Annotated in this window: 57 protein-coding genes (2 of these 57 cut by a window edge); 29 read left to right on the top strand and 28 right to left on the bottom strand. The window is 72.4% G+C overall.

What is annotated here, in order from left to right; all coding sequences use genetic code 11:
* A protein-coding gene (locus ACH5HR_RS02065; RefSeq protein WP_416475988.1) for a 3-hydroxyacyl-CoA dehydrogenase NAD-binding domain-containing protein crosses the window boundary here: on the top strand, window positions 1–928 show its final stretch. 1217 nt of this gene lie to the left of the window's left edge; only the last 928 of its 2145 coding nucleotides appear in the window; the start codon falls outside the window, past its left edge; the stop codon is at window positions 926–928.
* 92 nt (window positions 929–1020) lie between these two features.
* Here the strand turns inward: ACH5HR_RS02065 and ACH5HR_RS02070 are convergent, their stop codons facing one another.
* The gene (locus ACH5HR_RS02070) at window positions 1021–1680 is read right to left on the bottom strand and encodes an HAD family hydrolase (RefSeq protein WP_402371630.1); all 660 of its coding nucleotides are present in this window, start codon (window positions 1678–1680) and stop codon (window positions 1021–1023) included.
* A 242-nt stretch (window positions 1681–1922) separates the two neighbouring features.
* On the opposite strand from ACH5HR_RS02070, the gene ACH5HR_RS02075 reads away from it, so the two are divergent.
* The gene (locus ACH5HR_RS02075) at window positions 1923–2276 is read left to right on the top strand and encodes a hypothetical protein (RefSeq protein ID WP_416475990.1); all 354 of its coding nucleotides are present in this window, start codon (window positions 1923–1925) and stop codon (window positions 2274–2276) included.
* Between the two features lie 17 nt (window positions 2277–2293).
* Here the strand turns inward: ACH5HR_RS02075 and ACH5HR_RS02080 are convergent, their stop codons facing one another.
* The gene (locus ACH5HR_RS02080; RefSeq protein ID WP_416475991.1) at window positions 2294–3127 is read right to left on the bottom strand and encodes an SGNH/GDSL hydrolase family protein; all 834 of its coding nucleotides are present in this window, start codon (window positions 3125–3127) and stop codon (window positions 2294–2296) included.
* A 109-nt stretch (window positions 3128–3236) separates the two neighbouring features.
* Here ACH5HR_RS02080 and ACH5HR_RS02085 point away from each other — a divergent pair, with 109 nt between their 5' ends.
* Window positions 3237–4337 carry a carboxylate-amine ligase gene (locus tag ACH5HR_RS02085; protein WP_416475992.1) on the top strand — a complete coding sequence of 367 codons (1101 nt, stop codon included), beginning with the start codon at window positions 3237–3239 and terminating at the stop codon, window positions 4335–4337.
* Window positions 4338–4347: 10 nt separating this feature from the next.
* On the opposite strand, the gene dxs is transcribed toward ACH5HR_RS02085, so the two are convergent.
* Window positions 4348–6237: a 1-deoxy-D-xylulose-5-phosphate synthase gene (gene dxs, locus ACH5HR_RS02090; RefSeq protein WP_416475993.1), complete on the bottom strand. Its 1890-nt coding sequence runs from the start codon at window positions 6235–6237 to the stop codon at window positions 4348–4350.
* 256 nt (window positions 6238–6493) lie between these two features.
* Between dxs and guaB1 the strand changes: the two genes are divergently transcribed.
* The 6 genes from guaB1 to ACH5HR_RS02120 all read left to right on the top strand — a co-directional run bounded on the left by guaB1 (window position 6494) and on the right by ACH5HR_RS02120 (window position 11802).
* Window positions 6494–7951: a GMP reductase gene (guaB1, locus tag ACH5HR_RS02095; protein ID WP_402371623.1), complete on the top strand. Its 1458-nt coding sequence runs from the start codon at window positions 6494–6496 to the stop codon at window positions 7949–7951.
* Between the two features lie 4 nt (window positions 7952–7955).
* On the top strand, window positions 7956–8648 hold the full coding sequence (locus tag ACH5HR_RS02100; protein WP_416475995.1) for an NUDIX hydrolase: 693 nt from the start codon (window positions 7956–7958) through the stop codon (window positions 8646–8648).
* A gap of 7 nt (window positions 8649–8655) precedes the next feature.
* Window positions 8656–9558 carry an aminoglycoside phosphotransferase family protein gene (locus ACH5HR_RS02105; protein WP_416475996.1) on the top strand — a complete coding sequence of 301 codons (903 nt, stop codon included), beginning with the start codon at window positions 8656–8658 and terminating at the stop codon, window positions 9556–9558.
* Between the two features lie 17 nt (window positions 9559–9575).
* A complete protein-coding gene (locus ACH5HR_RS02110; protein ID WP_416475997.1) occupies window positions 9576–10010 on the top strand; it encodes a DUF1801 domain-containing protein in 435 nt (144 codons plus the stop codon).
* Between the two features lie 68 nt (window positions 10011–10078).
* Complete coding sequence (locus ACH5HR_RS02115) at window positions 10079–10453, top strand: PadR family transcriptional regulator (protein WP_402371618.1); 375 nt, start codon at window positions 10079–10081, stop codon at window positions 10451–10453.
* A complete protein-coding gene (locus ACH5HR_RS02120) occupies window positions 10453–11802 on the top strand; it encodes a permease prefix domain 1-containing protein (RefSeq protein WP_416476000.1) in 1350 nt (449 codons plus the stop codon). The genes ACH5HR_RS02115 and ACH5HR_RS02120 overlap by 1 nt, the downstream gene beginning before the upstream one ends.
* Here the strand turns inward: ACH5HR_RS02120 and ACH5HR_RS02125 are convergent.
* Window positions 11795–12445, bottom strand: coding sequence for a TetR/AcrR family transcriptional regulator (locus tag ACH5HR_RS02125; protein WP_416476001.1), 651 nt, complete (start codon window positions 12443–12445; stop codon window positions 11795–11797). The two genes, ACH5HR_RS02120 and ACH5HR_RS02125, sit on opposite strands and share 8 nt — an antisense overlap.
* A gap of 79 nt (window positions 12446–12524) precedes the next feature.
* Here ACH5HR_RS02125 and ACH5HR_RS02130 point away from each other — a divergent pair, with 79 nt between their 5' ends.
* Both ACH5HR_RS02130 and ACH5HR_RS02135 read left to right on the top strand, forming a co-directional pair.
* Window positions 12525–13421 (top strand): alpha/beta fold hydrolase, encoded by an 897-nt coding sequence (locus ACH5HR_RS02130; RefSeq protein ID WP_402371613.1) that lies wholly within the window; start codon window positions 12525–12527, stop codon window positions 13419–13421.
* 143 nt (window positions 13422–13564) lie between these two features.
* Window positions 13565–14473: a sugar phosphate isomerase/epimerase family protein gene (locus ACH5HR_RS02135; protein WP_402371612.1), complete on the top strand. Its 909-nt coding sequence runs from the start codon at window positions 13565–13567 to the stop codon at window positions 14471–14473.
* Window positions 14474–14595: 122 nt separating this feature from the next.
* Here ACH5HR_RS02135 and acnA read toward each other — a convergent pair whose 3' ends face one another.
* The gene (gene acnA, locus ACH5HR_RS02140; RefSeq protein WP_416476003.1) at window positions 14596–17352 is read right to left on the bottom strand and encodes an aconitate hydratase AcnA; all 2757 of its coding nucleotides are present in this window, start codon (window positions 17350–17352) and stop codon (window positions 14596–14598) included.
* Window positions 17353–17592: 240 nt separating this feature from the next.
* On the opposite strand from acnA, the gene ACH5HR_RS02145 reads away from it, so the two are divergent.
* Window positions 17593–18255 (top strand): DUF5701 family protein, encoded by a 663-nt coding sequence (locus ACH5HR_RS02145; RefSeq protein WP_402371609.1) that lies wholly within the window; start codon window positions 17593–17595, stop codon window positions 18253–18255.
* A 9-nt stretch (window positions 18256–18264) separates the two neighbouring features.
* Here ACH5HR_RS02145 and ACH5HR_RS02150 read toward each other — a convergent pair whose 3' ends face one another.
* Genes ACH5HR_RS02150 through ACH5HR_RS02160 form a run of 3 tightly spaced genes read right to left on the bottom strand, consistent with a single transcriptional unit; the run spans window position 18265 to window position 22001 of the window.
* Window positions 18265–18672, bottom strand: coding sequence for a hypothetical protein (locus ACH5HR_RS02150; RefSeq protein ID WP_416476005.1), 408 nt, complete (start codon window positions 18670–18672; stop codon window positions 18265–18267).
* A 23-nt stretch (window positions 18673–18695) separates the two neighbouring features.
* Window positions 18696–19985 (bottom strand): class I SAM-dependent RNA methyltransferase, encoded by a 1290-nt coding sequence (locus tag ACH5HR_RS02155; protein ID WP_416476007.1) that lies wholly within the window; start codon window positions 19983–19985, stop codon window positions 18696–18698.
* An 18-nt stretch (window positions 19986–20003) separates the two neighbouring features.
* Window positions 20004–22001 carry an APC family permease gene (locus ACH5HR_RS02160; protein WP_416476009.1) on the bottom strand — a complete coding sequence of 666 codons (1998 nt, stop codon included), beginning with the start codon at window positions 21999–22001 and terminating at the stop codon, window positions 20004–20006.
* 93 nt (window positions 22002–22094) lie between these two features.
* Here ACH5HR_RS02160 and ACH5HR_RS02165 point away from each other — a divergent pair, with 93 nt between their 5' ends.
* Entirely contained in the window at window positions 22095–22754 is a 660-nt protein-coding gene (locus ACH5HR_RS02165; protein WP_416476405.1) for a potassium channel family protein, read from the top strand.
* Window positions 22754–23428: a potassium channel family protein gene (locus tag ACH5HR_RS02170; RefSeq protein WP_402371603.1), complete on the top strand. Its 675-nt coding sequence runs from the start codon at window positions 22754–22756 to the stop codon at window positions 23426–23428. The genes ACH5HR_RS02165 and ACH5HR_RS02170 overlap by 1 nt, the downstream gene beginning before the upstream one ends.
* A gap of 32 nt (window positions 23429–23460) precedes the next feature.
* Here the strand turns inward: ACH5HR_RS02170 and ACH5HR_RS02175 are convergent, their stop codons facing one another.
* The 4 genes from ACH5HR_RS02175 to dut form a co-directional block, all read right to left on the bottom strand.
* Window positions 23461–24234, bottom strand: coding sequence for a DUF3159 domain-containing protein (locus tag ACH5HR_RS02175; RefSeq protein WP_402371602.1), 774 nt, complete (start codon window positions 24232–24234; stop codon window positions 23461–23463).
* On the bottom strand, window positions 24231–24599 hold the full coding sequence (locus tag ACH5HR_RS02180; RefSeq protein ID WP_402371601.1) for an OB-fold nucleic acid binding domain-containing protein: 369 nt from the start codon (window positions 24597–24599) through the stop codon (window positions 24231–24233). The genes ACH5HR_RS02175 and ACH5HR_RS02180 overlap by 4 nt, the downstream gene beginning before the upstream one ends.
* 8 nt (window positions 24600–24607) lie before the next feature.
* Window positions 24608–25360 (bottom strand): DUF3710 domain-containing protein, encoded by a 753-nt coding sequence (locus ACH5HR_RS02185; RefSeq protein ID WP_402371600.1) that lies wholly within the window; start codon window positions 25358–25360, stop codon window positions 24608–24610.
* Between the two features lie 92 nt (window positions 25361–25452).
* A complete protein-coding gene (gene dut / locus ACH5HR_RS02190; RefSeq protein ID WP_402371598.1) occupies window positions 25453–25938 on the bottom strand; it encodes a dUTP diphosphatase in 486 nt (161 codons plus the stop codon).
* A gap of 43 nt (window positions 25939–25981) precedes the next feature.
* Between dut and ACH5HR_RS02195 the strand changes: the two genes are divergently transcribed.
* Window positions 25982–26479, top strand: coding sequence for a DUF3093 domain-containing protein (locus ACH5HR_RS02195; RefSeq protein WP_402371596.1), 498 nt, complete (start codon window positions 25982–25984; stop codon window positions 26477–26479).
* Window positions 26480–26558: 79 nt separating this feature from the next.
* Here ACH5HR_RS02195 and ACH5HR_RS02200 read toward each other — a convergent pair whose 3' ends face one another.
* The 3 genes from ACH5HR_RS02200 to ACH5HR_RS02210 form a co-directional block, all read right to left on the bottom strand.
* Window positions 26559–26858, bottom strand: a complete 300-nt coding sequence (locus ACH5HR_RS02200; protein ID WP_171784121.1) for a DUF4193 domain-containing protein — start codon at window positions 26856–26858, stop codon at window positions 26559–26561.
* Window positions 26859–27181: 323 nt separating this feature from the next.
* Window positions 27182–28027 (bottom strand): inositol monophosphatase family protein, encoded by an 846-nt coding sequence (locus ACH5HR_RS02205; protein WP_402371595.1) that lies wholly within the window; start codon window positions 28025–28027, stop codon window positions 27182–27184.
* A complete protein-coding gene (locus tag ACH5HR_RS02210; protein WP_402371593.1) occupies window positions 28024–28698 on the bottom strand; it encodes a trimeric intracellular cation channel family protein in 675 nt (224 codons plus the stop codon). Before ACH5HR_RS02210 ends, ACH5HR_RS02205 begins: the two co-directional genes overlap by 4 nt.
* Window positions 28699–28828: 130 nt before the next feature.
* Between ACH5HR_RS02210 and sepH the strand changes: the two genes are divergently transcribed.
* A complete protein-coding gene (gene sepH / locus ACH5HR_RS02215) occupies window positions 28829–29971 on the top strand; it encodes a septation protein SepH (protein WP_402371591.1) in 1143 nt (380 codons plus the stop codon).
* 12 nt (window positions 29972–29983) lie between these two features.
* Here sepH and ACH5HR_RS02220 read toward each other — a convergent pair whose 3' ends face one another.
* From ACH5HR_RS02220 to ACH5HR_RS02235, 4 genes are all read right to left on the bottom strand, one after another.
* Window positions 29984–30628 (bottom strand): thymidine kinase, encoded by a 645-nt coding sequence (locus tag ACH5HR_RS02220; RefSeq protein WP_402371590.1) that lies wholly within the window; start codon window positions 30626–30628, stop codon window positions 29984–29986.
* Window positions 30629–30654: 26 nt separating this feature from the next.
* A complete protein-coding gene (locus ACH5HR_RS02225) occupies window positions 30655–31863 on the bottom strand; it encodes an alkaline phosphatase family protein (RefSeq protein WP_402371589.1) in 1209 nt (402 codons plus the stop codon).
* Complete coding sequence (locus tag ACH5HR_RS02230) at window positions 31860–32459, bottom strand: DUF5998 family protein (protein ID WP_402371588.1); 600 nt, start codon at window positions 32457–32459, stop codon at window positions 31860–31862. The genes ACH5HR_RS02225 and ACH5HR_RS02230 overlap by 4 nt, the downstream gene beginning before the upstream one ends.
* A 77-nt stretch (window positions 32460–32536) precedes the next feature.
* The gene (locus tag ACH5HR_RS02235) at window positions 32537–35257 is read right to left on the bottom strand and encodes a GNAT family N-acetyltransferase (RefSeq protein ID WP_416476014.1); all 2721 of its coding nucleotides are present in this window, start codon (window positions 35255–35257) and stop codon (window positions 32537–32539) included.
* 59 nt (window positions 35258–35316) lie between these two features.
* Between ACH5HR_RS02235 and ACH5HR_RS02240 the strand changes: the two genes are divergently transcribed.
* From ACH5HR_RS02240 to ACH5HR_RS02250, 3 genes are all read left to right on the top strand, one after another.
* On the top strand, window positions 35317–35538 hold the full coding sequence (locus ACH5HR_RS02240) for an antitoxin (RefSeq protein WP_402371585.1): 222 nt from the start codon (window positions 35317–35319) through the stop codon (window positions 35536–35538).
* The gene (locus ACH5HR_RS02245) at window positions 35525–35875 is read left to right on the top strand and encodes a type II toxin-antitoxin system PemK/MazF family toxin (RefSeq protein WP_402371584.1); all 351 of its coding nucleotides are present in this window, start codon (window positions 35525–35527) and stop codon (window positions 35873–35875) included. The genes ACH5HR_RS02240 and ACH5HR_RS02245 overlap by 14 nt, the downstream gene beginning before the upstream one ends.
* Window positions 35876–36401: 526 nt before the next feature.
* Window positions 36402–38891 (top strand): DNA gyrase/topoisomerase IV subunit A, encoded by a 2490-nt coding sequence (locus ACH5HR_RS02250; protein ID WP_416476016.1) that lies wholly within the window; start codon window positions 36402–36404, stop codon window positions 38889–38891.
* Window positions 38892–38917: 26 nt separating this feature from the next.
* Here the strand turns inward: ACH5HR_RS02250 and ACH5HR_RS02255 are convergent, their stop codons facing one another.
* From ACH5HR_RS02255 to ACH5HR_RS02270, 4 genes are read right to left on the bottom strand one after another with little or no spacing between them, the layout of a single operon-like run.
* On the bottom strand, window positions 38918–39322 hold the full coding sequence (locus ACH5HR_RS02255; protein WP_416476018.1) for a type II toxin-antitoxin system VapC family toxin: 405 nt from the start codon (window positions 39320–39322) through the stop codon (window positions 38918–38920).
* Entirely contained in the window at window positions 39322–39582 is a 261-nt protein-coding gene (locus tag ACH5HR_RS02260) for a type II toxin-antitoxin system Phd/YefM family antitoxin (protein ID WP_416476020.1), read from the bottom strand. The genes ACH5HR_RS02255 and ACH5HR_RS02260 overlap by 1 nt, the downstream gene beginning before the upstream one ends.
* 51 nt (window positions 39583–39633) lie before the next feature.
* The gene (locus tag ACH5HR_RS02265; protein WP_402371576.1) at window positions 39634–40338 is read right to left on the bottom strand and encodes an alpha/beta fold hydrolase; all 705 of its coding nucleotides are present in this window, start codon (window positions 40336–40338) and stop codon (window positions 39634–39636) included.
* Window positions 40339–40392: 54 nt separating this feature from the next.
* Window positions 40393–41115: an alpha/beta fold hydrolase gene (locus tag ACH5HR_RS02270; RefSeq protein WP_416476022.1), complete on the bottom strand. Its 723-nt coding sequence runs from the start codon at window positions 41113–41115 to the stop codon at window positions 40393–40395.
* A 123-nt stretch (window positions 41116–41238) separates the two neighbouring features.
* On the opposite strand from ACH5HR_RS02270, the gene ACH5HR_RS02275 reads away from it, so the two are divergent.
* Genes ACH5HR_RS02275 through ACH5HR_RS02290 form a run of 4 tightly spaced genes read left to right on the top strand, consistent with a single transcriptional unit; the run spans window position 41239 to window position 42934 of the window.
* The gene (locus ACH5HR_RS02275; protein ID WP_402371572.1) at window positions 41239–41661 is read left to right on the top strand and encodes a GNAT family N-acetyltransferase; all 423 of its coding nucleotides are present in this window, start codon (window positions 41239–41241) and stop codon (window positions 41659–41661) included.
* 54 nt (window positions 41662–41715) lie between these two features.
* Entirely contained in the window at window positions 41716–42174 is a 459-nt protein-coding gene (locus tag ACH5HR_RS02280; RefSeq protein ID WP_402371571.1) for a hypothetical protein, read from the top strand.
* Window positions 42171–42629, top strand: a complete 459-nt coding sequence (locus ACH5HR_RS02285; protein ID WP_416476024.1) for a hypothetical protein — start codon at window positions 42171–42173, stop codon at window positions 42627–42629. The genes ACH5HR_RS02280 and ACH5HR_RS02285 overlap by 4 nt, the downstream gene beginning before the upstream one ends.
* The gene (locus ACH5HR_RS02290; protein ID WP_402371567.1) at window positions 42626–42934 is read left to right on the top strand and encodes a winged helix-turn-helix domain-containing protein; all 309 of its coding nucleotides are present in this window, start codon (window positions 42626–42628) and stop codon (window positions 42932–42934) included. The genes ACH5HR_RS02285 and ACH5HR_RS02290 overlap by 4 nt, the downstream gene beginning before the upstream one ends.
* A 13-nt stretch (window positions 42935–42947) precedes the next feature.
* On the opposite strand, the gene ACH5HR_RS02295 is transcribed toward ACH5HR_RS02290, so the two are convergent.
* Genes ACH5HR_RS02295 through ACH5HR_RS02305 form a run of 3 tightly spaced genes read right to left on the bottom strand, consistent with a single transcriptional unit; the run spans window position 42948 to window position 45571 of the window.
* On the bottom strand, window positions 42948–43715 hold the full coding sequence (locus ACH5HR_RS02295) for a formylglycine-generating enzyme family protein (RefSeq protein ID WP_402371566.1): 768 nt from the start codon (window positions 43713–43715) through the stop codon (window positions 42948–42950).
* Window positions 43716–43724: 9 nt separating this feature from the next.
* Entirely contained in the window at window positions 43725–44429 is a 705-nt protein-coding gene (locus ACH5HR_RS02300) for a lysoplasmalogenase family protein (RefSeq protein ID WP_416476026.1), read from the bottom strand.
* Window positions 44430–44446: 17 nt separating this feature from the next.
* Window positions 44447–45571 carry a GNAT family N-acetyltransferase gene (locus ACH5HR_RS02305; RefSeq protein ID WP_416476028.1) on the bottom strand — a complete coding sequence of 375 codons (1125 nt, stop codon included), beginning with the start codon at window positions 45569–45571 and terminating at the stop codon, window positions 44447–44449.
* A gap of 69 nt (window positions 45572–45640) precedes the next feature.
* Here ACH5HR_RS02305 and metH point away from each other — a divergent pair, with 69 nt between their 5' ends.
* Window positions 45641–49267, top strand: a complete 3627-nt coding sequence (metH, locus tag ACH5HR_RS02310; protein WP_416476030.1) for a methionine synthase — start codon at window positions 45641–45643, stop codon at window positions 49265–49267.
* 39 nt (window positions 49268–49306) lie between these two features.
* Here metH and ACH5HR_RS02315 read toward each other — a convergent pair whose 3' ends face one another.
* Both ACH5HR_RS02315 and ACH5HR_RS02320 read right to left on the bottom strand, forming a co-directional pair.
* Window positions 49307–49897 carry a PIN domain-containing protein gene (locus ACH5HR_RS02315; RefSeq protein WP_416476032.1) on the bottom strand — a complete coding sequence of 197 codons (591 nt, stop codon included), beginning with the start codon at window positions 49895–49897 and terminating at the stop codon, window positions 49307–49309.
* Window positions 49894–50277, bottom strand: a complete 384-nt coding sequence (locus ACH5HR_RS02320; protein ID WP_402371558.1) for a helix-turn-helix domain-containing protein — start codon at window positions 50275–50277, stop codon at window positions 49894–49896. Before ACH5HR_RS02320 ends, ACH5HR_RS02315 begins: the two co-directional genes overlap by 4 nt.
* A 227-nt stretch (window positions 50278–50504) precedes the next feature.
* On the opposite strand from ACH5HR_RS02320, the gene ACH5HR_RS02325 reads away from it, so the two are divergent.
* The 5 genes in view from ACH5HR_RS02325 to phnE (ACH5HR_RS02345) are tightly spaced (at most 18 nt apart) and all read left to right on the top strand, a layout consistent with a single transcriptional unit that may run on beyond the window.
* Window positions 50505–51230 carry an HAD family hydrolase gene (locus tag ACH5HR_RS02325; protein ID WP_416476034.1) on the top strand — a complete coding sequence of 242 codons (726 nt, stop codon included), beginning with the start codon at window positions 50505–50507 and terminating at the stop codon, window positions 51228–51230.
* A gap of 7 nt (window positions 51231–51237) precedes the next feature.
* Entirely contained in the window at window positions 51238–52248 is a 1011-nt protein-coding gene (phnD, locus tag ACH5HR_RS02330) for a phosphate/phosphite/phosphonate ABC transporter substrate-binding protein (RefSeq protein ID WP_416476035.1), read from the top strand.
* A gap of 18 nt (window positions 52249–52266) precedes the next feature.
* Window positions 52267–53091, top strand: a complete 825-nt coding sequence (gene phnC, locus ACH5HR_RS02335) for a phosphonate ABC transporter ATP-binding protein (protein WP_416476037.1) — start codon at window positions 52267–52269, stop codon at window positions 53089–53091.
* Complete coding sequence (phnE, locus tag ACH5HR_RS02340; protein ID WP_416476038.1) at window positions 53088–53912, top strand: phosphonate ABC transporter, permease protein PhnE; 825 nt, start codon at window positions 53088–53090, stop codon at window positions 53910–53912. Before phnC ends, phnE (ACH5HR_RS02340) begins: the two co-directional genes overlap by 4 nt.
* A protein-coding gene (gene phnE / locus ACH5HR_RS02345; RefSeq protein WP_416476039.1) for a phosphonate ABC transporter, permease protein PhnE crosses the window boundary here: on the top strand, window positions 53909–54258 show its 5' end (the start). 484 nt of this gene lie beyond the right edge of the window; 350 of the gene's 834 nt are visible here — the first part of the coding sequence; it begins with the start codon at window positions 53909–53911; its stop codon lies off the right edge, out of view. The genes phnE (ACH5HR_RS02340) and phnE (ACH5HR_RS02345) overlap by 4 nt, the downstream gene beginning before the upstream one ends.

Below are 54258 nucleotides of genomic sequence, written 5' to 3' on the forward strand. Positions count from 1 at the left end.
CTTCGCGAACTGCGACGTGGTGGTGGAGGCCGTCACCGAGGTGATGAGCCTGAAGAAGAAGGTGTTCGCGGAGCTCGAGGAGATCGTCGGCGAGGACACCGTGCTGGCGACGAACACCTCGGCGCTGTCGATCACCGAGATGGCCTCCGACCTGCGCCATCCCGAGCGGGTCGTCGGCATCCACTTCTTCAACCCGGTAGCGCAGATGCCGCTGGTGGAGGTGGTGAACGCGGAGCGCACCTCCGACGAGGCGCTGGCGACGGCCTTCGCGATCACGAAGAAGCTGCGCAAGACGGCGGTGCTGGTCAAGGACCGTCCCGGGTTCGTGGTCAACCGGCTGCTCGTGCTCGTCATGGGCAAGGTCGTCGAGGCGGTCGAGAACGGCACGTCGGTCGAGGCTGCCGACGCCGCGCTCGCACCGCTCGGCTTCCCGATGCCGACGTTCGAGCTGTTCGACCTGGTGGGACCCGCCGTCGGGCTGCACGTGCTGACGTCGTTGCGCGAAGACCTCGGCGACCGGTTCCCGCGCTCGCCCGGACTGGAGAAGCTCGTCGCCGACGGCACGCGCGTGGTGCTGGACGCCCCGGCTCCCGGGATGCACAAGCCCGTCGACCCGGCGATCCAGCCGGTGTTCGGCGAGGCGCTCGAGGTGGGCACGCAGGGCCGCGCGGGCACGCCGGTGCTCGACGCCGCCGGTGTCCTGGACTCCGTGCTGACCGCCCTGACCGTCGAGATCGGCCACATGCTCGAGGAGCAGGTCGTGGCGGACGCCTCGCAGATCGACCTGTGCATGATCCTCGGGGCGGGGTGGGGCTTCCACACCGGCGGCATCACGCCGTACCTGGACCGCACGGGCTACAGCGAGCGCGTCCTCGGCCGACGGATCCTGCCCGACGGCGTCGCGAACGTCCCCGGGAGCGTCGCCTGACACTCCTCACCCCGGGGAGCACGACCGGTGGCCGGTCCCGTAGGGGGCCGGCCATCGGCGTCTCCGCAGGCCTCGACGGCGAAGCTGCCCCGTCAGCGCCGGTGCGCCGGCGAGGCCGCGAGCGCGACGACGTCACGCGTGGTGCCGGCGACCACGTCCGGCCGGGCGCCGCCCGACCAGACCCGACCGTGGGACACCCACCCCGTGCGCGTCCCGGCAGCACGACCGACCGCGACGTCGGCGTGGGCCGCGTCGCCGATCATCCAGACGTCCCGGCGGTCGACGTCGGCGGCCCCGAGGCGCTCGAGGGCGATCTCGACGATCCGCGGGTCGGGCTTGGCCACGCCCTCCTCGCCCGAGACGACGACCGCGTCGACGTGCGGCCCCACGTCGCACCGGGCGATCTTGCCGCGCTGCTGCGCCGGGTCGCCGTTCGTGACGATGCCGACGGCGTGCCCGGCGCCGCGCAGCACGTCCAGCGCGCCCAGCACGGCCGGATAGGCCTGGACGTGCTCGCGGATGCCTGCGCGGAACAGCTCGATGGTCGCCGGTACGTCGTCGGGCAGGCCGAGCCGGTCGATGACGACCCGGGCGAGGTCCGCCTTGCGCGAGAAGCCGCCGTCGTCGGCGGCGACGATCGCGGCGAGGTCCGCGTCGGTGCCCCCGTGGTCCGCCACAGCCTTGCCCGCCCAGGTGGCGAACGCGGCGTCGCGGTTCACGAGGGTGTTGTCGAGGTCGAAGAGCCAGATCACGCCTGTACGTTACCGACCCGTGTCGTGGCACGGCGCGGGTGGCCGGAGTATGGTCGGAGGAAGGCGGCGCGTTCCGCCTCACCTCCGCCACCGGCGCTCGCGCCGCCGGGACCATCGTGCGAGGCACGACGGTGGAGGCAAAGGGGACCTCGAGTGCTCGACGCGTCGGCCAGGACACTGTGTTCCGGTGCGGCACCACGGGCGCGAGCCGCGGGTGACGCACCCCGAGCACAGGAGTCCTCATGACCTCCCACGAGTCGTTCAAGCGCCGCGTCCGCGAGCGCATGTCCCGCACCGGCGAGCGCTACGCCGCCGCACGCCGGTCCCTGCTCCCGGAACCACCGCCGTCGGGCGAGGTCGGGCCGGGCTGGGTCAGCCGGCCGGAGGTGTCCGACGCGACGATCAAGGAGAACACCGGCGCGCAGGACCCGGCCCGGCACGGCGTGTTCACGGTGTCCACCGACCCGGTGGGACAGTGCACCCGGATGACGCTCACGCACGAACGGCTGGCGTCGCCCGCGGCGGCGGAGCACTGGCGTGAGTACTGGGGCGAGTGGCTGGCGGCGCTGGCGACGTCCGACGTCCCCGCTGGCTGACGCGGCGGCGCCCGGCCCTACGGCACCTCCGTGCCGGGGCCGGGCGGCACGTCGTCGTCCTCGCCGAGCGCGTGGAGCACCCACGGCACGAGCGCTTTCGCGGTGCGCCGGTACCCGAGCGCGCTCGGATGGAAGCGGTCGAGGCTGAACGCCTCCTGCGGGTGGTCGACGAAGAACGGCCCGACGACGTCCGCCAGCGAGACGGGGTACGCACCCGCCCCGCGCACCGCCACGACCTGCGCCGCGGCGAGCTGCCGGGAGGCACGCGCACCGAGGGCGCGCAGCGGCTGCGGGACCGGGCGCAGCGCACCCAGATCGGGGCAGGTCCCCACGACGACGGCGCAGCCGAGACCGTGCAGCCTGTCGACGGCCGCGACGAGGTGCCCGACCGACTCCGCGACCGGCACCCGGTGGGTGACGTCGTTGCCACCCACCACGACCACGGCGGCGTGCGGCCGGTAGCCGCGTTCCAGGCTGTCGAGCTGGGCGGCCAGCATCGACGACTCGGCACCGACCACCGCCGCGACCCGCAGCCGCACGGGCCGGTGCAGACGCTTCGCGAGACCGCGCGCGATCCGCGCACCCAGGGTGTCCTTGCGACGCTCGGCGCCAAGCCCCGCGGCGACCGAATCACCGAGCACCAGCAGGTCGAGCGGCGGGCCGCCGTACCTCGTGCGCCAGACGCGGTCGGCGTCCAGCGCCTCCTCGCCGAGGGCCTTGCCGATCCGCCGCCGGGCGAGCGCTGCCTGACGGCGCAGGAGCTCGGTGGCCGCGACGACCACCGCGGCGGCACCGAGAACAACCGTCAGGGCCGCCACGAGAGCCGGTCCCGCGCGATGCGAAAAATTCATGCTCTCGTTGAAGCAGACCCGTCTGAACAACGGGTGGCGGGACGGTGTCATGCCGACGTCGGGCCTGCGTCACCGCGCGTCGACCGCCGCGACACCCCATCATGCTCACATGACGAAGCCACGGACGATGGGTGTCGAGGAGGAGTTCCTGCTGGTGGGCCCGGACGGCTCACCGGTGGCCAAGGCCCAGGAGGCGCTCGATGCCTCCGGTCACGACAACCACGACGGCGGCACGGGGGCGCTCGAGCCGGAGTTCATGGAGGAGCAGCTCGAGACGGCCACCCATCCGCGCGCGTCGCTGTCGGACCTGGCCGCCGAGATCCGTGCCGGTCGCTCCCGTGCGCAGGAAGCCGTGGACCGCGTGGACGCCCGCGTGGCCGCTCTGGCCACCTCGCCCGTCGCGTTCACGGGGACCACGGTGTCCAGGCTGCGGTACCAGAAGGCGCGCCACGTCTTCGGGATGACGGCGCGCGAGCAGCTCACCAGCGGCTGCCACGTGCACGTCGGGGTCGAGGACGACACCGAAGGGGTGGCCGTGATCGACCGGATCGGCCCCTGGCTCGCCACGGTGCTGGCGCTGAGCACCAACTCGCCGTTCTGGCAGGGCTCGGACACCGACTACGCGAGCTACCGCTCCCAGGTCTGGACACGGTGGCCGACGGCGGGGCCGACGCGGGCGTTCGGCTCCCCGGAGGAGTACCACGCCGCCGTCGCGGCGCTCGTCGCCACCGACACGGTGCTCGACCAGAACATGGTGTTCTTCGACGCGAGGCTCTCCCCCACCTACCCGACGGTGGAGGTGCGGGTGATGGACGTCTGCCTCGATCCCGACACCACGACGCTCGTCGCCGCCCTGGTCCGTGGGCTGGTCGAGACCGCCGCACGGGAGGCGGCCGAGGGCGTGACGGCGCCGAGCGCGCCGCCGGAGCTGCTGCGCACCGCCGCGTGGCGGGCCGGCCGCTCGGGACTGGAGGGCGACCTCGTCTCGCCACGCACCTGGCGGCCGGCCGGAGCCCACGACGTCGTCGGGCAGCTCGTCGACCACGTCCGCGAGGCTCTGCGGGACGCGGACGACCTCGATGCCGTGACCGAGCTGCTCGGCAAGGTCTGGTCGACCGGTGGCGGCGCGGCGCAGCAGCGCGCCTGGTTCGCCGAGGCCGGCGACCTCCACGGCGTCGTCGAGCGGGCGGTGGAGATCACCCACTCCTGACCCGCGAGCGTCAGTCGCGCGCCAGCGCGGCCAGGGCGTCGCGCACCACGTCCTCGGCACGCAGCCGCTGCGCCGTGACGATCTGGTCCCGGCTGGCGTGGTCGAGGAACGTCACCGGCAGTCCTCGGTGGACGAACGGGGTGCGCACCCCGTGCTCGGCGGCGCGCTGGGCGAGCATCGCCCCGACGCCGCCGTCGACGACCCCGTCCTCGACGGTGACGACCAGGTCGTGCTCCCCGGCCATCTTGACCAGATGCTCCGGCACGGGCAGCACCCACGTCGGCGCGACGACGTCCACCTGGAGCCCGTGCGCGGCGAGCGAGTCACCCGCGGCGATCGCCGAGCCGACCATCGAGCCCACCCCGACGACGAGGACCTTGCGGCCCGCGGGAGCACCGGCGCCGGGGGTGTGGCGCGCGACGACGTCGACGCCTTCCAGCTCCTCGACGGTCTCGATCGGGTCGCCGAGCGCGCCCTTGGGGTAGCGCACGACGGTCGGGGCGTCATCGACGTCGACGGCGGTGCGCAGCGCCGAGCGCAGCGTCGCCTCGTCGCGCGGGGCCGCCAGGCGCAGCCCGGGCACGATGCGCAGCATGGCCATGTCCCACATGCCGTTGTGGCTGGCGCCGTCGTCGCCGGTGATGCCGGCCCGGTCCAGCACGAACGTGACGCCCGCCCGGTGCAGGGCGACGTCCATGAGGACCTGGTCGAACGCACGGTTGAGGAACGTGGCGTAGACCGCCACGACGGGGTGCAGCCCCGCGAACGCCATGCCCGCGGCGGACGTGACGGCGTGCTGCTCGGCGATGCCGACGTCGAAGGTGCGGCGCGGGAACTCGCTCGCGAAGGGTGCCAGGCCGACGGGGTGCAGCATCGCGGCCGTCAGGCACACGACGTCGCTGCGTCGGCGCCCGATGGCGACGATCTCGTCGGCGAACACCTGGGTCCACCCGAACCGCGACGGCGCGACGGGCAGGCCCGTCTCGGGGTGGATCTTGCCGACGGCGTGGAAGCGGTCGGCGACGTCCTCCTCGGCCGGGGTGTAGCCGCGGCCCTTCTCGGTGATGACGTGCACGATCACCGGTCCGCCGAACGCCTTGGCGCGGCGCAGCGCGGCCTCGGTCGCAGCGGTGTCGTGACCGTCGACCGGGCCGATGTACTTCAGCCCGAGGTCCTCGAACATGCCCTGCGGCGCGACGACGTCCTTGAGGCCCTTCTTCAGCCCGTGCAGCCACTCGTAGGCGAACCGGCCGGGGGCACCGGTGCGGTGCAGGGTGCGCTTTCCCCAGCCGAGGAACGCCTCGTACCCCCGGGTGACCCGCAGCGTGTCCAGATGGTTGGCGACGCCGCCGATGGTCGGCGAGTACGAGCGGCCGTTGTCGTTGACGACGATCACGAGCCGCCGGTCGGCGTCGGCGGCGATGTTGTTGATCGCCTCCCACGCCATGCCGCCGGTGAGGGCACCGTCTCCGATGACGGCGACGACGTGGCGGTCGTCCCGCCGCGCGACGGTGTTGGCCTTCGCGATGCCGTCGGCCCACGACAGCGCCGTCGAGGCGTGCGAGTTCTCCACGACGTCGTGCTCGGACTCCGCGCGGCTCGGGTAGCCGGACAGCCCGTCACGCTTGCGCAGCCCCGAGAAGTCCTGGCGGCCGGTGAGCAGCTTGTGCACGTAGGACTGGTGGCCCGTGTCGAACACGAACGTGTCGCGCGGCGATGCGAAGGTGCGGTGCATCGCGATGGTCAGCTCGACGACGCCCAGGTTCGGTCCGAGGTGCCCACCGGTGCGCGAGACGTTCTCCACGAGGAAGTCGCGGATCTCGGTCGCGAGCTGCCGCGTCTGCGCGGGGCTCAGTCGTCGCACGTCTGCGGGCGTCTCGATCGTGCTCAGCAGCCCCATGCGTTCCTCCCACTGGTCATCCGACAACTCTAAGCGCTGTTCGTGACGTCGCTGTGCGGTCCCGGCGAGAACCGCGCAACGGCTGTGGGTGCACGACGCGCCGTGACGGCGTCGGGTCCGACGGCGTGTCGTGCACCCACAGCGGGAGGGAGGGGGTCGCACGATAGGTTCGGCAGTGGCCGGCGGGAAGACCCGACCGTCGGCGAACCGTCGAGGGCCGCGAGACCGCCCTCGGCACAACCTTCAAGAGGCACCCGTGCGCTTCCTCGACGGCCAACGGCCCACCACCGACCTGACCTACGGCGACGTCTTCATGGTCCCGTCGCGTTCCGACGTGACGAGCCGGTTCGACGTCGACCTGTCGACCGACGACGGCACCGGGACCACGATCCCGATCGTCGTCGCCAACATGACGGCCGTGTCCGGGCGCCGCATGACCGAGACGATCGCGCGACGCGGCGGGATCGCGATCCTGCCGCAGGACGTGCCGGTCGAGGTGGTGGCGGACGTCGTGGCGGACACCAAGTCCAAGGACCCGGTGATCGAGACGCCGGTGACGGTGGCCCCCACGGAGACGGTCGCGACGGTCCTGAGCCTGCTGGGCAAGCGTTCGCACGGCGCCGCCGTGGTGGTCGACGACGGCCGCCCCGTCGGCGTCGTCACGGAGGCGGACTGCCTCGCCGTCGACCGGTTCGCCCGCGTGGGCACGCTCGTCGCGGACGGCCTCGTCACGCTCGACGCCGCCCAGGTCGAGGCCGACGGCCTCGAGGCGACGTTCGAGCGGCTGCACGCCGAGAAGGTGCGGCTCGCCCCCGTGGTGCGCGACGGCGTCCTGGTCGGCGTGCTGACCCGCAAGGGAGCGGTGCGCTCCACGGTCTACTCCCCCGCCCTCGACGCGGCGGGACGCCTGCGGGTGGGCGCCGCCGTCGGCATCAACGGCGACGTCGCGGCCAAGACGCGCGAGGTGCTCGCCGCCGGCGTGGACGTGCTCGTCGTCGACACCGCGCACGGTCACCAGGACAAGATGCTCGCCGCACTGCGCGAGGTCACCGCCGTGCGGGCCGACTTCCCGCACGTCCCCGTCGTGGCCGGCAACGTCGTCACGGCCGACGGCGTGCGCGACCTCGTCGACGCGGGTGCCGACATCCTCAAGGTGGGCGTCGGCCCCGGTGCGATGTGCACCACGCGCATGCAGACCGCCGTCGGGCGCCCGCAGTTCTCCGCGGTCCTCGAGTGCGCCGAGGCGGCGCGCGGGCTCGGCAAGCACGTGTGGGCCGACGGCGGCGTGCGGCACCCGCGCGACGTCGCGCTCGCGCTGGCCGCTGGCGCCTCCCAGGTGATGATCGGCTCCTGGTTCGCCGGGACGTACGAGTCGCCCGGCGACCTCCACGAGGACGGCTCGGGGCGGCAGTACAAGGACTCGTTCGGCATGGCCTCCGCGCGCGCCGTCGCAGCGCGCACCGCGGGCGCGGGCACCGCGTTCGGACGGGCCCGCAAGGCGCTGTACGAGGAGGGCATCTCGACCGGGAAGATGTACCTCGACCCGGAGCGTCCGGGCGTGGAGGACCTGCTCGACGAGATCACCTCCGGGCTGCGTTCGAGCTGCACGTACGCGGGGGCCCGCACGCTCGCGGAGTTCGCCGAGCGCGCCGTGGTGGGCGTGCAGTCGGCCGCCGGCTACGCCGAGGGCATGCCCCTGGCCACCTCCTGGTGAGCTCGTGAGCGCACCGACCGCCCGCGAACAGCTCGCCGCGCTGGCCGACGCCGGCACGTTCGCGGGCCCGTGGCGCCACGCCCGCGGTGAGGTCGACCTCTCGGCCGCGCGGCCGGCCGCCGTGCTGGTGCTGTTCGGCGTGCTGGACGCGCTCGCCGCCGACCACGACGCGCAGGCGCTCGCCGTGCACCGCGACCTGGACGTGCTCCTGCTGTCGCGGGCCGCGACGCTGCGCTCCCACGCGGGCCAGGTGGCGTTCCCCGGCGGGCGTGTCGAGCCGGACGAGGGCGTCGTCGAGGCGGCGCTGCGCGAGGCCACCGAGGAGACCGGGGTGGACACCGCGGGCGTCGAGGTCCTCGGCACGCTGGAGTCCCTGCCGATGCCCGTGAGCAACCACGTCGTCACCCCGGTCCTCGCCTGGTGGGCGCGGCAGTCCGCCGTGGGCGTCGTCGACCCGGCCGAGTCCGCGCACGTCTTCCGCGCCCCGGTGGCCGACCTCCTCGATCCCGGCAGCCGCGTCACCACCGTGCTGCGCCGCGGCGGGCAGGTCTGGCGCGGTCCCGGCTTCCTGGTGGACGACGGCGGCACGGAGCACCTGGTCTGGGGGTTCACGGCGGGCATCCTCGACGCGCTGTTCGACCAGCTGGGCTGGACCGAGGAGTGGGACCGGGCGCACGAGCTGGAGCTCGACCTGTGAGCACGCCGTGAGAGCCGACCTGGACGTCACCGTCGACCTGGTGCGCGGCCTGCTCGCCGAGCAGCACCCGGACCTCGCCGACCGCCTGCTGCGCGTCGTGGCCAACGGCTGGGACAACGTCATGCTGCGGCTCGGGCACGACCTGGCGGTCCGGGTGCCGCAGCGGGAGGTCGCCGCCCACCTCGTCGAGCACGAGCAGCAGTGGCTGGGTGTGCTGGCCCCGCGCCTGCCGGTCGCGGTGCCGGTCGCCGTCCGCGTCGGCCGCCCGAGCCCGGCCCTCGGCTACCCGTGGTCGTGGTCCGTGGTGCCGTGGGTCGCCGGCGTCCGCGCGGCGGACGTCCCGGTCGGTCGGCGGCGCCGGATCGCCGGGGAGCTCGCCGCCTTCCATCGGGCGCTGCACCTCCCCGCGCCGTCGGACGCCCCGGTCAACCCGTTCCGCGGGGCACCGATCACCACGCGGGACACGGCCGTGCGCGGCCGCGTCGAGCGCGGCATCGTGCCCGACGGCGAGGAGGCCCTCACGCTGTGGTCCCGCCTGGTCGCGGCACCGGCGTGGGACGGGCCGCCGGTGTGGATCCACGGTGACCCGCACCCGGGCAACCTCGTGGTGACCGGCGACGGGCCGGACGCCGAGGGCGGCGCGCTCGCCGCCGTCGTCGACTTCGGCGACATGACGGCCGGCGACCCCGCCACCGACCTGGCCGCCGCCTGGCTCGTGCTCGACGCGCCGGGCCGGGCCACGTACCGCGACGCGCTCTCGGACCGCTACCCGGCCGACGATCCCGTGTGGCTGCGTGCCCGCGGCTGGGCCCTGACGATGTCGACGTCGATGTTCGAGTCCGGCCCGGAGAACGCCTGGGTGCGCCGCATGGGCGTCGAGGCCCTGCACCGCGTGCTCGCCGACGCCTGACGGCGCAGACTGGCCTGATGGCCGACCCGGCGCAGGTCCCCCCGGACGTCCGCGAGCTCGTCGACGCCGTCGAGCACCCGGTGCGCCGGCGCGACGCCGAGACCCTCCTGGACCTCATGTCCCGGGCGACCGGGGAGACGCCGCACCGTGACGGCAGCATCGTCGGGTTCGGGCGGTACCGCTACGAGTACGCGTCGGGCCGGTCCGGCGACGCCGTGGCCGCGGGGTTCGCGCCGCGCAAGGCCCGCACGGTCGTCTACCTCATGGACGGGATCGACGCCCATCGTGAGGACCTCGAGCGGCTGGGGCCCCACCAGCACGGCGTGGGCTGCCTCTACCTCAAGGACCTCGAGCGGGTCGACCTGGCCGTGCTGGAACGGATCGTGGCGGACTCCTACCGCACGCTGACGGCCGGTACCTACGGCCTGCGTGCCCGCGAGGGCGGCACCTGAGCCCTCATGGCTTGCCACCCCTAGATCTACGAGGGTTTAATACCTAGTAGATCGAGGGATGGAGACCCATGCACATCGACAAGGACCTCGTCGCGGCCTCCGCGACACCGCTCGTGCTCGGCATCCTGGCCGACGGCGAGTCGTACGGCTACGCGATCGCCAAGCGCGTCGCCGAGCTCTCCGGCGGCCACATGGAGTGGACCGACGGCATGCTGTACCCGCTGCTGCACCGCCTGGAGCGCAACGGCCTCATCGAGGCGAGCTGGGGCCGCTCCCCCGCCGGACGGCGCCGCAAGCACTACGCGATCACCCCCGCCGGACGCGAGACGCTCGCCGAGCGGCAGGCGCAGTGGCGGGTCGTGAGCGACGCGCTCACGCAGGCCTGGGAGGCCGTCGCCCGTCCGCTGCCGGGCGGTCCGGCCACCGCTGGGGGGTTCGCCTGATGGAGACCGAGTCCTCCTTGGAGACCCAGATCGCGCGATGGCGCGACTACGTGCACCGCCACCGCGCCATCGCCCCGGCCGACGTCGACGAGATGGAGGACCACCTGCGCGAGCGGGTCGCCGACCTCACGGCGACCGGCCTCGACGACGACGAGGCGTTCCTCGTCGCCGTCAAGCGCCTCGGCCGCCTGGACTCCGTCTCGCGAGAGTTCGCCCGCGAGCACTCCGAGCGGCTGTGGAAGCAGCTCGTGCTCCTGCCCGGCGCCCCCGACGACGGCGCCTCCCCGGCCTCCCGCCGCGAGCTCGCCGTCGTCTTCGCGCTCGCCGTCGGAGCCGGCCTGGCCGTCAAGCTCGGGGCGACCTTCTGGGACGAGACGGTCCTGATGCGCAACGTCGGCCTGCTCGTCGCACCGTTCCTGGCGGCATACCTGGCCTGGAAGCGGCGCCTGACCGGGCGCACGCTCGGTGCGCTGGGCGCGGCGTTCGTCGTGCTCGGCGTCGCGCTGAACGCCTACCCCTTCGACGTCGCGGCCTCGACGGCCGTTCTGGCCGCCGTCCACGCACCGGTCGTGCTGTGGGCGATCGTCGGCCTCGCGTACGCCGGCGGGCGCTGGCGGTCCGCCGACCGCCGCATGGACTTCGTGCGCTTCACCGGCGAGCTCGCCATCTACCTCGTGCTCATCGCCTTGGGCAGCGCGGTGCTCGTCGGGCTCACCTTCGGTCTGCTCGGCCTCGTCGGCGTGGACCTCGAGCCGGTCCTCGAGGCCTGGCTGATGCCCTTCGGCGTGCCCGGCGCCCTGCTCGTCGCCGCCTGGCTGGTCGAGGCGAAGCAGGAGGTGGTCGAGAACATCGCCCCCGTGCTGACGCGCGTGTTCACACCGCTGACGACGGCGATGCTCGCGGTCTCGTTCGTCGCGCTCGTCGCGGCGGGCGGACTGACCACCGTCGACCGTGAGCTGCTGATCCTGCTCGACGCGGTGCTGATGCTGGTGCTCGCGCTGCTGCTGTACTCGATCTCGGCGCGGGATCCGCTCGCACGTCCGGGGCTCTTCGACGCTCTGCAGCTCGCCATGGTGGTGGCGGCGCTCGCGGTCGACGCCGTGGCCGTCACTGCCATGCTCGCCCGCATCGCGGAGTTCGGCGCGAGCCCCAACAAGGTGGCCGCCCTCGGTCTCAACCTGCTCCTGGCCGTCCACCTGGTGCAGTCGGGACGGCTCACGCTCGGGTTCTGCCGCCGACGCCGCGGGTTCGCCGCGCTGGAACGCTGGCAGACGAGCTACCTACCGGTGTACGCGGTCTGGGCCGCCGTCGTCGTGGTGCTGTTCCCGCCCCTCTTCGGCTTCAGGTGAGCGCGGCGGCGTCGGCGCCACGCGCCACGAGTGCCGCCCGGATCGCCCGGTGCGCGCGGGCGTAGACGCCGTCGTCGCCCAGGAGCAGCGACCGGTCGTTCGCGGCGCCGAGCAGGGCGTCGATCTCGAAGGCGACCTGCTCGGCGTCGGCGTCCGGCCCCAGCTGACCGGCCGCCGTCCCGAGCTCGACCTGGTGGCGCAGGTAGGCGTCCCACTGCTCCTGCACCGCCACGACGGCATCACGCAGAGGCCCGGCCGCGCGGCCGTCGAGCTCGACCTCGGCCGCGCGGAAGAAGCAGCCCCCGGTGAACACGCGGGATCGCGAGTAGACCGTCCAGGACCCCACGAGCGCCCACAGCCGGGGCACGCCCGGCTCGGCCTCCCGTGCGGGGGCGATCACCTCCTCGACGAACGTCGCGCGCGCATGGTCGACAACGGCGAGCTGCAGCCCTTCCTTGGAGCCGAACAGTCCCGCGATGCCGCTCTTGTTGACCGGGGCTGCCGTGGCCAGGGAGCCGAAGGTCAGGCCGCCCAGCCCGTCGACCGAGGCGACCTGCACGGCGTGGTCGAGCACGGCTCGTCGGGAGCGGTCGCCTCGTGCCCGGCGCCCGTCCGTCGCGGCGGAATCCTGGATCGACGTCATGGGACTGATCGTACGACCGTTCGTTCAGTGTTACTGTGCGAACGGTCGTACATCTTCTTCTTCGTCCTCTGGAGGACCCGTGCCGCTCACCCCCGCTCCCGTCCGCACCGGCTTCCGGATCCTCGGCACGGTCGCCCCGCCGCTCAGCGTCGACCTCGCCCTGCGCGCCATGCGCCGCGTCGGACCGGCGGCACGCATCCGACCCGCGGACCAGATGACGCACGACGCCGCCCGCCGCGGCACCGTTCGCGTCGACGGCGAGGACGTCACCACCTACACCTGGGGCGACCCCTCCGCCCCGTCGGTGCTCCTCGTCCACGGCTGGCAGTTGCGCGCCTCGCGGTTCGCCCGACTGGTCGAGGCGTTCGAGGCTGCGGGCCTGCGGCCCGTGGCGTTCGACGGCGTCGCGCACGGCGAGTCCACCGGGCACCGCACCCAGGCCGTCCAGCACGCTCGCGTGCTACGCGCGGTCCAGGAGCAGTCCGGCCCAGCCGCCGCCGTCGTCGGGCACTCCCTCGGCGGGATGGCGGCAGGCCTCGCGCTGCGCGACGGTCTGGCTGCCGACCGGTGGGTGGCGATCGCGGCCCCAACCGGCTTCGAGTCGGTCATCGGCTCGTTCGTCCGCCAGTCCGGGCTCCCTGCGGGCGTGCACGACCGGCTCGCCGACCGAGCGGCGCGCACGATGTTCCCCGAGGTCGTCGCGCCCCGCACCGAGCTCGACCTGACCCGCCACCCGGTGCCTGCCGGCGTCCCCACGCTGTTCGTGCAGAGCACCACCGACTCGATGAACGATCCGGACAACGCCCGCCAGCTCCACGCGGCGCACCCCGGCAGCGAGCTCCTGCTGGCGCCGGGTCTCGGCCACAACCGCGTCCTCGACGATCCCGACGTCCTCCGCGCGGTGGTCAGGCACGCCACCGAGACGGGTGCCGCGCAGACAGCTTCACCTGCCTGGACAAGCTCCCACACTGCGTGAAGCTGCTTTCTGTTACGCATCTTTTGGTTGACAGTCCGCGGAAGTCCTCCTAATGTCGCAATCGTGCTGTGGCGCGCGTCACCGCCGTCCCTGCACCGCACCGCCAACGCCGGCGGAACGTCGCACGCGAAGGGAAGACGACGATGTCGAACCACCCCCCTGGCCGCCGCAAGCTGCGCACAGCGCCCGCCACGGCCACCGGGCTCGCGCTCGCCCTCTCGGTGGCGGGCGGTGCCGCTGCCGCCCCGCCGGACGACGCGGGGCGCACGGTGCCGGCCAGCAAGATCTCCATCCAGATGTACAGCCTCATCCCCTGGGTGGCGCAGGACGGACTCGACTCTGTCCTCGGCGAGCTGGCCGGCATGGGCTACCGGAACATCGAGCCCTACGCCGGCAACTTCTCGGGGTACACGGCCAAGGAGTTCCGCGCACTCGTCAAGAAACACGGCCTCAAGGTGTCCGCGTCGCACAACAGCACGGACGAGTCCACCTGGGACGAGACGCTGGACTACTCCAAGACCATCGGCCAGCACTACGTCGGTTCCGGTGGTTTCGCCTCCCCCGGCATCGGCAGCTACGAGGACACCCTCGCGACCGCCGCGACGCTGGACCGCCTCGGGGAGGCCGCCTCGAAGCGCGGGCTGCACAAGATCTTCGGCCACAACCATCAGCAGGAGTTCACCACCGTCTACACCGACCCCGCCACGGGCGAGGAGAAGTCGGCGTGGGAGATCATCGCCGACAACACCGACCCCCGGTACGTGACGTTCGAGGTGGACATCTTGTGGGCGTACGACGCCGGCGTGGACGTCGTGGAGCTCCTCGAGGAGTACGGCGACCGCATCGAGCTGCTGCACGTCAAGGACGGGTCCCTCAACGGTGACGCCCGGGCGACCTTCGCCGACGTGGGCGAGGGCGAGCTCGACTGGGAGCCCATCCTCCAGGCGGCCCACGGCAAGGTGCGGTACTACACCGTCGAGTACGACCTCGCTCCGGACGGACGCGACTTCGCGCAGGACAGCTTCGACTACCTCAGCACCCTCACCTACTGATCTCTCGGGCAGGCCGGGCCGGGCCGCCCGGCCTGCCCGAGATCCCCCGGGCCGGAACGAACGGCGCCCCGCCGCTCCTCGAGGGAGCGACGGGGCGCCGTTCGTCGCCTCAGGCCTCCGGCTCAGGGGGCGGCGTGGGCGGCCCGCACGTACTGCAGGATCCCGCCGTTGCGGTAGTAGTCCGCCTCGCCCGGGGTGTCGATGCGCACGACGGCGTCGAACTCGACGACCGACCCGTCGTCCTTGGTGGCCTTGACGGCGACCGTCTCCGGGGTGGAACCGTCGTTCAACGCCGCGATCCCGGTGATGTCGAACGTCTCGGTGCCGTCCAGGCCGAGCGACTCGGCGGACTGCCCGGCCGGGAACTGCAGCGGCAGGACGCCCATGCCGATGAGGTTCGACCGGTGGATCCGCTCGAACGACTCGGTGATGACCGCCTTGACGCCGAGCAGCGCGGTGCCCTTGGCCGCCCAGTCGCGCGACGACCCGGAGCCGTACTCCTTGCCGCCCAGCACCACCAGCGGGGTGCCCTGCGCGGCGTAGTCCTGGGCCGCGTCGTAGATGGTGTCCTGCTCGCCCTTGACGAAGTTGAAGGTGAAGCCACCCTCGACGCCGTCCAGGAGCTGGTTCTTCAGGCGGATGTTCGCGAACGTGCCGCGGATCATGACCTCGTGGTTCCCGCGACGGGATCCGTAGGAGTTGAAGTCGCGGCGTCCCACCCCGTGCTCGGCGAGGTAGGTGCCCGCCGGGCTGTCGGCCTTGATCGCACCGGCCGGCGAGATGTGGTCGGTGGTGACGGAGTCGCCCAGCTTGGCCAGCACGCGAGCGCCCGCGATGTCCGCGACGGGCTCCGGCGTGGCGCCCATGCCCTCGAAGTACGGGGGCTTGCGCACGTAGGTCGACTCGGTGTCCCAGGCGAACGTGTCGCCCTCCGGGGTGTCGAGCGCGCGCCAGCGGTCGTCGCCGGCGAAGACGTCGGCGTAGTCCTTGGTGAACATGTCGCGGGAGATCGACGTGGCGATGGTCTCCTCGACCTCGGCCGGCGTGGGCCAGATGTCGCGCAGGAAGATCGGCTTGCCGTCCTCGTCGCGCCCCAGCGGGTCGTGCTCGAAGTCGAACTCCATCGTGCCGGCCAGGGCGTACGCGATGACCAGCGGCGGGGACGCCAGGTAGTTCATCTTGACGTCCGGGTTGATGCGGCCCTCGAAGTTGCGGTTGCCGGACAGCACGGAGACGACGGCGAGGTCGTGCTCCTGGACCGCCTCGGAGATCTTCTCGTCCAGCGGGCCGGAGTTGCCGATGCAGGTGGCGCAGCCGTAACCGACCAGGTGGAAGCCGAGCTTCTCCAGGTACGGCCACATGCCGGCCTTCTCGTAGTAGTTCGTCACGACCTGGGAGCCGGGCGCCATGGAGGTCTTGACCCACGGCTTGGCCTCGAGGCCCGCCTCGACGGCCTTCTTGGCCAGCAGCGCCGCAGCGAGCATCACCGACGGGTTGGAGGTGTTGGTGCACGAGGTGATCGAAGCGATCGCGACGGCACCGTGGAACAGCTCGAACTCCTTGCCCTCGGAGTCCGTCACGGGCACGGTGCGGCGCACCTGCGCGTGGGTCGACGGCGAGTCGGAGGCCGGGAAGGACTCCTTCTCGGCCTCGTCGACGGCGTCGATGACGTCGGACGCGTAGGCCGGCAGGTCACGCGCGAACGCGGACTTCGCGTTGGACAGCTCGATGCGGTCCTGCGGACGCTTCGGGCCGGCGATCGACGGCACGACGGTCGACAGGTCCAGCTCCATGTACTCCGAGAACGTCGGCTCGACGTAGTCGTCCGACGTCGGGTCGAGCCAGAGGCCCTGCTCCTTGGCGTACGCCTCGACGAGCGCCAGCTGCTCGTCGGACCGGCCGGTCAGGCGCAGGTAGTCGATCGTCACCTCGTCGATCGGGAAGATCGCAGCCGTGGAACCGAACTCCGGCGACATGTTGCCGATGGTGGCGCGGTTCGCCAGCGGGACCTGGCCGACCCCGGAGCCGTAGAACTCGACGAACTTGCCGACGGCGCCGTGCTGGCGCAGCATCTGCGTGATCGTCAGCACGACGTCCGTGGCGGTGACGCCCGCGGGAATCTCGCCGGTGAGCTTGAAGCCGACGACGCGCGGGATGAGCATCGAGACGGGCTGGCCGAGCATGGCCGCCTCGGCCTCGATGCCACCGACGCCCCAGCCGAGCACGCCGAGGCCGTTGACCATCGTCGTGTGCGAGTCGGTGCCGACGCAGGTGTCCGGGTAGGCCCGGAGCACGCCGTCCACCTCACGCGTCATCACCGTGCGCGCCAGGTACTCGATGTTGACCTGGTGGACGATGCCGGTGCCGGGCGGGACGACCTTGAAGTCGTCGAACGCCGTCTGGCCCCAGCGCAGGAACTGGTAGCGCTCGTGGTTGCGCTCGTACTCGATCTCGACGTTGCGCTCGAACGCGTCGGCGCGGCCTGCGACGTCGATCTGCACCGAGTGGTCGATGACCATCTCTGCCGGTGCCAGGGGGTTGATGCGGGTGGGGTCCCCACCGAGCTCGGCGACGGCCTCGCGCATCGTGGCGAGGTCGACGACGCAGGGCACGCCGGTGAAGTCCTGCATGATCACGCGTGCGGGCGTGAACTGGATCTCGGTGCTGGGCTGCGCGTCCGGGTCCCACCCGGCGAGCGCACGCACGTGATCGGCGGTGATGTTGGCGCCGTCCTCGGTCCGCAGGAGGTTCTCCGCGAGGATCTTCAGCGCGTACGGGAGGCGCTCGAGCCCCTCGACGGCCGACAGCCGGAAGATCTCGTACGAGTTCCCGGCGACGTCCAGGGTTCCCTTCGATCCGAATGTGTCCACGCTGCTCACTGCGGCTCCTTCTAGGGGGCTGTCCGGCGCGGGCACCGATCTGGCACGTGGCAGCGGTTCCGACGCCGATGTTTCCGACGGGCTCCGCCCAGCGTACGCAGAGGTCGCCGGGCTGCACCCAGCATAGCCCATATATCTTGACGTCAAGATACTTAGGGGTGCCTCACCGCCGCGCGCCGGACGGGAACACGAGCGCCCCGGCGGACGTTGAACGACGGCCGCCACCTGGAAGGACGTCACGTGCCCGCTCCCCTGCCCTCGCTCCCCGCCCAGGCCGACCGCCTCGCGGACCTCGGTCTCCTGCCCGCCGCCGGAACGCTCGACGCCGCCACGCTGCCGTCGACGGCGGCCCGCCTCGCCACACGGGCCCCCGACGGCGCGCTGCTCGTCGTGCACCCGCGCCACCTGCGCCCCTCGAGTCTCGCCCCGCACCTGCGCCGGGCCGTGCGCACCCGCGCCGGGACGATCGAGCGGGAGGGGTTCGTGGTGGTCGACATGCCGGACGCCGACGAGTTCGCTCCCACCGGGCTGGAGGAGCCGACCGCCGACGTCTACGCCGTCGTCGGACCCGATCGCGGTGACGACCTGGCGAGCTGGTCACCGGCCGAGGCCGCCCCCGAGCTCGAGCGACGCGGACGGACCCCGCTCACGCTGGCGGAAGGCCTGCACTGGGCGCTGCAGGCGCCCGACGTGCTGGAGCGCAACCGATGCTTCATGACGATCGGTTCCCGGCTGCGCAAGCCCGACGGCTCGTTCGACTCGCGGACCCCCGCCGTGTGGATCTCCAACGGGACCGGACGCGACGGGTCGCAGCGCCGGGGTGCGGCGAAGGTGGGCTGGTGCTGGTGGGGCAACCGGCACAGCTGGCTCGGCTTCGCCTCGGCGGCGTCGCGGCTCACCTGACCGTCCGGTTCAGCCGTCCAGGACGAGGTCGACGTCGAGCCGAGCCAGGTCGACCCCGTCCGGCACGGCCACCACGCTCGTGGTCCAGGTCAGGTCCGCGGTGCACTCGCCCGTGCCGGTGCCCAGGGTGATGGTGACGCGGTCGCCCTCCGCGACGACGTCCTGCGGCAGCCACGGGCACGACGAGCTGCCCGCGGCGTAGACGGCGATCCGGCCCGACTCCGGAGCCAGCAGCCATCCCGGCTCCGCGCCGGTTGGATCGGCGTCGACACCCGCCGGGAGGCCGCGGTAGGTGTGCAGCACCACCTCGCCCGACGAGCGCACGAGGAGGGCGACCAGCACGGCCACGCCGACCACGACCGCGACGACCGCCAGCCGCAGCGGCAGCCACCGCCGCACCAGGCCTCGTTCCTGCATGATCCGACGGTACCGAGGTCCGCTCAGCGGTCCAGCACCGCCACCGCCTCCACGTGGTGCGTGTGCGGGAAGAGGTCGAACGCCCGCAGGCCGGTCAGGGTGTACCCCCGCTCGCCGAGCAGGCCGACGTCCCGGGCGAGCGCAGCAGGGTCGCAGGCCACGTAGACGATCCGGCCCGGCTCCCGCCCCGCCATGGCGTCCACCACGGCGCGCCCGGCGCCGGCGCGAGGTGGGTCGAGGACGACGACGTCGGCCGCCGGCACGGGGTCGTCGTCGGTGCGGCCTGCGAGCACACGGTCCACCGCGCCCAACCGCAGGTCCACGTGGTGCAGCCCGTGGACGTTGCGCCGGGCGTCCTTGACCGCCTGCTCGTCGCCCTCGATCGCGACGACCCGCCCACGCTCCCCGACCGCCGCGGCGAGCGGCAGCGTGAACAGGCCCGCGCCGGAGTACAGGTCCAGGACGGTGGCGTCGGAGACGTCGCCGACGGCGTCCAGGACGGCTCCCGCCAGCACCCCGGGGGCCCCGCGGTGCACCTGCCAGAACCCGTCGGCGGCGACGCGGTACCGGTGCTCGGCGTCGCCGACCTGCACGGTCTCCGTCACCGCGCGGCGGGCGTTCGGCCGGAAGTCCGGCCGGCCGCGCCGCCACGGCGTGCCGTCCACCAGCATCAGGGCGTCCGCGCCCCCTGCCGGTGCGACGAGCTCGAGCCGCTGGCCCGGCCGCCAGCGCCGGGTGAAGACTCCCTCGGTCGCCGCCAGCGTCAGCACCTCCGGCGTCGCGAGCGGCATGGCGTCCAGCGGGACGACGTCGTGCGACCGGAACCGCCGCATCCCGGCGCGACCGTCGGCGTCCGTCACGAGCTCGATCCGGGTGCGGTAGGCGAGCCCACCACGCTCGTCGTCGCCGGGAGCGGCCTCGACCGTCACGTCTGGCTCCAGCCCGGCGAGCCGCCGGAGCTGCTCGGCGAGCACCGCCGCCTTCCAGCGCCGTTGCGCGGGCAGCGCGACATGGGAGAGCTCCGCGCCACCCACGCCGCCCGGGCCGGACGCCGGCCAGGCCGGCTCCACGCGGTCGGCCGACGGCTCCAGCACCTCGACGGCGTCGGCTCGCCAGAACTTCTTGCCACCCTCGGTCACGCGGGCGCGCACCGTCTCGCCCGGCAGGGTGTGGCGCACGAAGACGACGCGACCTTCGTGGCGGGCGACGCAGTGGCCGCCGTGCGCGACGGGGCCGATCTCGAGCTCGAGCTCGAGGCCGACCTCCGGGTCGACGGGACGGGAGCGGGGGGACGAACGGCGGGGTCGGGTCACGGCCTCATTGTCCCCCGTTCAGAGCGGACGGCCGCCGTCGACCTCGTCACCCTCGAGCCCGGTGTGCCCCGCCGAGGACGACAGCTGCCAAGGGACGGACGCGACGACGACGCCCGGCGTGAACAGCAGGCGCCCCTTGAGCCGCAGCGCCGACTGGTTGTGCAGCAGATGCTCCCACCAGTGCCCGACGACGTACTCCGGGATGTAGACGACCACGAGGTCGCGCGGGGACTCGCTGCGCAGCGACCGGACGTAGTGCAGGATCGGCCGGGTGATCTCGCGGTACGGGGAGTCCAGCACGCGCAGCGGGACCGGCAGGTCGAGAGCCTCCCACTGCCGACGCAGGTCGGTGCTCTCGTCGAGGTCCACACCGACCGTCACCGCCTCGAGCAGCGACGGCCGCGAGGCGCGCGCATAGGCGAGCGCGCGCATGGTCGGCTTGTGCACCCGGGAGACGAGCACGACGGCGTGGACCCGGCTCGGCAGTGCGCGGGCGCCCGCGACGTCGTCGAGCGCGAGCTCGGACCGGACCCTGGTGTAGTGCCGTCGGATGCCTCGCATGATGACGAAGAGCACACCCATGGCCACCACGGTGATCCAGGCACCGTGGGTGAACTTCGTGACCAGGACGATCACCAGCACGGCCGAGGTCAGGACGAACCCGGTCCCGTTGAGCACCCGCGACCGCTTCATCCGGCTCCGGACCTTCGGTTTCGGTTCCTTGCGCAGCTCACGGGTCCAGTGCCGCAGCATGCCGAGCTGCGCGAGCGTGAACGACACGAAGACGCCCACGATGTAGAGCTGGATGAGCGCGGTCACCTCGGCGTCGAACGCGAGGACGAGCACACCCGCTGCCACGGCGAGCGTGACGATGCCGTTCGAGAACGCCATGCGGTCGCCGCGGGTGTGGAGCTGGCGTGGCAGGTAGCCGTCCTTGGCCAGCAACGACCCGAGGACGGGGAACCCGTGGAACGCCGTGTTGGCGGCGAGGAGCAGCACGAGCGCGGTGACGCCGACGACGACGGCCGCGACGACCGACAACCCGCCGAACACCGTCTCCGCAAGCTGGGCCAGGACCGGGTGCTGCTCGTGCTCGTCCCCGACGAGCACCCCGTCCCGGGTCAGCTGGGAGGCCGGGTCCTCGACGAACTTGACCCCGGTCGCCTGGGCCAGGAACAGGATCGTCATGAGCATCACGGCGGAGATCCCGCCGAGCAGCGCGAGCGTCGTGGCGGCGTTGCGTCGTTTGGGCCGCTGGAAGGCCGGCACGTCGCTGGTGATCGACTCGACCCCGGTGAGCGCGACGGCACCGGAGGCGAACGCCCGAGCGACCAGGAAGGCGCCGGCGACACCGAGCAGACCCTGCTCGAACCCGGCGGCAGGCACCAGCTCGAGGTCGGCACTGGCCGCCTGCGGCATCTCTCCGGAGACGTACTGCACGGCGCCGACGACGGCGAGGACGCCGAGCGCCGCCATGAAGCAGTAGATCACCACCACGAACACCCAGGCCGACTCGCGCACCCCACGCAGGTTCACCACGGTCAGTGCCGCCACGAGCAGCACCGCGACGAGCGGCTCGTGCCCGCGTACCACCGGCAGGAGCACCACGAGGTACTGCGACGCGGCCGACAGCGACACCGCGACGGTGAGCACGTAGTCCAGCATCAGAGCCGACGCCACCCCGGTGCCGGCCGTGGGCCCGAGGTTGGTCGTGGCCACCTCGTAGTCGCCGCCGCCGGAGGGATACGCGCGCACGATCTGGCGATAGGAGGCGACCACCACCAGGAGCACGACCACGACGGCGGCGCCCACCCAGGGCGAGAACGCCGTGGCCGCGATGCCGGCGACCGCGAGCATCAGCAGGATCTCGTCCGGCGCGTACGCCATGGACGACAGCGCGTCCGAGGCGAAGACCGGCAGCGCCACCCGCTTGGGCAGCAGAGAGCGCTTCGAGCTCTCGCTGCGCAGGGGTCGCCCTACGAGCAGCCGCTTGGCGGCGTCTGCGATGTCCGACACGGTGACTCATGCTATGCCTGTCGGTGCGTCCAGGCGCAGGTCGGCGCACGGGTGCTCGGAGGTATAGCGTTCCGTGGTGTGCACTTCGTGATCATGGGATGCGGCCGCGTGGGCTCCTCGCTCGCGCAGTCCATCGAGGAGCGCGGCCACTCGGTGGCCGTCATCGACCAGAACCCCGAAGCCTTCCGACGGCTCGGACCCGACTTCTCCGGGCACAAGGTGACGGGTGTCGGCTTCGACCGCGACACCCTCGTCCAGGCCGGGATCGAGGACACCTACGCCTTCGCCGCGGTGTCCGACGGCGACAACTCGAACGTGCTCGCCGCCCGGGTCGCCCGGGAGACCTACGGGGTCGAGCACGTCGTCGCCCGGATCTACGACCCGCACCGCGCCGAGATCTACCAGCGCCTCGGGATCCCGACGGTCGCCACCGTCCGCTGGACCGCCGACCAGGTGATGCGCCGCATGCTCCCCCTCGGCGCGACCGACGAGTACCGCGACCCGTCGGGCGCCGTCCGGCTCGCACAGGTCGACTACCACCCCGGCTGGCTCGGGCTGTCCGTCCGGCGCATCGAGGCGACCACCGGCGCGCGGGTCGCGTTCCTCACCCGGTACGCCGAGGGTCAGCTCGTGGCGGCGGACACGCTGCTGCAGGAGAACGACGAGCTGCACGTGCTGATGCGCACCGACGACGCGCCGCGCGTCGAACGGCTGCTCACCCACGCCCCGGGGCCCGAGGAGGAGCTGGACTGATGCGGATCGTCATCGCTGGAGCGGGCTCCGTGGGCCGGTCCATCGCCTCTGAGCTCCTCGCCAACGACCACGAGGTCGTGCTCGTCGACAAGAACCCGTCGGCGATGCGGGTCGCCCAGGTCCCCGAGGCGGACTGGCTGCTCGCCGACGCGTGCGAGACGTCGTCCCTCGATGGCGCCGACGTGTCCTCCGCGGACGTCGTCGTGGGTGCGACGGGCGACGACAAAGCCAACCTCGTCTTCTCCCTGCTGTGCAAGACGGAGTTCGCGGTGCCGCGCACCGTCGCGCGCGTGAACAACCCCCGCAACGAGTGGATGTTCGACGAGTCCTGGGGCGTCGACGTCGCCGTCTCGACGCCGCGCATCATGACGGCCATGGTCGAGGAGGCCGTGTCCGTGGGCGACCTGGTGCGGATCTTCACGTTCCACCAGTCGGGCGCCGACATCTTCGAGGTCACGCTGCCCCCGGAGTCCCCGCTGGTGGGGCTGCGGGTCAGCGACGTGGGCTGGCCCCCCGACACCGTCCTGGCGTGCATCGTCCGTGGGACCCAGCCGTTCAGCCCGACGGCCGACGACGCTCTCGAGCCCGGCGACGAGCTCATGTTCGTCACCGGGCAGGAGGCAGAGCCCGCCATGCTGCAGCAGCTCGTCGTCGACGGACCGGAGCTCGGCTGAGCCCGCGCGACGCGGGCTGAGCGCCGGCCGGCTCAGGTGGCGTCGGTGCGCCCGGCTCGCTCGTGGGCACCGCGGACGACGACCCAGGTCAGCCACAGCACGAGGCCCCACAGCGGCACGCCCAGCACCAGGTGCATCGTGCCGAGCCAGCCGACGTCGCCGGTCAGGTACAGCGGGACCTTGACGGCCAGGCGGACGGCGAAGAGCCCCACCCAGAACCAGCTCGCCACGGTGTAGCGGCGTACCAGTGCCGGGTCCGACCGCCAGTCGGCCAGCGCCGCGAAAGGGCTCCGCTCGGGCTCGTCGTCCGACGTCGCCTCCTCCGTGACGGGTTCGTCCCGGCGTGCCGCGTCGGAGAACCCGGCCCGGATCGCCTCGACGAACAGTCCCACCAACGGCCACCGCACCAGGATCGACACGACGAAGGCTACGAGGTAGGCGGCGTTGGTCCACAGGCCCCAGACGTAGAAGTCCTGCGCCTCTCCGGAACGCCAGGCCCAGAAGACGCCGACGGCGATGCCGAGCACGCCACCGAGAGCCTGGGTGACCGGCGTGCGCTGCACGAGCCGCGCGACGACGGCCACCAGGGCGGCCGCGGCCGAAGCGACCAGGGACGGCGTCAGGTCCTCGGTGATCACGAAGACCACCACGAAGACGAGACCGGGGAGCACCGACTCGATGACGCCGCGCACGCCGCCGACCGCCTCGCCGAACGAGAACGAGTCGGCCGTCAGGGAGCGCATCCCGCGTGCCGGTGGGGTCTGGGGGCTGTGGTCGTCCACGTGCTCCTCGTCCGTCGAGCTCATTCGCCGGCCCGTGCACGCAGCTCGTACCGGGGGTTGTACATCGTCCGCCGGCCCTCGCGGACCGTCACCATGCCCTCGACGCGCAGGCGTCTGCCGGGCTGGATGCCCGCGATCTCCCGCCGACCGAGCCACACGAGGTGCAGCGTGCCCGTGCCGTCGTACAGCTCCGCCTCGACGGTGGGCACGTTCTCCCGCGGGCGCAGCACCACCGAGCGCAGGACGCCGGCCGCCGAGGAGCGCTCGCGCGGGTTGAGGTCGTCGAGCGGCCGACAGCCCGTCACCAGCGCCGCGGCGGTGCGCTCCTCGTCGGCGACGACGTCATCCGTCGACGCGAGAGCGGCGCGGACCATGCTGCGCAGCGACATCTCGGGCCTCAGCGGATCTCGGTGATCTCCGGCCCACGCGTCAGCGGGTCGAAGGAGGGAGTCTGCGGCGTCGCGTCCGTCGGCCCGTCGGCGCCCGTTGCGTCCGCACCGTCCTTGCGCGCCTGCTCGGGCAGGGTCAGCGTCAGCAGGTCGCGCGGCGGACGCGGGTTGGCGTCACGCACCACGACGATGTTCGCGAACACCGACTCCAGCGGCTTGGCCGCCTCCGCGTCGACGGCGGCCCGGCCGGAGAGCACACCGCGCAGGAACCAGCGCGGACCGTCGTGACCGATGAACCGCGCCGGCCGGACAGCGGGCTTGCCCTCGGGCGTCTTCGCGGGGATGCGGGCCATCAGCTCACGGCCGAAGGTGCCGGGGACGTCGTCGACCGTGCCGCCCTGCTTGGTCAGCGAGGCTCCGATCTCCTCACGCACCTCGTCCCAGATGCCGCCCGTCTTGGGTGCGGCGAACGCCTGGACCTGGAGCACCGAACCCTGCAGGGAGGCGGCCACACCCGTGACCTTCTGCGACTTCTTGTCGACCTCCATCCGCAGCTGCAGACCGGGTAGGACAGGGAGCCAGACGGCACCAAGATCGACGCGCGGCCCCATGGCCGTCACCTGCGAGGAGTCGAACGGCCCACGCTCGGACGGGGCCGTGGGCTCCGTGCCCGTGGGCGCTCCGTCCGGGGCCGGGCTCACCTCGCCCGTGGTCGCGGACTCCGTCGCCTTCGTCGACGCCTTGCGCCGGAACAGACCCACCAGGGATCTCCTTGTCTCGTCGGATCCGACGGCGCAACGCCGCCCTGTACTCCAGGTTAGACCGCCGGTGGCACCGGCCGGGAACCCGCTGGTCAGGCCTGCGAGACCCCACCGCTCGAGCCGAACCCGCCGGAGCCGCGGTGCGACCCGGGCAGACGCTCCGCCACCAGGAACCGCGCGTGCTCGACCCGCTGGATCACCAGCTGGGCGACCCGGTCCCCGCGGCGCAGCCGGACCGTCTCGTGCGGGTCGGTATTGGCCAGGACGACCTTGATCTCACCCCGGTAGCCCGCATCGACCGTGCCGGGCGCGTTGACCACCGTGATGCCGTGCCTGGCGGCCAGTCCCGAACGCGGGTGGACGAACGCGGCATAGCCCTCGGGCAGCGCGATCGCCACGCCCGTCGGCACGATCTCGCGCTGCAGCGGACCGAGCTCGACGTCCCTGGTGGTCACCAGGTCCGCCCCGGCGTCGCCCGGATGGGAGTACGCCGGTACGAGGGCGTCGTCGTCCAGCAACGTGACGAGCACGTCGAGCGTGCTGGGGTCGGTCACCGTGGGGCTCGCGTTCTCAGGCACCCGCGCAGCCTAACGGACACCCGAGGCCTGCGATGATGGTCCCATGAACGACATGCCCACCCGAGCCTCGGACACGTCGGGACCGGCCCAGGGAGCCGCGTTCCACGAGCGACTCGTCCCCGGACCGGGTGCGTGGGTCGCCGCACTCGGGCTCGGTGTCATCGTGGCCGTGGTGGTCCTTCCGCTCGCCCCGGTCGTCGCGCCGGTCGCCGGTCTCCTCGTGGCCGCGGGCGTCGGCGTGACCCTCGTCGTGACCGCCCCGGTCGTCGAGGTCGTCGGCGGTGAGCTGCGAGCCGGTGACGCGCACGTGCCCGTCGACCTGGTCGGCACCGTGACCCCCGTGTTCAGTGCCGAGGAGATGCGGGTGCAGCTCGGCCCCGAGCTCGACGCGCGCGCCTACGTGTGCCTGCGGAGCTGGGCCCGCACCGGTCTGCGGGTCGAGCTCGACGACCCGCAGGACCCGACGCCCTACTGGCTCGTCTCCACCCGCCGCCCGGACGACCTCGCTGCCGCGCTGACCGAGGCGGCCGGCACGGCCTGAGCCCGGGGACGACGAAGGCCGTCACGTCGAGGACATGACGGCCTGGGTGTCGGGGACTCCGCCCGCGGTCTGACGACCGTCAGGCGGCGCACTCCGTGCAGATCATCTGGCCCTTCTTCTCGTAGGCCAGCTGGCTGCGGTGATGCACGAGGAAGCAGCTCGAGCACGTGAACTCGTCGGCCTGGCGGGGCAGGACGCGCACCGCGAGCTCTTCACCGGACAGGTCGGCGCCCGGAAGCTCGAAGCCTTCCGCAGCCTCTGTCTCGTCCTCGTCGACGACACCCGACGACTTGTCGGACCGACGAGCCTGGAGCTCCTGGATGGAGTCCTGCTCGTTGTCCTCTTCGTTCTTGCGGGGTGCGTCGTAGTCGGTTGCCATCTGTGTTGTCACACTCCGTGGGTTTCGGTGGCGGTACGCGCTGCTAATGCTTGGCGGACGGGTTTTGTTCCCGCTCGGCCCCCGGATTCTGCACCATCCGCAGCGACCACGCGACATGTCGGACTGTCGTGCCGGTCACACCGGGCCTGACCAGCGCAAACAGTAAGCGTTCCGCCGAGCGAAAGCCACCCGGATTCCGACTCGCTCCGGGTCAGCCCTCGGTTCCAGATGGTCGGGCCGCCCCTGCACTCGCAAGCTCGCTCCGGGTCAGCCCTCGGTTCCAGATGGTCGGGCCGCCCCTGCACTCGCAAGCTCGCTCCGGGTCAGCCCTCGGCTGCGTCGGCGTCCGCGGACTCCAGCAGCTCCACCAGCTCGGCCTGCCGCGCCGGCGCACCGGCGACGGTCATCAGCTGCGTCGCCGGCGCTCCGCGCAGCCCGGTCAGCGCGCCACCGGCCTCCATGGCGACGAGACCGCCGGCAGCGACGTCCCACGGGTTGAGACCACGCTCGTAGTAGAGGTCGATCGCTCCCTCGGCGAGCAGGCACAGGTCGATCGCGGCCGAACCCAGCCGGCGGATGTCGCGCACCCGGGGCAGCACGTGCGTCAGGACCTGGGCCTGGTGCGCCCGGCGCTCGGCCGCGTAGCCGAACCCGGTGCCGACCAACGACGTCGCCAACGACTCCGCCTCGCGCACGTGGAGCTCGCGGCCATCCCGGTCGGCACCCAGCCCGTGCCCTGCCGTCCAGGTCGCCCCGTCCACGACCGAGTGCACGGCACCGGCCAGGACGGTCCACCGTGCCGGGTCCGGGTCGCCGACGACCACGGCGACCGACACCGCGTAGGAGGCCACGCCGTACAGGTAGTTCACGGTGCCGTCGATCGGGTCGATGACCCAGGTGAGCCCGCTGGTGCCCACGACGTCGTCGCCCTCCTCCCCGAGGATCCCGTCGTCCGGGCGCCGCGCGGCCAGGCGACGTCGGAGCAGCTCCTCCGACGCCCGGTCCATGTCGGTGACGGGGTCGACGTCGCTCGACTTGGTCGCGGCGACCTCGACGAGCGCGGGCCTGCCACCACGCACCATCGCCCCGGCCTCGAGAGCCAGTGAACGGGCGAGGGAGCGAAGGTCGGCGATCTCGGAGGCGGGCGGGAGGCCAGGAAGTGAGGTCACCCGTCCATCTTGCCCGACTCACGGCCCCACCGGCCGGTCCATCCACCACCGGCGTGCGGCACCACCCACCCGAGCGCCAGCGAGAGCAGCCGGAAGCCGAAGACGAGCGCCACCACGCACAGCGCGGACCACCACTGCCACCAGCCGGTCTCCCAGAGGACGACCACGGTGGCGGCACCGAGGATCGCCGGGACCGCGTAGAGCTGGCGGTCGGCGAAGATCAGCGGCACCTCCCCCACCAGCATGTCTCGCAGGACACCACCTCCGATGCCCGTCAGGACCCCGACCACGAGCGAGGCGAGCAGACCGGCCTCCAGGTCGAGCGCCTTCGCCGTCCCTTGGACGACGAACAAGGACAGGGCCGCGGCGTCCAGCACGATGACGGAGCGCCGGAGCCGCGTCAGGCCCGGGTGCAGCACGAACGTGGCCAGGCCCGCCGCGATCGCGGCGACCACGAGCTTCCAGCTGGAGATGCCGACGGGCGGGGTGTCGCCGATGAGCACGTCGCGCAGGATGCCGCCGCCGAGCCCGCAGACCCAGGCCAGGACCAGCACGCCGAACAGGTCGAACCGTTTGCGGACCGCGGCCAGGCCTCCGGCGACCGCCGAGACGAAGACCGCCACGACCTCCAGGACGTTGACGCCCGGCACCAATGTCTCCACGCCCGTCATCCTCGCAGTGTCCGCGCCACGGGCAACCGAGAATCCGCGGCACACCGACGCGCCTGCGCGGGACGGGCGCCGGTGGGTGGCACTCTCGAACGAGCAGGCCCGCCAAGCCGGGCGGGCGTGAGGAGGAACCATGGCCGAGCTCGAGCTCGTGACGCTGCACGAGGACGCCGAGCGCCTGGTCCTGCGTGGCCCGGACGGCGTCGAGCACACCTTGACGATCACCGAGGCGCTGCGGGCCGCCGTGCGCCGCGACCGGCCGCGCACCGAGGCGCTCCAGGCGGAGTCCGCGGCGACGCTGCGCCCGCGGGAGGTGCAGGCCAGGCTCCGGGCCGGTGCGACCGCTGAGGAGCTCGCCGCCGCGTCCGGACTACCGCTGGAGCACGTGCGGCGCTACGAGTGGCCCGTCCTCACCGAGCGGGACCACGTGATCACGCAGGTACGCAACCACCACGTCGACCCCGAGGGAAAGATCGAGCTCGGCGAGCTCGCCGACGCCCGGCTGGCGGCACGCGACGTCACGGTGGAGGACGCGGTGTGGACGGCCCGGCGCGAGGGGAACGCCCCCTGGCACGTGGAGGTCCGCTTCACCGCGGGCGAGCGCGAGCGCAGCGCACGCTGGTCCTTCGACCCGAAGGGGCGCGTGGTCGTCGCGCTGGACGACGAGGCGCGCTGGCTCGGCCAGCCGGACGACGCGATCTCCCCGGAGGTGCTGGGCGTTCCCGGCGTCGTCGACCGGCGCCGTCCCCCGCCGCCGTCGGACGCCGCCGCTGACGCCACCGCGCTCCTGCTCGACGACCTCGCAGGCCGCCGCGGGCAGCGCCCGCCGCAACGGCCGCGGCGGCCCGATCCGGGCCCGCAGGACCAGGAGCTCCCGCTCGACCTCGACCCGACGGCCCAGGCGGACGACGGTGCGAGCATCGTCGATCTCGGCGCTCGCCGGGACGCCCAGCGCGCCGCACACACCGAGGATCCCGAGCCCTCCGACGCCGAGGCCGCCGACGAGACCGACGAGCGGGACGGGCGCGAGACCGAGCCGGTGAGCGCATCCGAGACGTCGTCGTCCGACGGCGAGCCACGATCGCCCGCACCTCCACCGGAACCCGTCGCTCCCCCGCAGCCCGCTGCTCCCCGGACGTCGGCACCGTCGGCCGTGGTCGGCGAGGTGGCAGCACCTGCCAAGGCGAAGGTCGCACGGCGCACGCCGCGCAAGGGCCGTGCCCAGGTACCGAGCTGGGACGAGATCGTCTTCGGCGGCGCGCGCCCGTCGCCCTGACGCCGGGGTTCGTCAGCCCACGTCGAGCAGCGTGTCCTCGGACGGGGCGAGCCGGCGAGCGGTGTCGGCCGTCATGCGCCGCATGTGGTGACGCCGGCACAGCACCTCGTAGGCGACCTCGGCGTCCGCGCTGACGTCGCCCACGACGACCTGGTCGCCCTCGACCACCATGACGCCGTCCACGGTGCGCGCGTTGTGCGTGGCGCGTGCACCGCACCAGCACAGGGACTGCACCTGCAGCACCTCCATGCGGTCGGCGAGCTCGACGAGGCGTGCAGAACCGGGGAACAGCCGGGTCCGGAAGTCCGCGGTGATGCCGAACGCGAACACGTCCATCTCGATCTCGTCGACCAGGCGTGCGAGCTGCTCGACCTGCTGCGGCGAGTAGAACTGCGCCTCGTCGCACACGAGATAGTCGACCACGTTCCCACGCTGACGCTCGGAGACGATCGTCTGCCAGAAGTCCGTGTCCTCGGTGACCTCGCGGGCGTCCACCTCGAGGCCGAGGCGGGACGACAACCGCGCGGCGCCGGCCCGGTCGTTGCGCGTGAAGATGATGCCGTGCCGTCCTCGCGCGCGGTGGTTGTGGTCCGTCTGCAGGGCCAGCGTCGACTTGCCGCTGTCCATGGTCCCGGAGAAGAAGACGAGCTCGGCCATGTCCGAATCCTGTCAGAAGGCGTTGGTCAGGAGGAGACGAGCAGCGGGACGATCATCTCGACGGGCGTCAGCGACCCGTGGACGCCGGGCATCCGCCGCGCACCCTCAGGGTGCAGCCGGGAGTCGACGACGGTCGCACTGCCGCGGGCCGCGACGAGCACGTCGCCCACGGCGGGCAGCACGTGGTCCGCGACCGGCCCGAGCCAGCCGGCGTCGATCGCATCGTCCCGCAGCGCCACGAACGCGTCGTCGCCGAGGACGTCGGCCCACCGTGCGGCCACGGCGGCAGGATCCGCGCCGGGCGCGACGTAGACGTGCGTCGCGCGGGGCTCGCCGCCGAGGAGCACGACGTCCTGGTCGAGCGCCGGCTCGGCACCGACGTCGTGCTGCCGTGCCATGTCGGTCGCGACCTGGCCGTGGTCGGCGGTGACGAGCACCAGCGTGCCGGCCGGCACGCTGGCGGCGAGCCGGCGCAGCTCGGCGTCGGTCGCCTCCAGGGCGTCCCCCCACTGCCACGAATCGGGGCCGTGCTTGTGCCCGACGGTGTCGACGTCGGCCTGGTAGAGGTAGACGAGACCGTCGTCGCGCAGGGCGCGCAGCGTGGCGTCGACCCGGTCGGAGAACTTCTCGGCGACGACGTAGCGTGGACCGCGCAGCGCGGCCCGGGTCATCCCCGACCCGGCGAACTTGGCCGGTCCGGGCGCGACGACGCTCACCCCGGCGCCCAGCGCCTCGAAGACGGTGGGCTCGCGCTGCAGCTCTGCCGGGTCGGTGCGCAGCGGTGCGGAGGTCTTGGTCCCGGGCCGGTAGGGGTCGGACTGCTCGTTCCAGGACACCATGGTGGCCAGCCCGCCGGTGCCGGGGTTGCGCTGGGTGTAGCCGACGAGGCCGGTACGCCCCGGCGACGTCCCGGTCCCGAGCGTGGCGAGCGCGGCCGCCGTCGTCGACGGGAAGCTGGTGATCAGCGAGCGCGCGTCCGGCAGGAGCCGGCGGAGGAACGGCGCGTGCCCGCCACGCTCCACGAGGTTGTGCATGCCGAGGCCGTCCACGAGGACGACGACGACGCGGCGCGCTGCGGGCAGGCCGAACGCGGCCGCGCAGTCGATCGACCGCAGCCCGGTGCTGGTGGTCAGGTCGACACCGAGGGCTCCCGCGGCGGCGGGCAGGACGGCGGCCAGCGAGTCGCTGCCGTACGACGGCGCGACGAGGTCGTCAGGCAGCAGGACCGACGTCATCGGGCGGCGCGCCCGCCCACCCCGGTGGCGGCGGAGAGCTCGCGGGCGAACGCGGCGGCGCGGCGGACGGCGTCCCGGCCCTCGGCGGCGTCGGAGACGCGCACGACGATGTCGTCGGGCGTGATCTGCCCGGTGTACCCGTGGTCGGCGTCGCAGCTCGGGTCTGGGCACTGCGCGGGCTCCAGGTCGAGGCGGGACACCGCTCCCCAGCCGACCGCGAGCGTCAGCTCGGCGGCGCTGTCGCCGGGCCGATGGTCGGCGGGCTCGGCCACCACGTGGGTCAGCGCGACGGACCGGACCTCCCCGAGCGGCACGGCTTCGGTGGTGGCCGCGGCGGACGACGGGTTGGCAGCGTCGCCCTCGTGGTCGTCGACGTGCGCGGCGACCAGCCGCGTGGGCGTCAGCGCGAGCACGGTCAGGTGGCGACGCACCTGGCTGTCGAAGGTCGTCTCCGCCTGGACGAGGTGCGCGAGGACCGGCTCGTCGGCGATCGCGACGTCGATAACGTCGTTGACCAGGTCCGGGTAGTACCCGGCCCGGAACACGTGGGCGGTCAGGTCGTCACGAAGGTTCTTGCGAGTGGTCGCGGAAGGCACCCGCCCATCTTCCCACTTCCTCGCCTCCGGTGGCACCGGGCTGTGGACGGCGGTCCCCGAGCCCGGTCACGCCCCGCTCAGCCCGGCAGCGCGCGGCGCAGCGAGTCGGCCCGGCGACCCGCAGGACGCAGCCGCACGCTGGCGTGCAGGACCGACGCACCCTGCTCGGCCACCACCACGGGGTACAGCTCGAGCGACGCGAGCTCGGGCAGGTCGTCCGCCATGACCGACGCCCGCGCGAGGACGTCCTCGAGCGCGTCGACGTCGGCCGGTGGCGCTCCCCCGTACCCGTACAGCCGGGGCGCGGCCCGCACCGTGCTGACCAGCGCCGAGACGTCCACGTCCGTCAGCGGCGGGATGCCGTGCGCGACGTCGTCGAGCAGGTCGACGGCATCGCCCGCCAGCCCGAAGGACACCATCGGGCCGAACAGCGGGTCCTCGGCCGAGCGCACCACGCAGGCGACGCCCGGCGGAGCCATGGCCTGCACCTCGAGCTCCGGGGCCTCGCTCCCCAGCACGGCCTGCGCGACCGTCTGCAGGCGCGCGACGTCGGAGCGCAGGTCGTCCGGATCGCTGATGTCGAGCCGCACTCCCCCGAGGTCGTTGCGGTGCCGCAGCGCCGGCGAGGCGCTCTTGAGCGCGACCGGCCAGCCGAGCTCGTCCGCGGCCGCGACGGCCTCGTCGGCCGTGCGGACGGGCACCGAGCGCCAGAGCCGGATGCCGTAGCAGTCCAGCAGCTCGGCCGCCTCGGTCGCGTCGAGGTCACGGGCGTCGGACTCCGCGGCCCAACGCTCGACGAGCCGGCGCGCGCGGCGCGCGTCCACGCCGTCGGGCATCACGTAGTGGCCGCGCTCCTCGGCGCGCGATCCGGCGTGCTCGACGACCTTGCCGAGCGCCACGACGGCGTCCTCCGGGGTGGAGAACGCCGGGATCCGGACGATGCGGCCGTCGGGCGCCTCGGCGGCGAGCTCGTCCGGCATGCCGTGCAGCCCGAGCATGGAGGCCACCGTGGTACGGCCCGTGCGGGCGGCCGCTTCCGCCACCGCACGGGCGATCGCCCCGGTGCGAGGCTGGACCACAGGCACGTCCACGACGACGACGGCGTCGCAGGCGCCGGGCGCGTAGAGCGCGTCGACAGTCTGGGCGATCTGCTCCTCGCGGGCATGGGGACGCAGGAAGTCGCTCGAGGCGGCCACCGTCAGACCGGCCGACGCCGCGGCCTCCGCGACGAGGGCCGCGAGCGCCGCCGACGACGCGAGGATCCCCACGCGGCTCCCGGCGGGCAGCGGCTGGTGGGCCAGGACCTGGGCGATGTCCATGAGCTGGTGGGTGTTGGCCGCCTGGATGACGCCGGACTGGCGCAGCAGCTCGTCGAGCAGCCGCCGGGGCGCGTGCGTGGCGCGAACCGCGTGCCCGGGCGGGACCACCTGGCCGGAACGGCCCGCCGTGGCGACCACCACCGGCTTGACGGCGGACAGCCGCCGCGCGATCCGCGAGAACTTGCGCGGGTTGCCGATGGACTCCAGGTACAGGCACACGACCTCGGTGGCGTCGTCGTCCTGCCAGAACTGCATGAGGTCGTTGCCGGAGACGTCGGCTCGGTGCCCCGCCGAGACGAGGGAGGAGACGCCGAGGCCGCGCCGTTCGAGCGTGGCCGTCAGCGTGACGGCGGCTGCGGCGGACTGGCAGAACAGGCCGACGACGCCGGGTCGGGGCGGGCGCAGCGCGAGGCTCGCCCGCAGCGCGCCGCTCGGCGTGGTGGTCAGCACCCCGTAGGAGACGGGGCCGACGACGCGCATCCCGGCGGCGTGCGCGGTGCGCAGCAGCTCGCGGCGTCGCTCCAGACCCTCGGAGCCGACCTCGGCGTAGCCGCCCGAGAGGACGACGACGCCGCGCGCGCCGGTGAGGGCGAGCCGGCGCACCGTCTCGACGGCGACGTCCGGCGTGACGGCCAGCAGCGCCAGGTCCACCGGCCCGACGGCGTCCCACCCGGTCGCGTGCTCCACGCCCTCGGGCACGTCGCCCGGCGGGTCGAGGACGACGAGCTCGGTGCCACCGGGGTCGTTCTGGTGCGCGTCCAGCACGCGCTGGGCGAGCAGTGCCTCCGGCGTGCCGTCGTCGTGCGCCTGCCCCTCCGAGCCCGGCCCGACCAGCAGGACGCGGCGCGCGGAGAGCAGCCCCGCCATGGAACGCGCCTCGGCGCGGTGCTCGCGATCCGCCATGACGGCGCGGGAGCGTTCGGTGGGGTCGAGGTCGATGCCCACCGTCACGATGCCGTCGTCCAGGTGCTGGCTGATCTCGAAGCCCGCGTCGCGGAAGACACCCAGCATCGAGGCGTTCTGCGGCAGCACCTCGGCGGTGAAGCGGCGCACGCCCCGCTCCCGGGCGGCCGCCGCCACGTGCTCCAGGAGCACCGAGGCGAGGCCCTTGCCCTGCACGGAGTCGGCGATGTTGAACGCGACCTCCGCCTCGCCGTCGGCGATGACGTCGAAGCGGGCGACGCCGAGGATGTCCTCCCGCTGCGAGCCGTCCTCGTCGTGGCCGGGACGGACCGCCACCAGCGCGGCACGGTCGTGGTGGTCGAGGGTGACCAGACGGCGCAGCTCACGATCGGTCAGGCGCGCGATCGGGGCGAAGAACCGGAAGTAGGTGGAACGCTCCGACTGGCCCGTGTGGAACCGCTGCAGCGCGTCGGCGTCCTCGGGACAGATCGGGCGCACGTGCATCGTGGTCCCGTCGCGGAGCACGACGTCGGCCTCCCACTCGACCGGGTAGGAGGCTGGGCGCTGATCGTCCATCCGAGCAGGCTATCCGGTAGACCCCGCGAGGGGGTAGCATCGCGGGTATGAAGGTGAGTGTGAGCATCAGGGAGCAGGATCTCCGCTACCTGGACACCTACGCCGAGCGCGAAGGGCTTCCGTCACGCTCGGCCACCATCCACGCCGCGATCAAGGCGCTGCAGGTCCACGACCTGGAGGCCGAGTACGCGGAAGCGATCGAGGAATGGGCGGACTCCGACGACGCGGACGCGTGGGACGGGACCGTCGGCGACGGACTGGACGGCGATGCGACGCGGTGAGATCTGGTTCGCCGACCTCGACCCGTCGCGAGGCTCCGAGTCCAACAAGATCCGGCCCGTCGCCATCGTGTCCAACGACGCGCACAACAGGGTGGCGCAACGCCTCGGCCGCGGCGTCCTCACGGTCGTTCCGTTGACCAGCAGCCCTCGCCGAGTGCTGACGTTCCAGGTGTTGGTCGACCAGGAGTCGTCCGGGTTGCCGCGGGAGTCCAAGGCGCAGGCCGAGCAAGTCCGCGCGCTGGACGTGTCCCGACTGGTCGAGCGGGCGGGTCGCCTCACCCGCGAGCAGCTCGCGGCTGTCGATGACGCGCTGAGACTGCACCTCGACCTGAGTTGAAGCGGCCGACACCCCGCCGATCCTGGAACGCCACCGCGTCACGCCGAAGGCCATCATCAGCACCATCGCGCCCTCGCGGGCCGACTCCGTCACCCCGCGACCCATCGCCGCCCTCTGGTCGACGTCGATCATCTCCCGCGAGATCCGCTGCCAGTCCGCGTAGTCCACGGTCTCGATCGGGTGATGGCGGCGTGTGCTGGGCGCGATCGTCGCGTTGTCGACGAGGACGTCGACTCCCCGAGCGCCTCGGTCGCCGCCGTGACGATGCTCTCGGCGCCCTCCGGCCGCTGCCTTCCGCAGTTTCGCCACGATGCTCCTCGGGCAAGTGAACCATCTTGGGAACGGCACCCACTTCGAGCGGGTCGCCCCCGGGGCGTTGCCGTTCGCAGGCATCGAGGGCGGCTCCGGCCCGCCTGCACCGCCCTCCCGCGCGGTGGCGCTACGCTTCCCTCGAACGTCCGTACGGGGCCGTGCGCCGCCGTCGGGCACCACGCCGCAGCGAGAACGACCCAGGGAGCCGCACCGCATGGCGCGCAAGAAGGCCGCAGCCGTCGCCGACGAGCCGTTCGACGAGAAGATCGTCGACATCGACGTCGCCGCAGAGATGGAGACGTCGTTCCTCGAGTACGCGTACTCCGTCATCTACTCGCGTGCGCTCCCGGACGCGCGGGACGGGCTCAAGCCCGTGCACCGCCGCATCCTGTACATGATGTCCGACATGGGGCTGCGCCCCGACCGGGCGTACGTGAAGTCGTCCCGCGTGGTCGGCGAGGTGATGGGTAAGCTCCACCCGCACGGCGACGCCGCGATCTACGACGCGCTCGTGCGTCTCGCCCAGGACTTCTCCATGCGCCTTCCCCTGGTGGACGGTCACGGAAACTTCGGCTCGCTCGACGACGGCCCTGCCGCCCCTCGTTACACCGAGGCCCGCCTCGCTCCTCCGTCGATGGCGATGACGGCCGGGCTGGACGAAGACGTCGTCGACTTCGTCCCGAACTACGACAACAAGCTCACCCAGCCCGAGGTGCTGCCCTCGGCCGTGCCGAACCTCCTCGTCAACGGGGCGTCCGGCATCGCGGTGGGCATGGCCACGAACATGCCGCCGCACAACCTCGTCGAGGTCGTCGCCGCCGGTCAGCACCTGCTGGCCAACCCGGAGGCGACCCTCGAGGACGTCATGCGCTACATCCCGGGGCCGGACCTGCCCACGGGCGGCAAGATCGTCGGGCTCGACGGCGTCCGGGACGCCTACCGCACCGGCCGCGGCTCGTTCCGCACCCGCTCGACGGCGCGCATCGAGAACGTCACGCCACGCCGCAAGGGCATCGTCGTCACCGAGCTGCCGTACACGGTGGGTCCGGAGAAGGTGATCGAGAAGATCGCCGACGGCGTCAAGAACAAGAAGATCCAGGGCGTCACCAACGTCCAGGACCTCACCGACCGCTCCCACGGCATGCGGCTGGTCATCGAGGTCAAGACCGGGTTCGACCCGGAGGCCGTGCTCGAACAGCTCTACCGGACGACCCCGCTCGAGGACTCGTTCGGGATCAACAACGTCTCGCTCGTGGACGGGCAGCCACGCACCCTCGGGCTGCTCGACCTGCTCCGGGTGTGGGTCGACCACCGCGTCGACGTGGTGCGGCGTCGCTCCACGTTCCGGCTGGGCAAGCGCAAGGACCGCCTGCACCTCGTGGAAGGCCTGCTGGTCGCGATCCTCGACATCGACGAGGTCATCCAGGTCATCCGCACCTCGGACGACGCCGCCACGGCCCGCGAGCGCCTGCAGTCCGTGTTCGACCTGTCCGAGCCGCAGGCCTCCTACATCCTCGACCTGCAGCTGCGCCGTCTGACCAAGTTCTCCCGCATCGAGCTCGAGACCGAGAAGTCCGAGCTCGAGAAGGAGATCGCCGCGCTGGAGGAGATCCTCGGCGACGAGGCGAAGCTCCACGCCGTCGTCTCGGACGAGATGGGCGACGTCGCCGCCACCTACGGCACGCCCCGCCGGACGGTGCTGCTCGACTCCGCCGGTGGCACGGCGTCGTCGGCTGCCGGCACACCGGCCGCACGTGGGCGCAAGGCTCCCGCGATCGACCTGGAGATCAAGGACGCGCCCACCCGCGTGCTGCTGTCCGCGACGGGCCTGCTGGCACGCACCTCGGGTGAGGGCGCGGAGGCCCCGGTCGAGCGTGCCGGACGGCGGCACGCCCACGACGCGCTGCTCGGTGACGTCGAGGCGTCGACGCGCGCCGAGGTCGGGCTGGTGACCACCGCCGGACGGCTGCACAAGATCTCGGTGATGGAGCTGCCGTCGCTGCCCGCCACCGACGGTCCGCCGTCACTGTCCGGCGGGGTCCCCGTGCGCGAGATGGTCACGCTGGACCCGGGCGAGGAGGCGCTGGCCGTGGTCTCCCTGGCCGAGGACGCCCCGACGCTGGCCGTGGGGACCCGCCAGGGTGTGGTCAAGCGGATCGCGCCAGGCGACAAGCCCCGCAACGGTGACGTCTGGGACGTGATCTCGCTCAAGGACGGCGACGCCGTGGTCGGTGCCGCACCCGCGGCGGACGATGACGAGGTGGTGTTCGTCTCCTCGGACGCGAGCCTGCTGCACTTCGACGCCTCGGCCGTCCGGCCGCAGGGACGGTCCGCGGCCGGCATGGCGGGCATCCGGCTGGCGGCCGGGCAGCGGGTCGTGTTCTTCGGGGTCGCCCGGGCCGCCACGCGCGACCTGCACGCCGTGGTGACCATCGCCGGTGCCGCCGACGCGCTGTCGGGCACCGGTGCCGCCTCCGCCAAGGTCACCCCGTACGAGCTCTACCCCGGCAAGGGCCGCGCTACCGGCGGGGTGCGTGCGCACCGGTTCCTGAAGGGCGAGGACTCCCTCGTGCTGGCGTGGGTCGGCGAAGGGCCGGCACGGGCGGTCGGCTCCGGCGGTCAGCCCGCCGAGCTGCCCGAGGAGAGCCCGCGCCGCGACGGCTCGGGGACGCCCCTGGCCAGCCCTGTCGCAGCGATCGGCTGATCACCCCCCACCCGCCGTGGCGAGGATCAGACGGAGACGACGGCGAGCGTGTCGAGCTCGGTCAGCGGCGCGAAGTCGTCGTCCTGCGTGACAACGGGCAGCTCGTTCGCGAGCGCGATGGAGGCGATCCAGAGGTCGTTGACGTTGATCCTGCGTCCGGCCTCGGCGAGCCGGACACGGAGACGAGCCCAGTGCGACGCAGCAGTCGCGTCCACAGGGAGGAGCTCGAGGTGGGCGATCGAGTCCAGTGTCGCGAGCCGCCGGGCGCGGGTCTCGGAGTCCTTGGCTGCCAGCACGCCGGCCTGAAGTTCTGCACGAGTGATGACCGAGACGAACGACTCGTCGGGGAGCGCCGCGCTGTCGAGCGTCCTGCCGGACTCGGACGCGATGAAGACACTCGTGTCGAGCAGACCCCGAGGACTTGGTGCCATCACCGGATGGGCCCGAGCTCGTCGCCGGTGCTGTCCGCGAGCGCAGCCAGATCCTCGCGCAGGCCCGCATCTGCTTGGACGGTGCCCAAGATCTTCTGGAGCTCAGCACGTCGAAGCGAGCGGGCGCGTGTCGACGTGACGGGACCGATCTCCGCGACCGGCGCTCCGTGCTGGGTCACCGTGACGTGGTCGCCTGCGGCGACGCGCCGCAGCACCTCGGCTGTGTGGTTCCGTAGGTCGCGACTGGCGATGGTCGACATGTGCGCAAGTGTAGCGGCCAGCGCACACCCGCGTACTGGACCGCCCGGCCGTCAGCGAGAGACTGCCGCGGCGATGGTCTCGCCGAGCTCGCTCGGTCGGGTGAACATCGGCCAGTGACCGGTCGGCAGGTCGACGATCTCGTAGTCCTTCAGTGTCTTGAGCTCGCGCACGAACGGGTGGTCGCGCGCCATCAGGTCGCGCAGAACCTCCCCCGGGAGCAGGCACGCGATCACCGTGGCCGGGACCGCACGCCGGACCTCTGCATCACCGATCAGGTGGTGCGGTTCACGCGCGGTAGCCGCGGGTTGTGGGACGGACCTCTGCCGGAACCTGGCCAGCTGGTCGTCGGTCAGCCCGGTGGGCTCCCCGTCCTCGAACTCGTCCCACGCCGGCAGTGGCTGGTCGACGACTTCGTCCGGCAGCTCCGAGTTCACCGCTTGACCGTCCGCGAACGGACCGCTGTCGACGTAGACGACGCGCTCCACGCGGTCGGGGCGCTGGTCAGCCGCGGCATAGACCAGGCCGCCGCCGGCGGAGTGCCCCACCAGCACGACCGGACCATCTGCGGCGTCGATCGCCCCGACCACCGCGTCGACGTGGTCACTCAGTGTGACACCCGACCGGTCCGCATCGACCGACTCGAGACCGGGAAGCGTCACCGGGCGTGGCGCGTGGCCCGCGCGGGTGAGTACCGGCGCCACCTCGTCCCACGCAGCGCCGTCGAGCCAGAACCCGGGAACGAGGATGATGTCCATGCCCGGAAACTAGAACGTGGCACCGACACCCCGGGGCTCGATGCCCCGTCCGGCTCAGCCTGAGACGGCCGCCGTGATCGCCTCACCCAGCTCGCCGGGTCGGGTGAACATCGGCCAGTGACCGGTCGACAGGTCGACGATCTCGTAGTCGTGCAACGCCGCCAGCTCTGCGGTGTACGGGGATCCCGCGCCGATGAAGTGGCGATACATGGAGCTCGGGCTGTCGAACCCCTCGAACGCCTCGCAGGCGATGACCGTCGTCGGCACCTCGTAGCGCCGATCGTCGCTCAAGGTCACCGGATCGGACGCCACCCGGACCGGTGTCGGGATCGCGACGGCCCGGAACCGCGCCCGCAGGTCCTCGTCGAGGTCCACCAGGTCGGGCTCGTCGAAGACCGACCAGTCGGGCAAGGGGATCTCGTGGCCCACCACGGGCAGCGCGTCGTTGATGACGCTGCCGTGCCCCATCGGCACGGAGTCGACGTAGACGTTGCGGGCGATGCGTCCCGGACGGCGGTCAGCGGCCGCATGGATGACCGCTCCCCCGCCGGAGTGCCCCACCAGGACCACCTGGGCGTCGTCGTCCAGGGCGTCGACCGCCGCGACGACGGCGTCGACATGGTCCTCCAGGCCGATGCCGGACCGGTCGTCGTCCACCGAGCCCATACCGGGCAGCGTGAGCGGGTGGACGGTGTGCCCCGCGGCCACGAGCGGCGGGGTGACGGCGTCCCAGGCGGACGCGTTCAACCAGAATCCGGGTACCAGGATGATGTCCATGCCGCCGAGCATAGGAGTGACCTCTGACACAGGGACCGGAGGCCCGCTCGACCCGTCGGCGAACCAGGGACCACGTCGCGGAACGGTCGTCGCCACGGACCACGCGGATGCTTGGATCGACCCGTGTCCGACGACGAGTTCTCCGCCGACCCCGCCCGCCTCGACCACGCCCGCGTGCACCGGCTGCTGAGCGAGCACGCCTACTGGGCAGCCGGCCGGAGCCGGGCCGCGCAGGACGCCGCGATCGCGGCGTCTCGCAACTACGGGATCTATACCGCCACGGGCGAGCAGATCGCCTACGCGCGCGCAGTGACCGACGGCGTCACCTTCGCCTGGTTGGCGGACGTGATCGTCGACCCCGCGCACCGTGGTCGCGGACTCGGCACACGGCTCGTCGACGGCGCCCTGGCCGACCTCGACACGCTCGGTCTCAAGCGGGTCCTGCTCAAGGCCGCACCCGAGGCCCGCGCGGTGTACCTCCGGGCCGGGTTCACCGGTCTGGACGAGCCAGAGACGTGGCTCCAGCGTCGCGCTCAGGTCCGCTGAAGGCACCGGCGCGAGCTGCTTGCCGATACGGAAAGTAGTTTCTAAGCTGACAGCGTGACCCGATCCACACCCGAGTCCGACGACGCCGGTCGGCTGCTTGCCGAGGCTGGACGCGTCACGCTCGACGCCCGAGACGACCGTCTCCGGCACAGCGCGGTCCTGTGGGCGGCGGGTCTTGGCATGGCCGCCATCGCACTCGTCGGGCCTCTCACTGGTGACCGATCGTGGTTCCTCGTCGCGCTCGCCGGCGCCTTCGCCCTCACCCTCGTGCTGATCGGACTGACCGCTTACCTCTCCACCACCCGGTCGACGACGATCCCTCGCGGGACGAGAACGATCACCCGCAACACGGTGGTCTTCGGCGTGCCCGTGGTCGTCCTCGGGAACCACCTGGTGGACGCCGCCGGCGGGGACACCCTGGCGCATGTGCTCCTGGTGTGCGCCGTCCTGGCGCCGTACGCCACGGGTGCCCTGCTGATCGCGTTCCGCCCAACGTCGAGGAACGACATATGACCGCACTGCGCCCTTCCCCGGACGAGGTCGCCGCATCGCTGGAACGAGCCACCCCGCGCCCGTTGAGCAGGGCCCGCGACCACCGTGTCCACGGCTGGACGGTGGCGGTGCTCGCGCTGACGGTGGGAGCCCTGACGGGTGTGGTCCTCGGCACCTGGGGCACCACCTGGCAGTGGCGAGGACCCGCGAACATCGGGGCGCAGGGCGCCTTCCTCGCCCTGCTGGTGACGACGGTGGTCTGGCGCGACCGAGCATCCCGAGCCCGGCCCCGACGCACCTCCAGGACAGCGATGGTCGGGACGGTCACCACGGGTCTGCTCGCCCTCGGCGTGACCACACCGGTCTACCTTGCCGACCTGCCGTCCCCCGCACCGTGGGTGACGATGGCGGTCGCCGTCGTCGTCGCGGCGCCAGGCCTCGTGGCCGGCGCGCTGATCGTTCGAGGAGCACGGTGAAGCACCCGCGGCACCAGCTCGAGGAGTCCTTGAACTCGCCGGTCCGGTTCAGCATCGTCGCCGCGCTCAACACCGTGGACGAGGCGGAGTTCGCGGTGGTCCGTGACGCCGTCGAGGTCTCCGACTCCGTGCTGTCCAAACACGTCGCCACCCTGGAGCGCGCCCGGCTCGTGGCGGTCCGCAAGGGATACGTCGGCAAGAGGCCGCGCACCTGGCTGCGGCTGACCAAGGACGGCCGTCGAACGTTCGCCTCGCACGTCGCCGCGCTGCGCGCGATCGCCGACGGCGCAGCCGGACCCACCTGAGCACGGCACCGCACTACGGCCGCAACGGAGTCCATCCGAACGGCACCGGTCCGCTGACCGCGGCGCGGTCGAGGTCGGCCTGGTGGGACCAGCCCTGGCCCGCCCGTTCGCCAGGACGCCCGGCGGGCCCGCGGGCCACCCGGAACCCCAGGTCGTCGAGTCGCGCTCCGGGCACGCTGCCGCGTCGGACCGAGGCGCGCACGCTCCAGTGCCGGTCTGCCCAGCCGCCGCCCCGCAGGCTCCGATAGTCGGCGTACCGGGCGGTGTCGGCGTAGTCCCAGCACCACTCCCAGACGTTGCCGAGCATGTCGGCGAGGCCGAAGTCGTTGGGCTGCTTGAGCCCGACCGGCTGCGCCCCGTCGACGTGATCCGCATCGGTCCACGCGACGTCCGCCAGCGGGCCATAGGTCGGGCCGTCGGTGCCGGCCCGGCACGCCCACTCCCACTCGGCCTCGGTCGGCAGACGGAAGCCGTCGGCAGCCACGTCCCAGACGACGGACGACTCCCCGATCGCGTACGGCTCCGTCAGCCCTTCCTGGCGCGAGGCTTCGTTGCACCATGCGACGGCGTCGCGCCACGACACCGAGTGCACCGGCGCGTCACCCCGGGCGCCCTCCGGCACCATCGTTCCGCGCACCTGCGCGTACTGCGCCCATGTCACCGGGGTGCGAGCGAGCGCGAACTCGGTGAGCTCGACGTCGCGGGTCGTGCCGGTCCGTGCATCACGCAACGTGATCGTGCCGGCGGGCACGCGCACCACCTGCGACCGGAGGTCAACCATGCCCGCCCCCTACGCCAGGGCCCGTACGGTCGGCTGCCGCGCCACGACACCCGCGACGATCAGCACCTGCCCCAGCACATAGGTGGCCATGATCCAGAAGCCGGACATCGGCGGCACGACGTCGGCGAACGCGCCGAGCGCGATCATCGCGTCCGAGAAGAGGAACAGCAGTCCACCGAGCCAGGCCAACCGGTGCACGCCCGTGGCCAGCACGGCCATCATGGTCAGGAGCACCGCGTAGACGACGACGGCGACCCCCAGCACGCCGGGCGCGCCCGGCAGGCACAGGGCCACCAATGCGACGGCGAGGAACACGTACACGGCGGTGGCTGCGGGGTGCCGCACCAGCACCGACTGACGCCACGACGGCCAGAACGCCACGACGTAGACCACCTGGGCGCACAGGAACCCGCCGACCATCGCCAGGAACGCGGTGTCCCCGGTGAAGAGGTCGGGCAGGGTGTCACCGACCCAGGAGAAGCCGAGCGCCACCAGGACCAGGCGTACGAGCCGCGACCGGGGTGCCGCCGTCGTGCACCAGAGCGTGGCCGCGAGCGCCGGCATCAGCAGCCACTGCGTCGGGTCCGCGACCTCCTCCATGCCGGCCAGCTGAGCGATCAGGTGCACGACGGCGAGGGCGGCGAGGACGGTAGCCGCGACGCGGGCGCGGCGGGAGGTCAGCAGCGAGGGCTCCCCGGGAACGACATCGGTCACGCGGCGCAGCGTAGCGGTCAGAGCTCGATGGTCAGCAACCGTGAGCCGTGCGTGAACTCGTAGCCGAGGCTCGCGTACATCCCGTGCGCCCCCGAGGGGTTGGCCGTGTCGACGCCCAGGGACGCGTACTCCATGCCGTCGGCCGCCATGGCGCGCAGGGCGGCGGCGAGCGCCGCCAGGGCGGCCTTGCGTCCGCGGTAGGCGCGCCGCGTACCGAGCAGGGAGGTGTACCCGAAGGAGTAGCCGCGCACGGCGAAGTCCTCGTCGAACCGGTCGGCCATCTGGTAGCCGACGACGAGCGGCTCTCCGGCGCGCAGGGCGGCGGCGGTCTCGGCGTCGGTGTCAGGGTCGGCGAGCAGTGCGTCGACGTCCGGGTCCTCGTCGAGCACGAGGAAGGACCATCCGGGCATGAACGCCGTCCGGTAGGAGGTCCACTGCTCGGCCGTCCGCGGCTCGCTGCCCCAGTGGTCACGGAACGCGTCGTTGTGCGCGAGGCGTGCGGCGTCGTCGAGCTCCGGCGCGAACGGGACCAGGCGCAACGACCCGTCGAGCGTGACGTCCGGCACCGGCGCGGCGTCGAGGTCGCGCAGGTCGCGGCGCAGGTCGGAGTAGAAGCGGCGCGGGGTGAACCCGAACCGCTCGTAGAGGCGCACGCGCGAGGGTGGGCTGTCGTCCTCGGCCATCGTGGCCAGGCGCGCGGGCAGCTCCTTGCCCGACGCCGCGAGCACCTGCCGACCGCGAGCCACCTGCCAGGCGAAGAGCTCGCGTCCGATCCCCTGCCCCCGCACCTGCGGGTGCACCCCGCCGAAGAGGAACGCCCGCACGGTCCGGGTGTCACCGGGCATCGACTCGACCATGGCGTAGGCGCGCAGTCGTCCCTCGCCGTCGACGCCGACGAGCGAGTCGGTGTCGAACCGCCGCCAGGGCGCCTGGAACAGCTCGGTCAGCTCCTCGATGGTCTCGCGGTAGGGCTCGGCGTCCGCCTCGGCGATGGTGTTGCGCAGCTCGAGGAGCGCTGCGGCGTCGCCCGGCGCGGCTGGCCGCCAGGTGAGGCCGCCGGCGGTGAGAGTGGGCAGGAACGCTGGCGCGTCGGCCCGGTCCGCGATGGGTGCGAGGTCGCTGCTCGTGTCGGCGGTGGTCATGGACCGAGGGTAGGTCTCACCAGGCGTCGGCCGCACCGTGATTTGCGCTGCCGCAGCTACGCTGAGCCGGTGACCTCGACGCTCGACTTCTCCGTTGCCGACGCCCGCTCCGACGCCCTGCGGGAGGCCCTGCGCACCCGCGTGGTGGTGGCCGACGGCGCCATGGGCACGATGATCCAGGCGGCAGACCCGACCCTGGAGGACTACGAGCAGCACGAGGGCTGCAACGAGATCCTCAACGTGACACGGCCAGACCTCATCGGGAGCCTGCACGACGAGTTCCTGGCCGTCGGGGTGGACGCGATCGAGAGCAACACCTTCGGCGCGAACTGGTCCAACCTGTCGGACTACGGCATCGACGACCGCATCCGCGAGCTGGCCCGAGCGGGCGCTTCGATCGCCCGCGAGCGCGCCGACGCCTTCGCGACGCCGGACTACCCGCGCTGGGTGCTGGGTTCCATGGGTCCGGGCACCAAGCTGCCGTCGCTAGGGCACACCACGTACGACCACCTGCGCACCACGTTCGCCGAGCAGGCCGCCGGGCTGCTGGAGGGCGGCGCGGACGCCCTGCTGGTCGAGACCAGCCAGGACCTGCTGCAGACCAAGGCCGCGGTGACGGCGTGCCACGACGCGATCAGCGCCGTCGGACGCTCGGTCCCGGTGATCGCCTCGGTCACCGTGGAGACCACGGGCACGATGCTCATGGGATCGGAGATCGGGGCGGCGCTGACCACGCTGCAGGCGGTCGGCGTCGACGCGATCGGACTGAACTGCGCCACCGGCCCGGACCAGATGAGCGAGCACCTGCGTCACCTGGCGCGGCACGCCGAGGTGCCCGTGACGTGCATGCCGAACGCCGGGCTGCCGGAGCTCGGCCCGCACGGCGCCGTCTACCCCCTGTCGCCCGAGGAGCTGGCGGCGGCGCACACGCAGTTCGTCGACGAGTTCTCCCTCGGCCTGGTGGGCGGCTGCTGCGGCACGACGCCGGAGCACCTGCGCCAGGTCGTCGAGGCGGTGCGCGGGCGCGAGCTGCGGCCGCGCGAGGTGGAGCGCGAGAACGGCGTCGCGTCGCTGTACTCGCACACGGACCTGTCCCAGGACGCCTCGTACCTGGCCATCGGCGAACGCACCAACGCCAACGGTTCCAAGGCGTTCCGCGAGGCGATGCTGGAGTCCCGCTGGGACGACATCGTCGACATCGCCCGCGCCCAGACCCGCGACGGCGCGCACCTGCTGGACGTCTGCGTCGACTACGTGGGGCGCGACGGCGTCGAGGACGTCCGCGAGGTCGTCTCGCGGCTGGCCTCGGCCTCCACGCTGCCGCTGGTGATCGACTCCACCGAGCCGGAGGTGGTCCGGGCCGGGCTGGAGCTCGTGGGCGGGCGCGCCGTCGTGAACTCGGTGAACTTCGAGGACGGCGAGGGGCCCGGCTCGCGGTTCCGGCGAGTGATGCCGGCCGTCGTCGAGCACGGCGCCGCGGTCATCGCGCTGACCATCGACGAGGAAGGCCAGGCGCGCACCGCGGAGAAGAAGGTCGCGATCGCCTCGCGCCTCATCGACACGCTCGTGGCCGACTGGGGCATGCGGGTGGACGACATCATCGTCGACACCCTCACGTTCCCCATCGCGACCGGCCAGGAGGAGACGCGCCGCGACGCCATCGAGACGATCGAGGCGATCCGTGAGCTCACGCGTCGCTACCCCGGCGTGCACACCACGCTGGGCGTCTCCAACGTGTCGTTCGGGCTCAACCCGGCCGCCCGCACGGTGCTCAACTCGGTGTTCCTGCACGAGGCCGTGCAGGCCGGTCTGGACTCCGCCATCGTGCACGCGGCGAAGATCCTGCCGCGCACCGCGATCCCGGACGAGCAGTGGGAGGCCGCGGAGAACCTCGTGTGGGACCGGCGCGTGTACGACGACGAGGGCAACCTCACGCACGACCCGCTGTCCCACCTGCTGGAGACGTTCTCCGGCGTGGACTCCGCGGCCCTGCGCGACCAGCGGGCGGCCGAGCTCGAGGCGCTGCCCGTCGGTGAGCGGCTCGAGCGGCGCATCATCGACGGCGCGCTGAAGGGTCTCGAGGGCGACCTCGACACGGCCCTGGCCGACGGGATGAAGGCGCTCGACATCGTCAACACCCACCTGCTGGGCGGGATGAAGGTGGTCGGTGAGCTGTTCGGCTCCGGGCAGATGCAGCTGCCGTTCGTGCTGCAGTCGGCCGAGGTGATGAAGTCCGCCGTCGCGCTGCTCGAGCCGCACATGGAGAAGGTCGAGGGCGCTGACGAGCAGACCAAGGGCACGATCGTGCTCGCCACCGTGCGCGGCGACGTGCACGACATCGGCAAGAACCTCGTCGACATCATCCTGACCAACAACGGCTACTCCGTGATCAACATCGGCATCAAGCAGCCGATCTCCGCGATGATCGAGGCCGCCGAGGAGCACGACGCCGACGTCATCGGCATGTCCGGGCTGCTCGTGAAGTCCACGGTGGTGATGAAGGAGAACCTCGCCGAGCTGGAGTCGCGCGGGCTCGCCAAGAAGTGGCCGATCCTGCTCGGCGGCGCGGCCCTGACACGGACCTTCGTCGAGGACGACCTCGCCTCGCAGTTCCCCGGCGTCGTGCGGTACGCCCGCGACGCGTTCGAGGGGCTGCGGCTCATGGAGCCGCTGGTCGCCGTCGCGCGCGGGGCGTCGGTCGACGACGTCGGCCTGCCCGCGCTGCGCAAGCGCCGGCACAACGTCGTCACCGTGACCGAGACGGCACCCGAGGACCTGCCGGCGCGCTCCGACGTCGCCGACGACAACCCCGTCCCCGCTCCCCCGTTCTGGGGCACGCGCGTGGTCAAGGGCATCCAGCTCGCGGACTACGCCGCGTACCTCGACGAGCGCGCGACGTTCATGGGCCAGTGGGGCCTCAAGCCGGGGCGCGGCGAGGACGGCGCCTCGTACGACGAGCTCGTCGAGACCGAGGGCCGGCCCCGCCTGACCGAGTGGCTCTCGACGATCCGCAGGGACCAGGTCATGGACCCCACCGTGGTCTACGGGTACTTCCCCGTGTGGTCCGAGGGCGACGACATCGTGGTGGCGCACCACGGGCCCGGCATGACCGCGCCGTCCGGACAGATCGGGGCGCACAGTGAGATCGGAGCGCCCGATGGCGGCTCTGGCGGTCAGCCGGGGACCGAGCGATTGCGCTTCACCTTCCCCCGCCAGAAGCGCGACCGGCACCTGTGCCTGGCGGACTTCGTGCGGCCGAAGTCGTTCGTCGAGGAGACGGGTCGTTTCGACGTACTGCCGATCCAGCTCGCGACGGTCGGCGAGCCGGTGTCCGCGTACACGGCGAAGCTGTTCGAGGCGAACAAGTACCGCGAGTACATGGAACTGCACGGGCTGTCCGTCCAGCTCACCGAGGCGCTGGCCGAGTTCTGGCACTCGCGGGTGCGCTCCGAGCTCGGGTTCGCCGACGAGGACCCCGACGACGTCGAGGGCATGTTCAAGCTCGAGTACCGCGGGTCGCGGATGTCACTCGGGTACCCGGCGTGCCCCGACATGGAGGACCGACGCAAGGTCGTCGAGCTGCTGAAGCCGGAGCGGGTCGGGGTGACGCTGAGCGACGAGCTGCAGCTGCACCCGGAGCAGTCGACGGACGCGTTCGTGCTGCATCATCCCGAGGCCAAGTACTTCAGCGTGTGAGGCGGTCGTGAGGCGGCGCCGCGACGTTGGACGGCCGTGTCAGACCTGATCGGCGTCCAGCAGGGCGACCATCGCGTCTGCGGCCTGGGGCGCACCGGCCCGGCGGAGCGCTGCCACAGTCGATGAGTCGGTCGCTCCTGGGAGCCTCGTCACCGAGACACGATGCACGGCGAGCATCTCCGTAGGGCACGACCGGATGAGCCCGACAAGCAGTTCGTCGGGGTGCTGGACCACGAATCCGTACTGGTCCACGATCGTCTCCGGAAAATCCTTGAGGTTGCTCGTGCACAGGACATCTGCTCCGGACTCGACGGCCGCAGCCAGCACGTGGCGATCGCCCTCGTCCGGAAGTTCTGCCCCAGCGACTCGCTCGAGGGTCTCGTCGACGACCTGTGTGAGCGCATAGGGGAAGTGGGTGTTCATGAGCCTGACAAGCAGCGCGCCCGAGTCAGGAGTGAACCCTTCGATGTTCGCCTGGAGATGCTCGGTCATCTCGTCGAGAATCGACTGGCTCCAGGCGATGGAGATGAGTTGCCGGGTGGCGGCGTAGAGCAGATAGTCCCGCAGAACCCGCGAGTAGAGGACGTTCGCGTCACTGAGGACGACCCGCGCCGGGACGGGGTCCTTCACTCGGTCAGACCCAGCTCGTTCTGGAGGTCGGCAAGCTCGGCCATCCCCTGCTCCATCCGAGCACGCTCGGCGGCCCGGAACCGGTGAATCGCGGAGAGTGGGATCCGGTGGTGCGAACCGACCTTTCGGTACGGCAGCACGCCATCGTCCATGAGCCGACGCACCCGCGGGCGAGACATCCCGAGCAGATCGGCAGCACGGGCCGGGGCGATCTCCTCATCAGGTTCGTCGGTGGCCGTCTTGTCGATGTGCATCCGCGCGTCGATCACGCCGGCGAGGTATTGGATCGTCGACAGGTGAAGGCGAACCTCCTGCTCGGGGGCGCCCCGCTGGATCGCGTCGTGCAGCGCAGCCGAATCACGGGCGAGGGTGTCGCTCATCTCCAACCTCCATCATCTGCAGCAAGTGATTCAACTGTACGACGCCACGTCGAGTCACGCGAGGACCCGTCGTCGACTCCCTCTGCGCTACCGAGGCGCACGGTTCCTGCACTACCGATCTCGCATTCGGAGACAACAGCCGACATCCACCGTTCACCTCCTCATGACCGTGCCGTTCACACAGTCTTTCTACTGTGAACGCATCGTCCACAGCATGAGGAGCCCGCGTGACCCCGACCATCCTGTTCGACTTCGACGGCACCCTCGCTGTCGGTGACGGCCCCGTGCTCGCGTTCGCCCGGCAGGTCGCCGAGCATGCCTGGCCCGGGTATTTCGAGCGGGTCATGGCCACGTTGCGCGACCACGACGCCGGAACGGCCACACAGTTCCGCGATGGCTACGACGTCGTCGGCACCCTGGCCCGCCAGGACGGCGTCGACCCCGCCGCGCTGCAGCGGGCCTACCTGGCCAGCCGCAGGCTCCTCGGCACGCCCGAGGCGCCCGTCGACGCGGCCCCAGGGCTCACAGAGCTCCTCACCGCACTACCCCGCACCACCCTCGTCGTCCTCGCCACCAACGCCCCCGGCGTCGGCGTCGAGCGCCTGCTCACCACGTGGGGCGTCCGCGAGCGCTTCGCCGACCTGCACTACGAGGTCGGCAAGCCGGTCGGCCTGACGCCCATCGTCCAAGCCGCACTCGCAGACGGCCCGGTGCTCGCCGTCGGAGACATCGTCGAGAACGACCTGGCACCCGCCGCGGCGCTCGGTGCGGCGACAGCGCTGGTCGGCCCTGCGGCCGCCACACCGCCCACCGCCGTGACGATGCATGCGCGGACGCTCGACGCCCTCGCGCCCGCCATCACGGCATGGGCTCGCACAGCAACCACCTCAGCCACCCCGACGACCCACCGAGCATCCGTGCCGTCCGGCACGGCCGACTCCTTCGAAAGGTAGCCCTCCCATGCGCACGTCCCTGCTCGCTCCCGGCGCCGCCGCGGCGCTCGTCCTCGCGCTCGCCGGTTGCGCCGGTGCCGATGCCGCCGGCAGCGCCGACGACGGCGGCACCGAGTGGCCCGAGTCCATCACCATGTCGTTGGTGCCGTCGGTCGAGGGTGAGAACCTCGCCGAGGCGCTCGACCCGCTGACCACGTACCTCTCCGAGGGTCTCGGCGTCGAGGTGGAGGGTGTCGTCGCGAACGACTACACCGCCACGGTCGAGGCGCTCGGCGCCGACCAGTCGCAGGTGATCATCACCGACGCCGGGTCGCTGTACCAGGCGACCGAGCGCTACGGCGCCGAGCTGATCCTGCGCGACGTCCGCTTCGGCGCCACGTCCTACGCCGCCGTCGCCTACACGAACGACCCGGACACCTACTGCGAAGACGAGCCGATGCTCGCCACCTACGAGGCGAGCGGCATCGAGCTGTCCTACTGCAACGGCCTGGAGGAGGCCGGTGCCGCGGCGATCGGTCAGGGCCCGGCCGCCGCCGCGACCTTCGGCGACCTGGCCGGCGCGAAGGTCGCACTGCAGGCCGCCACCTCCCCCGCGGGCTACCAGTACCCCGTGGTGCTCATGCGGGAGGCCGGTCTCGACACCGACGCCGACATCACCCAGGTGCCCGTCGAGGGCAACAACAACGCCGTGCTCGCCGTCGCGAACGGTGACGCCGAGGTCGGCTTCGCCTACTGGGACGCCCGCACCACCGTGGTCGAAGAGGTCCCCGACATCGCCGACAAGGCCGTGGCCTTCGCCTACACCGAGATGATCCCCAACGGGGGCGTCGCCGTCACCGACAGCCTGCCCGACGACCTCGTCGCCGAGCTCACCACGCTGATGGACGACTACGCCGACTCCTCCCCCGAGGCCGCCGACGTCATGTTCGAGCTCGTCGGCCTGTCCGACTGGACGGCCGAGACCGCCGACGACGAGATCGCCCGCTACGGCGAGGTCCTCGAGCAGTTCGCCGGCTGACCAGGAGCACCCCCACCCATGACTCTCGACACCCGAGCGGAGGCCGGGCCCACCCCGGCCTCCGCCGCGTGGCCGATCCGCCTCGACGGCGTCTCGGTCACCTACCCCAACGGCACGGCCGCCCTGCGCGACGTCTCCCTGACCATCGAGGCCGGTGAGATGGTCTCGGTGGTCGGTCTGTCCGGCTCCGGCAAGTCGACGCTGATCCGCACGCTCAACGGGCTCGTGCCCGTCACGAGCGGCACCGTGACCGTCGGCCCGCACACCGTCACCGGCCTGTCCGGCCGCCGTCTGCGGCAGGTGCGCGGGCACGTCGGTATGATCTTCCAGGGCTTCAACCTCGCCACGCGCGTCGACGTCTACCGCAACACGCTGGTCGGCCGCTTCGCGCAGGCGGGCGCCCTGCGCGGGTTCCTCGGCGTCCCGACCGCGCACGACCGCGACGTCACCCTCGCGGCCCTGGACATGGTCGGCATGCTCGACAAGGTCTGGACGCGCGCCGGGTCCCTGTCCGGCGGGCAGCAGCAGCGCGTCGCCATCGCGCGGGCGCTGTCCCAGGAGCCGAGCATCATGCTCGCCGACGAGCCCGTCGCCAGCCTCGACCCGCCCACCGCGCACGCCGTGATGGGAGAGCTGGAGCGTATCAACGCCGACCACCACCTCACGGTGCTGGTCAACCTGCACCTCATGGACCTCGCCCGGCAGTACACGCGCCGCATGATCGGCCTGCGCGGCGGCGAGGTCGTCTACGATGGCCCCGCCGCCGAGGCCACCGAGGCCGACTTCGAGCAGATCTACGGCCGTCGCATCCGTCCGCAGGACCGCCTCGGGGGCCGCACATGACCCCGGGCACGACGGCGGAGCCCGCCACCCGCTCCGAGCTCCCGCCCCGGCCGCGCACCTGGCCGCGCCGCACGCTCATCGTCTCGGCGCTGGCGGCGTTCACCGTGGCGACCTGCCTGCCCGCGATCGGCGGCGTCGAGATCGACCTGGGCGCCATCGCCCAGAACTGGCGCCGCGGGGCCGCCAACCTCTCCGCGCTGCTGCAGCCGAACTGGGCGTTCGTCCCGCGCACCGTCCAGCCGATGCTGGAGACGTTGCAGATGGCGTTCGTCGGCGCTGCGATCGCCGCCGCGCTGTCCGTGCCGCTCACCCTCTGGGCGGCGCGCCCCACCAACCCGCACACCCCGACCCGCCTGGCGGTGCGGGCCGTGATCAACGTGATCCGCGCCGTGCCCGACCTCGTCTGGGCGACCATCCTCGTCGCCATGGTCGGCGTCGGCGCGCTGCCCGGCCTGCTCACCCTCGTGCTGTTCGATGTCGGGATCGTCGTCAAGCTCGTCTCCGAGGCGATCGACTCCGCCGACCACCCGTACCTCGAGGCGGCCCGCGCCGGCGGCGCCACCCAGCACCAGATGAACCGCGGCCTCGCGCTGCCCCAGAACCTCCCGCTGTTCGCCAACCAGTGGCTCTACGCGCTCGAGCTGAACGTCCGTATCTCGGCGATCCTCGGCATCGTCGGCGCGGGAGGCATCGGCCGGCTCCTCGACGAACGGTTCGGCTTCTTCGCCTACGGCGACGTCTCGGTGATCATCCTCGAGATCCTCGTCGTGGTGCTGATCATCGAAGCCGCGTCCCACCTGCTGCGTCGGAGGCTCGCATGAGCGACACCCTGGAGCGCCGGACCCACACCACCACGGCGAGCCCCGCCGTCGTGCTGCCCCCGCGCCCGTCGCGCCTCGCCCAGACCGCCGCGACCGCCGTCGTCGGCCTGGTACTCCTCGTGTCCGTCACCACCCTGGACGTCGAGTGGACCGACCTGCGCGGCCTGCCCGCCGCCGTCGGGGAGTACGGCGTGCTGATGTTCGCCGACCCCGACTGGTCGCGCCTGCCACGCGCCCTGTTCGAGATGTGGCGCTCGATCTCCATGGCCTGGCTCGGCGCGATGCTCTGCGTGGTCGTGTCGATCCCGCTCGGCATGCTCGCCGCCGACGGCGTCGGCCCCACCTG

The organism is Isoptericola maris (genome assembly GCF_048065335.1).
Classification (GTDB): Bacteria; Actinomycetota; Actinomycetes; order Actinomycetales; family Cellulomonadaceae; genus Isoptericola; species Isoptericola rhizosphaerae.

What these genes read in the sequence shown, in the direction of transcription:
- ACH5HR_RS02285 (WP_416476024.1), top strand. Translation starts at nt 42,171, where the DNA reads ATGACCGCACTGCGCCCTTCCCCGGACGAGGTCGCCGCATCGCTGGAA.
- ACH5HR_RS02265 (WP_402371576.1), bottom strand. Translation starts at nt 40,338, where the DNA reads ATGGACATCATCCTCGTTCCCGGGTTCTGGCTCGACGGCGCTGCGTGG.
- ACH5HR_RS02150 (WP_416476005.1), bottom strand. Translation starts at nt 18,672, where the DNA reads ATGCAGGAACGAGGCCTGGTGCGGCGGTGGCTGCCGCTGCGGCTGGCG.
- ACH5HR_RS02075 (WP_416475990.1), top strand. Translation starts at nt 1,923, where the DNA reads ATGACCTCCCACGAGTCGTTCAAGCGCCGCGTCCGCGAGCGCATGTCC.
- dxs (WP_416475993.1), bottom strand. Translation starts at nt 6,237, where the DNA reads ATGGGGCTGCTGAGCACGATCGAGACGCCCGCAGACGTGCGACGACTG.
- ACH5HR_RS02245 (WP_402371584.1), top strand. Translation starts at nt 35,525, where the DNA reads ATGCGACGCGGTGAGATCTGGTTCGCCGACCTCGACCCGTCGCGAGGC.
- ACH5HR_RS02180 (WP_402371601.1), bottom strand. Translation starts at nt 24,599, where the DNA reads ATGTCGCTGCGCAGCATGGTCCGCGCCGCTCTCGCGTCGACGGATGAC.
- ACH5HR_RS02120 (WP_416476000.1), top strand. Translation starts at nt 10,453, where the DNA reads ATGGAGACCGAGTCCTCCTTGGAGACCCAGATCGCGCGATGGCGCGAC.
- ACH5HR_RS02135 (WP_402371612.1), top strand. Translation starts at nt 13,565, where the DNA reads ATGTCGAACCACCCCCCTGGCCGCCGCAAGCTGCGCACAGCGCCCGCC.
- ACH5HR_RS02320 (WP_402371558.1), bottom strand. Translation starts at nt 50,277, where the DNA reads ATGAGCGACACCCTCGCCCGTGATTCGGCTGCGCTGCACGACGCGATC.
- ACH5HR_RS02295 (WP_402371566.1), bottom strand. Translation starts at nt 43,715, where the DNA reads ATGGTTGACCTCCGGTCGCAGGTGGTGCGCGTGCCCGCCGGCACGATC.
- ACH5HR_RS02080 (WP_416475991.1), bottom strand. Translation starts at nt 3,127, where the DNA reads ATGAATTTTTCGCATCGCGCGGGACCGGCTCTCGTGGCGGCCCTGACG.
- ACH5HR_RS02115 (WP_402371618.1), top strand. Translation starts at nt 10,079, where the DNA reads ATGCACATCGACAAGGACCTCGTCGCGGCCTCCGCGACACCGCTCGTG.
- ACH5HR_RS02200 (WP_171784121.1), bottom strand. Translation starts at nt 26,858, where the DNA reads ATGGCAACCGACTACGACGCACCCCGCAAGAACGAAGAGGACAACGAG.
- ACH5HR_RS02270 (WP_416476022.1), bottom strand. Translation starts at nt 41,115, where the DNA reads ATGGACATCATCCTGGTACCCGGATTCTGGTTGAACGCGTCCGCCTGG.
- ACH5HR_RS02110 (WP_416475997.1), top strand. Translation starts at nt 9,576, where the DNA reads ATGGCCGACCCGGCGCAGGTCCCCCCGGACGTCCGCGAGCTCGTCGAC.
- ACH5HR_RS02225 (WP_402371589.1), bottom strand. Translation starts at nt 31,863, where the DNA reads ATGACGTCGGTCCTGCTGCCTGACGACCTCGTCGCGCCGTCGTACGGC.
- ACH5HR_RS02165 (WP_416476405.1), top strand. Translation starts at nt 22,095, where the DNA reads ATGGGATGCGGCCGCGTGGGCTCCTCGCTCGCGCAGTCCATCGAGGAG.
- phnD (WP_416476035.1), top strand. Translation starts at nt 51,238, where the DNA reads ATGCGCACGTCCCTGCTCGCTCCCGGCGCCGCCGCGGCGCTCGTCCTC.
- ACH5HR_RS02125 (WP_416476001.1), bottom strand. Translation starts at nt 12,445, where the DNA reads ATGACGTCGATCCAGGATTCCGCCGCGACGGACGGGCGCCGGGCACGA.
- ACH5HR_RS02170 (WP_402371603.1), top strand. Translation starts at nt 22,754, where the DNA reads ATGCGGATCGTCATCGCTGGAGCGGGCTCCGTGGGCCGGTCCATCGCC.
- ACH5HR_RS02235 (WP_416476014.1), bottom strand. Translation starts at nt 35,257, where the DNA reads ATGGACGATCAGCGCCCAGCCTCCTACCCGGTCGAGTGGGAGGCCGAC.
- ACH5HR_RS02260 (WP_416476020.1), bottom strand. Translation starts at nt 39,582, where the DNA reads ATGTCGACCATCGCCAGTCGCGACCTACGGAACCACACAGCCGAGGTG.
- phnE (WP_416476038.1), top strand. Translation starts at nt 53,088, where the DNA reads ATGACCCCGGGCACGACGGCGGAGCCCGCCACCCGCTCCGAGCTCCCG.
- ACH5HR_RS02250 (WP_416476016.1), top strand. Translation starts at nt 36,402, where the DNA reads ATGGCGCGCAAGAAGGCCGCAGCCGTCGCCGACGAGCCGTTCGACGAG.
- ACH5HR_RS02210 (WP_402371593.1), bottom strand. Translation starts at nt 28,698, where the DNA reads ATGACGGGCGTGGAGACATTGGTGCCGGGCGTCAACGTCCTGGAGGTC.
- ACH5HR_RS02305 (WP_416476028.1), bottom strand. Translation starts at nt 45,571, where the DNA reads ATGACCACCGCCGACACGAGCAGCGACCTCGCACCCATCGCGGACCGG.
- ACH5HR_RS02175 (WP_402371602.1), bottom strand. Translation starts at nt 24,234, where the DNA reads ATGAGCTCGACGGACGAGGAGCACGTGGACGACCACAGCCCCCAGACC.
- ACH5HR_RS02220 (WP_402371590.1), bottom strand. Translation starts at nt 30,628, where the DNA reads ATGGCCGAGCTCGTCTTCTTCTCCGGGACCATGGACAGCGGCAAGTCG.
- sepH (WP_402371591.1), top strand. Translation starts at nt 28,829, where the DNA reads ATGGCCGAGCTCGAGCTCGTGACGCTGCACGAGGACGCCGAGCGCCTG.
- ACH5HR_RS02195 (WP_402371596.1), top strand. Translation starts at nt 25,982, where the DNA reads ATGAACGACATGCCCACCCGAGCCTCGGACACGTCGGGACCGGCCCAG.
- phnC (WP_416476037.1), top strand. Translation starts at nt 52,267, where the DNA reads ATGACTCTCGACACCCGAGCGGAGGCCGGGCCCACCCCGGCCTCCGCC.
- ACH5HR_RS02085 (WP_416475992.1), top strand. Translation starts at nt 3,237, where the DNA reads ATGACGAAGCCACGGACGATGGGTGTCGAGGAGGAGTTCCTGCTGGTG.
- ACH5HR_RS02255 (WP_416476018.1), bottom strand. Translation starts at nt 39,322, where the DNA reads ATGGCACCAAGTCCTCGGGGTCTGCTCGACACGAGTGTCTTCATCGCG.